36 protein-coding genes and 1 pseudogene (1 of these 37 running past the window's edge) are annotated in these 57,671 nt (G+C 69.7%); 19 read left to right on the top strand and 18 right to left on the bottom strand.

The annotated features are described in order from the left end of the window. A pseudogene (locus tag QHF85_RS35745) lies at positions 1 to 232 on the bottom strand (hypothetical protein); the annotation flags it as partial. Here QHF85_RS35745 and QHF85_RS35750 point away from each other — a divergent pair. Further along, positions 231 to 455: a hypothetical protein gene (locus QHF85_RS35750; RefSeq protein WP_281331881.1), complete on the top strand. Its 225-nt coding sequence runs from the start codon at positions 231 to 233 to the stop codon at positions 453 to 455. The pseudogene QHF85_RS35745 and the gene QHF85_RS35750 overlap by 2 nt on opposite strands. A gap of 94 nt (positions 456 to 549) precedes the next feature. Here the strand turns inward: QHF85_RS35750 and QHF85_RS35755 are convergent, their stop codons facing one another. The 3 genes from QHF85_RS35755 to QHF85_RS35765 form a co-directional block, all read right to left on the bottom strand. Next, positions 550 to 3,330 carry a MopE-related protein gene (locus QHF85_RS35755; protein WP_281331882.1) on the bottom strand — a complete coding sequence of 927 codons (2,781 nt, stop codon included), beginning with the start codon at positions 3,328 to 3,330 and terminating at the stop codon, positions 550 to 552. Beyond that, positions 3,330 to 7,331 (bottom strand): MopE-related protein, encoded by a 4,002-nt coding sequence (locus QHF85_RS35760; protein ID WP_281331883.1) that lies wholly within the window; start codon positions 7,329 to 7,331, stop codon positions 3,330 to 3,332. The genes QHF85_RS35755 and QHF85_RS35760 overlap by 1 nt, the downstream gene beginning before the upstream one ends. Before the next feature lie 607 nt (positions 7,332 to 7,938). Beyond that, positions 7,939 to 11,877 (bottom strand): MopE-related protein, encoded by a 3,939-nt coding sequence (locus QHF85_RS35765; protein ID WP_281331884.1) that lies wholly within the window; start codon positions 11,875 to 11,877, stop codon positions 7,939 to 7,941. A 316-nt stretch (positions 11,878 to 12,193) separates the two neighbouring features. On the opposite strand from QHF85_RS35765, the gene QHF85_RS35770 reads away from it, so the two are divergent. After that, positions 12,194 to 13,435 carry a WYL domain-containing protein gene (locus tag QHF85_RS35770; protein WP_281331885.1) on the top strand — a complete coding sequence of 414 codons (1,242 nt, stop codon included), beginning with the start codon at positions 12,194 to 12,196 and terminating at the stop codon, positions 13,433 to 13,435. A gap of 338 nt (positions 13,436 to 13,773) precedes the next feature. Here QHF85_RS35770 and QHF85_RS35775 read toward each other — a convergent pair whose 3' ends face one another. The 4 genes from QHF85_RS35775 to gltX form a co-directional block, all read right to left on the bottom strand. After that, positions 13,774 to 15,156, bottom strand: a complete 1,383-nt coding sequence (locus QHF85_RS35775) for a KamA family radical SAM protein (RefSeq protein WP_281331886.1) — start codon at positions 15,154 to 15,156, stop codon at positions 13,774 to 13,776. Positions 15,157 to 15,382: 226 nt separating this feature from the next. Beyond that, entirely contained in the window at positions 15,383 to 16,069 is a 687-nt protein-coding gene (locus QHF85_RS35780) for a transglycosylase SLT domain-containing protein (RefSeq protein WP_281331887.1), read from the bottom strand. A 93-nt stretch (positions 16,070 to 16,162) separates the two neighbouring features. Then, positions 16,163 to 17,116 carry a CPBP family glutamic-type intramembrane protease gene (locus QHF85_RS35785; RefSeq protein WP_281331888.1) on the bottom strand — a complete coding sequence of 318 codons (954 nt, stop codon included), beginning with the start codon at positions 17,114 to 17,116 and terminating at the stop codon, positions 16,163 to 16,165. 6 nt (positions 17,117 to 17,122) lie between these two features. Continuing rightward, the gene (gene gltX / locus QHF85_RS35790; RefSeq protein WP_281331889.1) at positions 17,123 to 18,583 is read right to left on the bottom strand and encodes a glutamate--tRNA ligase; all 1,461 of its coding nucleotides are present in this window, start codon (positions 18,581 to 18,583) and stop codon (positions 17,123 to 17,125) included. A gap of 103 nt (positions 18,584 to 18,686) precedes the next feature. Between gltX and QHF85_RS35795 the strand changes: the two genes are divergently transcribed. Further along, entirely contained in the window at positions 18,687 to 19,367 is a 681-nt protein-coding gene (locus QHF85_RS35795; RefSeq protein ID WP_281331890.1) for a heme exporter protein CcmB, read from the top strand. A 42-nt stretch (positions 19,368 to 19,409) separates the two neighbouring features. Here QHF85_RS35795 and QHF85_RS35800 read toward each other — a convergent pair whose 3' ends face one another. After that, positions 19,410 to 20,648, bottom strand: a complete 1,239-nt coding sequence (locus QHF85_RS35800; RefSeq protein ID WP_281331891.1) for a 2Fe-2S iron-sulfur cluster-binding protein — start codon at positions 20,646 to 20,648, stop codon at positions 19,410 to 19,412. Between the two features lie 91 nt (positions 20,649 to 20,739). Here QHF85_RS35800 and QHF85_RS35805 point away from each other — a divergent pair, with 91 nt between their 5' ends. The 6 genes from QHF85_RS35805 to QHF85_RS35830 all read left to right on the top strand — a co-directional run bounded on the left by QHF85_RS35805 (position 20,740) and on the right by QHF85_RS35830 (position 29,129). Next, complete coding sequence (locus tag QHF85_RS35805; RefSeq protein WP_281331892.1) at positions 20,740 to 21,378, top strand: hypothetical protein; 639 nt, start codon at positions 20,740 to 20,742, stop codon at positions 21,376 to 21,378. After that, positions 21,359 to 21,961 (top strand): nicotinate (nicotinamide) nucleotide adenylyltransferase, encoded by a 603-nt coding sequence (gene nadD / locus QHF85_RS35810; protein ID WP_281331893.1) that lies wholly within the window; start codon positions 21,359 to 21,361, stop codon positions 21,959 to 21,961. The genes QHF85_RS35805 and nadD overlap by 20 nt, the downstream gene beginning before the upstream one ends. Then, on the top strand, positions 21,961 to 22,800 hold the full coding sequence (locus tag QHF85_RS35815) for a DUF2520 domain-containing protein (RefSeq protein WP_281331894.1): 840 nt from the start codon (positions 21,961 to 21,963) through the stop codon (positions 22,798 to 22,800). Before nadD ends, QHF85_RS35815 begins: the two co-directional genes overlap by 1 nt. A gap of 45 nt (positions 22,801 to 22,845) precedes the next feature. Continuing rightward, complete coding sequence (locus tag QHF85_RS35820; protein WP_281331895.1) at positions 22,846 to 26,568, top strand: sigma 54-interacting transcriptional regulator; 3,723 nt, start codon at positions 22,846 to 22,848, stop codon at positions 26,566 to 26,568. After that, a complete protein-coding gene (locus QHF85_RS35825; protein ID WP_281331896.1) occupies positions 26,565 to 26,918 on the top strand; it encodes a hypothetical protein in 354 nt (117 codons plus the stop codon). Before QHF85_RS35820 ends, QHF85_RS35825 begins: the two co-directional genes overlap by 4 nt. Positions 26,919 to 26,990: 72 nt before the next feature. After that, positions 26,991 to 29,129, top strand: a complete 2,139-nt coding sequence (locus QHF85_RS35830) for an ATP-binding protein (RefSeq protein ID WP_281331897.1) — start codon at positions 26,991 to 26,993, stop codon at positions 29,127 to 29,129. Here the strand turns inward: QHF85_RS35830 and QHF85_RS35835 are convergent. Beyond that, positions 29,113 to 30,807: a formate--tetrahydrofolate ligase gene (locus QHF85_RS35835; protein WP_281331898.1), complete on the bottom strand. Its 1,695-nt coding sequence runs from the start codon at positions 30,805 to 30,807 to the stop codon at positions 29,113 to 29,115. The genes QHF85_RS35830 and QHF85_RS35835 overlap by 17 nt on opposite strands. A gap of 29 nt (positions 30,808 to 30,836) precedes the next feature. Then, positions 30,837 to 31,874 carry an L-erythro-3,5-diaminohexanoate dehydrogenase gene (locus tag QHF85_RS35840; protein WP_348652786.1) on the bottom strand — a complete coding sequence of 346 codons (1,038 nt, stop codon included), beginning with the start codon at positions 31,872 to 31,874 and terminating at the stop codon, positions 30,837 to 30,839. A gap of 151 nt (positions 31,875 to 32,025) precedes the next feature. Here QHF85_RS35840 and QHF85_RS35845 point away from each other — a divergent pair, with 151 nt between their 5' ends. Continuing rightward, entirely contained in the window at positions 32,026 to 32,958 is a 933-nt protein-coding gene (locus QHF85_RS35845; RefSeq protein ID WP_281331900.1) for a DUF4388 domain-containing protein, read from the top strand. Here QHF85_RS35845 and QHF85_RS35850 read toward each other — a convergent pair. Genes QHF85_RS35850 through rplC form a run of 3 tightly spaced genes read right to left on the bottom strand, consistent with a single transcriptional unit; the run spans position 32,940 to position 34,791 of the window. Next, positions 32,940 to 33,503: a gamma-glutamylcyclotransferase gene (locus QHF85_RS35850; protein ID WP_281331901.1), complete on the bottom strand. Its 564-nt coding sequence runs from the start codon at positions 33,501 to 33,503 to the stop codon at positions 32,940 to 32,942. The two genes, QHF85_RS35845 and QHF85_RS35850, sit on opposite strands and share 19 nt — an antisense overlap. Continuing rightward, positions 33,500 to 34,111 (bottom strand): RlmE family RNA methyltransferase, encoded by a 612-nt coding sequence (locus QHF85_RS35855; RefSeq protein WP_281331902.1) that lies wholly within the window; start codon positions 34,109 to 34,111, stop codon positions 33,500 to 33,502. The genes QHF85_RS35850 and QHF85_RS35855 overlap by 4 nt, the downstream gene beginning before the upstream one ends. 14 nt (positions 34,112 to 34,125) lie before the next feature. Next, on the bottom strand, positions 34,126 to 34,791 hold the full coding sequence (gene rplC / locus QHF85_RS35860; RefSeq protein ID WP_281331903.1) for a 50S ribosomal protein L3: 666 nt from the start codon (positions 34,789 to 34,791) through the stop codon (positions 34,126 to 34,128). Positions 34,792 to 35,018: 227 nt separating this feature from the next. On the opposite strand from rplC, the gene QHF85_RS35865 reads away from it, so the two are divergent. From QHF85_RS35865 to QHF85_RS35880, 4 genes are all read left to right on the top strand, one after another. Then, positions 35,019 to 37,550: a heavy metal translocating P-type ATPase gene (locus QHF85_RS35865; protein ID WP_281331904.1), complete on the top strand. Its 2,532-nt coding sequence runs from the start codon at positions 35,019 to 35,021 to the stop codon at positions 37,548 to 37,550. A 245-nt stretch (positions 37,551 to 37,795) separates the two neighbouring features. Continuing rightward, the gene (locus QHF85_RS35870) at positions 37,796 to 38,857 is read left to right on the top strand and encodes an IMP dehydrogenase (protein WP_281331905.1); all 1,062 of its coding nucleotides are present in this window, start codon (positions 37,796 to 37,798) and stop codon (positions 38,855 to 38,857) included. A gap of 133 nt (positions 38,858 to 38,990) precedes the next feature. Then, positions 38,991 to 39,320, top strand: coding sequence for an SCP2 sterol-binding domain-containing protein (locus QHF85_RS35875; protein WP_281331906.1), 330 nt, complete (start codon positions 38,991 to 38,993; stop codon positions 39,318 to 39,320). 104 nt (positions 39,321 to 39,424) lie between these two features. Then, on the top strand, positions 39,425 to 40,597 hold the full coding sequence (locus QHF85_RS35880) for a CaiB/BaiF CoA-transferase family protein (protein WP_281331907.1): 1,173 nt from the start codon (positions 39,425 to 39,427) through the stop codon (positions 40,595 to 40,597). 6 nt (positions 40,598 to 40,603) lie between these two features. Here the strand turns inward: QHF85_RS35880 and QHF85_RS35885 are convergent, their stop codons facing one another. Continuing rightward, the gene (locus tag QHF85_RS35885; protein ID WP_281331908.1) at positions 40,604 to 41,989 is read right to left on the bottom strand and encodes a hypothetical protein; all 1,386 of its coding nucleotides are present in this window, start codon (positions 41,987 to 41,989) and stop codon (positions 40,604 to 40,606) included. A 109-nt stretch (positions 41,990 to 42,098) separates the two neighbouring features. Here QHF85_RS35885 and QHF85_RS35890 point away from each other — a divergent pair, with 109 nt between their 5' ends. Then, positions 42,099 to 44,816: a protein kinase gene (locus QHF85_RS35890; protein ID WP_281331909.1), complete on the top strand. Its 2,718-nt coding sequence runs from the start codon at positions 42,099 to 42,101 to the stop codon at positions 44,814 to 44,816. After that, the gene (locus QHF85_RS35895) at positions 44,813 to 45,886 is read left to right on the top strand and encodes a hypothetical protein (RefSeq protein WP_281331910.1); all 1,074 of its coding nucleotides are present in this window, start codon (positions 44,813 to 44,815) and stop codon (positions 45,884 to 45,886) included. Before QHF85_RS35890 ends, QHF85_RS35895 begins: the two co-directional genes overlap by 4 nt. Positions 45,887 to 46,007: 121 nt before the next feature. Here the strand turns inward: QHF85_RS35895 and QHF85_RS35900 are convergent, their stop codons facing one another. After that, positions 46,008 to 46,820, bottom strand: a complete 813-nt coding sequence (locus QHF85_RS35900; RefSeq protein ID WP_348652787.1) for a uracil phosphoribosyltransferase — start codon at positions 46,818 to 46,820, stop codon at positions 46,008 to 46,010. 149 nt (positions 46,821 to 46,969) lie between these two features. On the opposite strand from QHF85_RS35900, the gene QHF85_RS35905 reads away from it, so the two are divergent. The 3 genes from QHF85_RS35905 (at position 46,970) to QHF85_RS35915 (ending at position 54,061) form a co-directional block, all read left to right on the top strand. Continuing rightward, positions 46,970 to 47,557: an SMI1/KNR4 family protein gene (locus QHF85_RS35905; protein WP_281331912.1), complete on the top strand. Its 588-nt coding sequence runs from the start codon at positions 46,970 to 46,972 to the stop codon at positions 47,555 to 47,557. 181 nt (positions 47,558 to 47,738) lie between these two features. After that, positions 47,739 to 49,046: a histidinol dehydrogenase gene (gene hisD, locus QHF85_RS35910; protein WP_281331913.1), complete on the top strand. Its 1,308-nt coding sequence runs from the start codon at positions 47,739 to 47,741 to the stop codon at positions 49,044 to 49,046. 185 nt (positions 49,047 to 49,231) lie between these two features. Next, entirely contained in the window at positions 49,232 to 54,061 is a 4,830-nt protein-coding gene (locus QHF85_RS35915) for a zinc-dependent metalloprotease (RefSeq protein ID WP_281331914.1), read from the top strand. 153 nt (positions 54,062 to 54,214) lie between these two features. On the opposite strand, the gene QHF85_RS35920 is transcribed toward QHF85_RS35915, so the two are convergent. Both QHF85_RS35920 and QHF85_RS35925 read right to left on the bottom strand, forming a co-directional pair. Next, positions 54,215 to 55,135: a DUF4388 domain-containing protein gene (locus tag QHF85_RS35920; protein ID WP_281331915.1), complete on the bottom strand. Its 921-nt coding sequence runs from the start codon at positions 55,133 to 55,135 to the stop codon at positions 54,215 to 54,217. A 243-nt stretch (positions 55,136 to 55,378) separates the two neighbouring features. Next, positions 55,379 to 57,671: the 3' portion of an isopeptide-forming domain-containing fimbrial protein gene (locus QHF85_RS35925; protein WP_281331916.1), read on the bottom strand. The gene runs 278 nt beyond the window's last position; the window shows 2,293 of its 2,571 coding nt (coding positions 279–2,571); the start codon falls outside the window, past its right edge — the gene reads right to left on this strand; it ends in the stop codon at positions 55,379 to 55,381.

Consider the following 57,671-nt stretch of genomic DNA (forward strand, 5'->3'; position numbering starts at 1 on the left):
CCCCGGCCGCGTCGGCAGCTGCCGCGCCGAGCGCCGAGGCCCCGCCGCCCGAGACCAGCGCCGCTGCCGCCCCCGTGGAGCCCGCAGGGTCCGCTGTCGCGGCGGCGTCGGCTGCCCCTGCCGCCGGTTCTGCGTCGCCGGCGTCGAGCGCGGCGGCTGGCCCGAAGACCTTCGATTGCGGCGCCAAGGGGCAAAAGCCCTGCCCGATGCAGGGCTGGATGAAGACGGTCATGGCCTCGGCGACATCGAGCGGCGACCTGACGAAGATTGCCAGTGGCCTGGCCTATATCGCGGGCAAGCCGCCGCCCGGCATGGGGAGCTGGGGAGCCATCTCGAACGAGGGCGTGGCCAAGGCGAAGGCCGGCGACCTCGATGGCGCGAAGGCCTCCTGCAAGAAGTGCCACGACCTTTACAAGGAAAAATACAAGCAGACGATGCGCGATCGCCCCTGGTGATCGCCGAGCGGGGGCCACGTTTTCGTGGCCCCGATGAAAAAAGCCCACGCGTCCCGTTTTGCGGGAGCGTGGGCTTTTTCGTTTGGGGGGTGGTTCAGCCCGGGTTCGAGGCGAAGCAGCAGCGGAAGCCGGTGTCGAAGAACTGGAAGTTCTGATCGACCGTGTAGAACGTGAAGTCCGACTGGGCGCCGGACTCGGCCTGCGTGTTGAAGGCGCCGCCGAGCAGCGGGTACGTGTTCGTCGCGGACTTCGTGATCTCGCGGAGGTTACCCGTCATGTCGAAGAGCTTCGCGTTGGTTTGTCCGGTCCAATCGACGTAGCAGCCCTTGAGGTTCACCTCGTCGCCGGTGGCGAGCAATCCGTTCTGAATGCCGGTCGTCCCCGGATCGAAATCGTAGGAGAAGCCGAGATTGCAGTACTTCGTGCCCGCCACGAACCCGGTCTTGCACTGGGCGAGCGGCGCATACCCCCAGAGGCAAGCATCCGGCGTGAAACGCGCGGCGGCCTGCCAGTCGGCGGTGGCGCAGACGGTGCCGCCGGCGGCGGTGCAGACCTGCTCGACCTCACGCGGGGTGACGTTGAACCAGGGGATCTTCCCAGGAACGGAGCAAGCCGGCGTTTTGTCGATCGTGGAGCCGCTGGGAGCGGCGGTCCAGAAGCCGTTGCCGGTGCCGGGGACGACGGCGGTGGCATTGGGGCGGCTGGCCTCGTACGTCATGATCCACTTGCTCTGCGAGCCGATCTTCGTGACCGTGGGCTTGACGTAATAGGTAGCGTTGGAGCCCTTCGCGCTGAAGGGCTCGTCGGCGACGCCGTCGCAATCGTTGTCGAGGCCGTCGCACTTCTCCTCGCAGCCGCCGGGCAAGCTCGCGCAGTTCGCCGGCGTGGCGCTGCAGACGACGGCCGTGGTGCCGTTGCAGACGTAGGTGCCTGCCGTGCGGCAGGCGCCGTGTCCGGGCGGGGGCAGGCCGTCGTCGGAGTTGCAGGGCTTGTTCCAGTTGGCGACGTTCTCGTTCTGGACGCCGTCGCAATCGTTGTCGAGGGAGTCGCAGAGCTCGAGCGTGCCGGCGCAGTAGTTCGGGCCGGCCTGGGTGCAGACGCCGGCGGGGAAGGTGCATTTCCAGCCGCCCATCACGCAAGCGACGTTGACCTGCGTGGTGCACTCGGGCTTGGTGGCGGAGGGGCTGACGCCGCAGACCTGCGTGGGCGAGGGGGCGATGACGTTCTCGTCGATCTGGCCGTCGCAGTCGTCGTCCAGGCCGTTGCAAGTCTCCTGCGCCGAGATGAAGTCGCAGTCGTACTCGCACTTCTGATCGTTGTTGAGATCGTAATAGCCCGGCTCGCAACCCTTGAACTGGCAAGCGCCGGAGACGCACGCCCAGGTGGAGTGGACCGCGCCGTTGTAGCAGCTATTGCCGCACGCCCCGCAGTTGTTGACGTCGCTCTGCTTGTCGGGCTGGTTCGTCAGCGCGCCGTCGCAGTTCGCGTCGATGTTGCAGCCGTCCTGCGTCCCCGGGGCCGCCTTGACGGAGTTCTGGCACGTGATGGCGCCGCCGACGCAGGCCTTCGTGCCGGCCTTGCACGGCGTGGTCGAGCCCGCAGGCGGCATCGCCGGGACGTCGCAAGCGCCGACGGCGTCCGGGGGCGGGTTGCCGCCCGTCTTGTCGATCTGGCCGTCGCAATCGTTGTCCTCGCCGTCGCACATCTCCGGCTTGGGATCGATGTTGCCGACGCAGACGAGGGCGCCGTTCTGGCATTGCTGCGTGCCGAGGTAGCAGGGGAAGATGTTGCTGACGCCGCAGGCCTTTCCAGCGTCGGTGGGGCTGTCGTCGATGACCCCGTCGCAATCGTCGTCCTTGCTGTTGCAGAGCTCGGGGGCCTGGTTCTCGACGAGGACGTTCGGCCCCGCGCACGTGATCTTGTTGCCCTGGCAGATCGTCTTGCCGAGGTGCGCCGGGGTGGCGCACTCGCCGTCGGGATCGCCGTAACAATCGAGGCCGAGCTGCGTGTCGCCCGAGAGATCGTCGGCGTCGTCGATCTTGCCGTCGCAATCGTTATCGAGGCTGTCGCCGCAGATCTCGACGCCGCCGTTCGTGATGTTGCACTGGTACTCGCAGCCCGTGGCGTAGGAGCCGTCGAGATCGTAGAAGCCAGGCTCACACGACTGGATCTTGCACTGCGTGTTGCTGTCGTTGCAGGCCTGGCCGGGCTCGGTGCTGCTCTCGCAAGCCGGGGTGCCGTGGAGGACGACGCAGGTGCGCCCGCACTTGCCGCAATCGGTGGTGCTGGTGCAGAGGTCGACGTCCTCGTCCTTGATGCCGTCGCAGTCGTCGTCCTTGTTGTTGCAGAGCGAGTCGTCGGCGCCGCCCGCGACGCAGTAATACTCGCAGCCCGGTGAGTCCGGATCGAGATCGTAATAATCGGCCGCGCACTGGCCGGTGCAGGTCCCCGGGGCATTGCCGGGATCCGCGCTCGCCGTGCAGGCGATCGTGTCGGGGTCGGTGTTCAGAAGGACCTGATAGCAATTGTTGGCGCAGGTGCCGCAGGCCTCCGGCGTGCTCCAGTCGGGCAGGTCGTCGACCTTGTCGTTGCAATCGTCGTCCTTGCCGTTGCACTCCTCGACGCCGCTGTCCGAGGGGACGCAGGCGCCGCCGCCGGCGCCGCCCTGGCCGCCCTGGCCGCCCTGGCCGCCGCAGCCGAAGAGGCATCCGCCTTCGCCGCCTTGACCGCCGGAGCCGGAGGAGCTGGAGGTGCCCGTGGCGCCGCCATCACAATCGCTGAAGCAAAACGCCGTGGTGGTGCAACCCGCGGAGCCCGCGGCGAGGGCGATCCCCGCCGCGGCTGCGAGCCATCCGAGTTTGGAAGAGAAGCTCATCACGCAACCTCCACGTTGCGCGCCGAACGACGCCGGCGGAGGAAGGTCAGGGACAAACCGAGGAGCGCGAGCCACCCGGCCGAAGAGCGAGAATCGCCAGCCGCGGAGCAAGCGCAGCCGCCGCCGCCCGTCGCGAGGCCCCAGGCGCCGAAGTCGCCCGTGCCAGCCGAGCCACCCGAGCCGGAGCCCGGGCCAGCCGAGCCGCCCGCGCCAGCCGAGCCACCCGAGCCGCCGGAGCCGCCCGCGCCGCCCGAGCCGCCCATGCCCATGGGCTCGACGCATTCACCCGGGGTGCAAGTGACGCCCGGCGGGCACTCGTTCAGACAAACCTCGCCATCCCGGCAAACGATGCCCTCGCAGGGGCAATTGCCGCAGGCGCCCGTCACCGGATTGCAGCAGCCGCCGCTCGCGCAGGGGCCGGCGCATTGGTTCTGGACGCACGTCGGCGGGGTCTGGGCGAGATCGCAGTACTGATCGGACGCGCAAGCCGGGCTGCAGCCGGCCACGCACGTGCCGCCCTGGCAAACCTGGCCCGACGGGCAATCCACGTTCGCGCACGACGAGACGCACGTGAACGTCGTGAAGTCGGAGCTCGGCTTGCAGATTTGATCGGCCGGGCAGCTATCCGGCTGGCACGGGTTGTCCACGCACGAGCCGAGGTTGCAGACCTTGTTGCAGCCGACGCAAGGCACGTTGTAGCAGTTGTCCACCACGCACTGGCCCGCCTTCGGCCCGTACTGCGTGCAGACCTCGCCCGCGCCGCAGCTCACGCCGTCGCACGGATCCTTGCAGCCCACCTGGCCCTTGCAGACGCAGACGGGCGGCTTGTGGCAATTCGCGTCGGCCTGCGTATCGGCCGGCGCGCAGAGAATGTTGCCGGCCGCGTCCTTGACCGTCTTCAGCTCGCAATCGGCGCAGGGCTCCGACACGCAGTAGAAGCCGAGGTTCTCGCCCGTCGTGCTCTCCGTCACCTGCTGGCATTGCTGGCCAGGCGGGCACGGATACTCCTTGCCAGGGTTGCACGCGCTCGAGCACTGGCACGTGCCATTGCTCCCCTTCACGCACTCCTTGCCGGTGCTGCACAGCGGAATGCCGTTGTTGGGGTTGTCGCTCACCCCGTCGCAGTCGTTGTCGGCGCAATCGCAGGTCTCGAGGACCGGCGTCGTCTCGCCCGTGCAGACGAACCCGCCGTTCTGGCAGGTGTACGTCCCCTGCTTGCACTCGCCCGTCTCCACGCCGCACGCCTGGCCGATGCTGCCGGCAGGCATGGGCTGCGGGTTCATCGAGCCGTCGACGCCGTCCGGCCCGGGGCCGCTCTCGTCGACCGTGCCGTCGCAATCGTTGTCGATGCCGTCGCAGAGCTCGGGCTGCGGCACCACGCCGCCGAGGCACTCCACGCCGGCCGCGCCGTTGCAGAGGAACTCACCCGGCGTGCACGGCAATGCGGTGCGATCGCCCGGATACAACGTCGTGTCGTACGCCGGGGAGCACGGGCCGCCCGAGGGGATGCCGTTGTCGTTCACGCCGTCGCAATCGTTGTCCTTGCCGTCGCAGATCTCGGACACCGGGCCGACGTCGTTCGCGCAATCGAGCACGCCCGCGGTGCAGATGAGCGTACCCTTCGCGCACTCGCCGGCGTCGGAGCCGCACGCCGTGCCGACCTGCGGGAGGCTACCGTCGTCGAGCATGCCATTGCAGTTGTTGTCGAGCCCGTCGCAGACCTCCGGGCTCGGGGCCTTCGGGTTCGAGCAGACCCACTTCTGCGTGCCCTGGCAAACGAGCTTGCCCGTGTTGCAGGGCGCAGTGAGCGTGCCCGTGCCATTGCAAGTGCCGCCGGTCGGCGGGCACCAGGTGAGGTTGCCGAACGTGCAGCAATTGCCCGGCTCGGTCCAGCAGCCGTTCATGCCGGCGGCCGGCGCGTCCGCGAGCGGCGTCTCGTCGATCGAGCCGTCGCAATCGTTGTCCTTGCCGTCGCAGACCTCGGCGCTCGGCTGCACGCCGCCCTGACAGACGAGCGCGCCATTGACGCAGGCCGTGAGGCCGGTCATGCAGGGCAGCTGGTTGTTGCCGCAAGGCGTGCCCACGCCGAACGGGCTCTCGTCGACGGTGCCGTCGCAATCGTTGTCGATGCCGTCGCAGATCTCCGCGCTCGGCCCCACGAAGCCCTGGCACGTACCATTGCAGGGCTGCTTGCCCTTCTTGCACTGGCTATTCGCGCCGTAATTCAGGTTCGCGGGCGTGCCGACGGGCACGCAATCGGTGGGGGCGACACCCTCGTCGATCTTGCCGTCGCAGTTGTTGTCGAGGCTGTCGCAGACTTCGGCCTGCGGGCTGTTCGTGCAGGGGTTGAAGCCGCCGCCGCTCGCCACGCAGGCGCCGGGGAGCGCCACGGGCTGCGCCGCCTTGCACGTCAGCGTGCCGGCGCAGTTCGCTGGCGTCGGGAGGCCACATGCGGCGCTCGGCGCGCCGTTGTCCGCGATGCCATCGCAATCGTTGTCGCAGCCGTCGCAGATTTCGGGCGACGGGATGCACGGCATGACGCAGACAGGGGCCTCGTCGACCTGCCCGTCGCAGTCGTCGTCCTGGCCGTTGCAGGTCTCCACCTTGGGGCAATGCGCGGGATTGCCGCACTTGTTCACGCCCTCGTCGATGGTGCTCACCGGGGTGCCGTCGAACTCGGGCCCCGGATCGCAGTTGTTGTCGACGTTGTCGCAGCTCTCCTTCGGGTTGTAGCAGAGCCACGTGGTCGGATCGTTAGCCTGCAGGGGCGTCGTGCAGGGCAGCTTCGTCAGGTCACCACTTGGGTTCATCGTGGTGATCGTGCTCTGGTAGGTCGAGAGGCACGTCGCGCGCTGGGCCGGCGTCGACCACGTGCAGCAGGTCTGCGCCTGGTTGCAGTAATGGGCGAAGCCTTCGTCCGTGCAGCCGTTGCAATTGTTGTCGACGTTGTCGCAGGTCTCGGGCTTGATGGCGGAGGCGATGATGTTGGAGAGCGCCAGCGAGAGCTGCGTCTCGCTTGTCGCCGTTTTCGCCGTCCCCGTACCGCCGGCCGCCGCGAGCGCGTCGTTGACCGGGCTCAAGCTCCCGAAGTCGATGACGTGCGTCTTGACCGACCAGTGGATCCCGCCGCGATCGAAGCCCGTGAGGAGATCCGCGGCCGCGTCGTTCGCGGCGCCGGCCTCGAGGTCGCACGACTCCGAGCCGTCCGTGACGAGGATCGTGTTGATCGTGCGGCAGCCGCGCTCACCGGACAGCGCGATCGGTGAATCGAACGTAGGGGTTCCCGTGGTCGGCCTGATCCACTGATCCGAGAGGTAGCGGTAGGCGTCGCGCAGGATGCCGTTCAGCGGCGTGCCACCTTCCGCCCAGAGCTCGTAGCTGAGCGGCCGTGACGGGTGCTGCGAGCAGTCGTTGTCGACCCACTTGAGCAGCTCCGGGATGTTCGAATCCTGGAGCGGCGGCGAGTAGAAGTTGTCGAGCTGCATCGGGACGAGGATCTCGGCGGAGCGACGATCCGCGGACAGCGGCAGCGACGTCGGCTCCAGCCCACAGCCGCCCGAGAACCCACTCCAGAAGCAGGTGCCGTTTCCTGGACCGTTGCCGCCGCCGGAGTCGCCGCAGGAGGCCGTACAGCCCGTGGCTGTGCCGCGCAGGAATGCGGCGAGCCCGAAGTTCACCTGACCGCCGAACGCGAAGAACATCTTCCGCAGCGCGCACTTGGCGTGGCTGATGCGGGTGTTCCCGAATCCGCAGGAGTCGGTCACCGGAGCGCCGCTCGGGGCGGCGGCCGTCATCGACCCCGAGGTGTCGAAGAGGATCATGAAGTACGGCTTCGCCGACGAAGGCCAGTCCGTAGGATTTGCGCTCAGGCACGCGGTAGGCTCGGCAGAGACTTGCGGCGCCACGAGCGACGATGCGGCCACGAGGGCCGCGCCAGAAAGAACCGACGCAATACCAAGCTTGCGACGGCCAATGCCACGGGAGAAGAGGGTCCTGTTCATGTTCTCGTGATCCAGCCCCGGCACGAGCTCGTCATGAAGCGACGAGCACCGGCCGAAGGAAAGTAGGAACGGGACGAACGCGGATTTTGCAAAAGGAGTTTGTCTCGACGCACGGGTTTCCATCACGCCCTGGCGGCCGGTGATCGGACGATGTTCCGTCCGATCCCGAGCGCTGGGAAGATGATGCTCGTTCACCCTACAAGAGTTCGTGCGAGGCGTAAACTCTCTTGATCGGGACGGAAGATGGGGCGTTTTTCGTCGTGATTTCGGCGGGATGGCCCGTTCGGGACGCGAGGGGGCTCCGCGCGGGTGGAGAGGCGAAGCACCAGCAGAGGTGGTGTCGGAGAACTGGCGGTTCCGACGTGGCCTCTCCGGCGATCGGTGGCCCCGAGCGCGTCACGCCCTCGTCACCAAACCGTAAGACATGGCCCCTGGGGGTCGTCTCTGCCCGTGGGCCGACATGCTGGCCATTGCCTGATCGTGTTCGGGAGCAGGGGTTGGCGCGCCATTGCGAGCGATCGTCATGGCCGCCTCAGCGAAGCAAATGGGCGAGATCCGCGGCGAGGGCGAGCCCCGCCGCGATCGCGCGGCCATTCGATGTGGGGAATTACGCGGCCTTCGCGCCCCGCGCCGAACGACGCCGGCGGAGGAAGGCCAGGGGCAAACCGAGGAGCGCGAGCCAGCCGGCCGGGGAGCGAGGATCGCCGGCCGTGGAGCAAGCGCAACCGCCGCCGCCCGTCGCGAGGCCCCAGACGCCCTTGTCCGGGCTCCCGCCCGTGCCGCCGCCACCCGCGCCCGGTCCGCCGCCGCCCGAGCCCGGTCCGCCGCCGCCCCCGCCGCCCGTGCCCGAGCTCGTGGACGAGCCCGTGTTGCCCATGGGCTCGAAGCACGAGCCGCCATTGCAAACCTGGCCGCTCGGGCAAAGGACGCCCTCGCACGGGCAGTTGCCGCAAGCGCCCGTGAGCGGGTCGCAGCAGCCGCCGTTCGCGCACGCCCCGGAGCACTTGTCCTGCACGCACACGGGCGGGGTCTGGGTCGCGTCGCACGTCTCGCCCGCGCCGCAGGCCGGATCGCAGGTCGGGACGCACGCGCCGTCCTTGCAGAGCGTGCCGGACGCGCAATCGACGCCCGCGCAGGTCGGGACGCACGAGAACGTGCTGAAATCGGCGCTCGGCTTGCAAACCTCGTCGGGCTGGCATGCGCCGGGCACGCAGGGGTTGTCCACGCACGAGCCGAGGTTGCACGCCTTGTTGCAGCCGGGGCAAGGCACGTTGTAGCAGGTGTCCACCACGCACTTGCCGAGGTTCGGCCCGGAGCTCGTGCAGACCTCGCCGGCGCCGCAGGTGACGCCGTCGCAAGGATCCTTGCAGCCCTCCTGGCCCTTGCAGACGCACACCGGCGGCGTGTTGCAATTCGCGTCGGCCGGGGTATCGGCGGGCGCGCAGATCACGTTGCCGCCCGCGTCCTTGACCGTCTTCACCGAGCAATCGCCGCAGTTGTCGGGGACGCAATAGAACCCGAGCGACTCGCCCGTCTCGCTCTTCGTGACGTCCTCGCACTTCTGGCCGGGCGGGCAGGGGAACTCGCCGCCCTTGCAAGGCGAGGCGCACGCGCAGGAGCTCCCGCTCTTCACGCACTCCTTGCCCGCGCTGCAGAGCTTCGCCTTGCCCGGGTCCTGCTCGTCCGTCGTGCCGTCGCAGTCGTTGTCGAGGCAATCACAGGCCTCGTCCGCGGACTCCATGCCGCCGACGCACGTGAGGTTTCCATTGATGCAGCCATATTTGCCCTCGGCGCAGACGCCGACGTTCAAGCCACAAGGGTCGCCTACGTTCACGGCCGGCGGCGGGGCGGGGTTCGCCGAGCCGTCGATGCCGTCCGGCGCGGGGCCGGTCTCGTCGATCTTGCCGTCGCAATCGTTGTCGATGCCGTCGCAGACCTCGGGCGAGGGGCCGACGCCGCCCGAGCAGTCCGCGCCGCCCTGGCCGTTGCATTGATACACGCCCGGCTGGCACGGCGTCGCGCTGCGATCGCCGGGGTAAAGCGTGGTGTCGTACGCGACAGAGCACGTGCCACCGGCCTGGATGCCGTTGTCGTTCGTGCCGTCGCAGTCGTTGTCCTTGCCGTCGCAGATCTCCTGCGTGGGGCCGATGTCGCCCACGCAATCGAGCACGCCGGCGTTGCACGCGAGCGCGCCGATCACGCACTCGCCCGTGTCGCTGCCGCAAGGCTGTCCGACCTGGGCGATGTTGCCGTCGTCGTTCATGCCATTGCAATCATTGTCGAGGCCGTCGCACGCCTCGGGCTCGGGGGCCTTCGGCGTCGCGCACACCCACTTCTGCAAGCCCTGGCAGACGAGCTTGCCGGTATTGCAAGGCGCGGTGAGCGTGCCCGTGCCATTGCAGGTCCCGCCGGGCGGCGGGCACCATTGGAGGTTGCCGAACGTGCAGCAATTGCCGGGGTTCGCCCAGCATCCGTTCATGCCGGCGGCCGGCGCGTCCGCGAGCGGCGTCTCGTCGATCGAGCCGTCGCAATCGTTGTCCTTGCCGTCGCAGACCTCCGCCTGGGGCTGCGTGCCGCCCTGGCAGACGAGCGCGCCGTTGACGCAGGCCGTGAGGCCCGTCGTGCACGGCGCCTGGTTTACGCCGCACGGCGTGCCGACGCCGAACGGGCTCTCGTCGACGGTGCCGTCGCAGTCGTTGTCGATGCCGTCGCAGATCTCGGCGCTCGGCCCCACGAAGCCCGAGCAGACGCTGGATCCGCAGGGCTGCGCGCCCTTCTTGCACTGGCTGTTCGGGCCGTAATTCAGGTTCGGCGGCGTGCCCACGGGCACGCAGTCGGTCGCCGCGACGCCGTCGTCGATCGTGCCGTCGCAGTCGTTGTCGGCGCCGTCGCACGTCTCGGGCATCGGGCTATTCTGGCAGGTGTCGTACCCGCCGCTCGCCACGCAGGTGCCGACGGGCACGTTCTGCGGCGGCTTGCACGAGAGCGTGCCCGCGCAGTTCATCGGGGTCGCGAGGCCGCAGGGGATCGTGGGGACGCCGTTGTCCGCGACGCCGTCGCAGTCGTTGTCGCAGCCGTCGCAGATCTCGGGGGAGGGCACGCAGAAGCACGCGTCGCCGAGGCCGTCGTCGACGAGGCCGTCGCAGTCGTCGTCGACGCCGTTGCAGATCTCGGCGGTGGGGCAGTGCAAGGGGTTGCCGCACTTGAAGACGCCCTCGTCGACCGCGTTCGCGGCGTTGCCGTCGATCGTGGTGTCGGGATCGCAGTTGTTGTCGGCGTTGTCGCAGGTCTCCTTCGGGTTGAAGCAGAGCCAGCTCGCCGGATCCTGCTGCTGCGCGGCCGTCGTGCACGGCAGCTTCGTGAGGTCACCGTCGGGATCGGCCATGGAGATCGTGGCCTGGTACGTGGAGAGGCACGTCGCGCGCTGGGCCGGTGTCGCCCAGGCGCAGCAGGTTTGTCCCTTGTTGCAGTAATGGACGAAGCCCTCGTCGGTGCAGCCGTTGCAGTTGTCGTCGGCGTTGTTGCAGCTCTCGGGCTTGATCGCGCCGGCGATGATGTTCGCGAAGGCCAGGCTGAGCGAGGCCTCGTTCGTCGCGTCCTGCGCCGCGCCCGTGCCGCCGAAGGCCGCGATCTGGTCGGCCTGCGAGCCGACCTGGCCAAAGTCGATCACGTGCGTCTTCACGCTCCAGGTGATGCCGCCCTTCGTGAAGCCCGTGAGCAGATCCGCCGCCGCGTCCTTCGCGTCGTCGACGGTGTCGCAGTTCTCGCCGCCGTCCGTCACGAGGATCACGTTGACCGATCGACACGGCCGCTCTCCCTGCGCGAGATCCCCGAGCGGCGAGGGGTGCACGAGGCCCGGCGTCGCGGGGCTCGCCCAGCCCTCGTAGAAGTACTTGTAGGCGCTGCGCAGCATGCCGTTCAGCGGCGTGTTGCCCTGCGCGAAGAGCTCCTTCTGATCGGAGCAGTCGCCGTCGACCCACTTGAGGAGCTCGCTGATGTTCGAGAGGTTTGGCGGCGGATTGTAATAGTTGTCGACGAGCATCGGGACGACGATGTTCGCGCCGTCGCGGCAGCCGGAGTTCGGCTGGGCCACGGGCGGGGTGCCGCACGTCGCGGGCTCCGAGCCGCACCCCGCGAGGCCGGAGTTCGTCGTGTAATCGCTGTGAACGCAGGCCGCGTCCGTGCACGCGGCGTCGCAGCCCTTCTGGATCTTGGCGAAGGTCGCGAGCCCGAAATTCGCCTGCCCCGCGAACGCCTGGAAGGTCTTTCTCATGGCGCAACGGCCATGCCCGAGGCGGGTATCCGCGAAGCCGCACGAGTTCGTACCCGACACGGGGAGCGTCATGGATCCGGACGTGTCGAACATCACCATGAAGTAAGGCCTCGACGGCGCCGGCCAGGCCGACGGATCGAAGGACAAACACGCGGCCGGCTCCGCGAGCGCCGGGCTCGCGGCAAAGGCCGCCGCAGCGGCGAGGCCCAAAGCCGCCCCGACCTTCACCTGCATCCCGCGCTGCCCAAGAAGTGCAAGAACCCTGCTGAACATCGTGTCCTGTCCCCGCTGGCCCGCGTCAGGCGCGCCCCGCATCTCCCCCGGCCCGGGAGATCTGCCGAGCACGCACGCACGCCAACGCTCCATGCTCGCACGCGAGCGCGCGATCCAGCAAGGCGCGATGTTCCCAATTTCAGAAGAAGGCCGCCCGTCACGACCACGGCGGCTGTCAGGCATTCGACACGGACGCGCGCGCGTCGGCCGGATCCCCGAGCCACGCACCAGGACGAACCCGCGCGAGCGCCCGGAGAGGCCCGAGCAGGCGAAGCCCGTCGGGAGAGCCACGAACGCGCTTTCCCGGAGGCGCGCGTTGCGATACACGAAGGGGCATACCGTGGGATCCGGCACTTCGAGCTCTGGACGCGATGCTCTCTCCTCCGCCCGGCGCGCCGCGCCCGCCGCGCTCGCCGCCTCAGGCCGCGCCGCGGCGTCCGAAGCAAGAGCGCCGCAAGCGAGCCCGCCCGGCGCGTCGTCGTCCTCGGCGTCCACGCGGCCGCGCGGCCGGCCGAAAGGCCCGTTCACGCAGCACCGGCGCCTCGACACGCTGCGCGCACTCCTGCAGCGGCATCCAAAGGGCCTGACGATCTACGAGCTCGCCCGCGAGCTCGACGTGACGCCGCGATCGATGCGCCGCTACCTCGCGGAGGTGCGGCGCGATCTCGACCTCGTCTCGACCACGAGCAAGCCAGGCGGGACGCGGCTCTGGCGCCTCGCCCCCGGGGAAGCGCCCCGGCGCGTCGAGGTCCGCCGCACGCAGGCGTACGCGCTGCTCGCCGCGCGGCGCCTGTTCGAGCCGATGCGCGGCTCGACGCTCTACGAAGAGATCGACCTCGCAGCGCAGCAGCTGCTCGGCGTCGCGCGCCGCCCCGGCCGCGGCCCGAACGCGGGCGTAGCCGACGCACGGCTCGAAGAGCGCTTCCTCTACCTGCCGTTCGCGCCGAAGGACTACGCGGCGCACACGGAGGCGCTCGACGATCTCTTCCAGGCGGTCGCAGATCTGCGGCCGCTCTCGTGCCGGTACCGGCGCGCGAAGGACGGGCGCGAGGACAAGGTCGTCATCCATCCCTACGCGATGGTGCTCTACAAGGACGCGATCTACTGCGTCGGCCTGCACGCGGGGCGCGGTGAGATCCGCACGTTCTTGCTCGACCGCATGCGCGACACCGAGTGCGCGACGACCGAGCGCTTCGATCTGCCCGCAGATTTCCGGGTCGAGGACTACTTCCAAGGCACGTTCGGCATCTGGTCGGGCGGCGCATCGACGCACGTGGTGATCGACTTCAGCGCGAAGGTCGCCGACTTCGTACGGACCCGGAAGGTGCACCCGTCGCAGGTGATCGAGGAGCTACAAGGCGGGGGCGTGCGCCTGTCGCTCGACATCGGCGACATGACGGAGCTGACCTCGTGGGTCCTCGGCTTCGGCGAGACGGCACGCGTGCTCGAGCCGGCCGATCTCGTGACGCGCGTGAAGAAGGAGCTCGAGCAGGCCGTGGCGAACTACGAGGCCGATCCCGAGGACCGGCCGAAGGTGAAGAAGAGCCGCTCGTCGTGATCTTCTCGATGGCGCCTCGCTGGGGCTTTGCTCCAGGCCCCACCAGGAGCTGTCCGCTCCTGGACCTGGACCAGCGCCGGCGCTGGACTGAGGTTCGATGAACTGCGCTTCGCGCAGTTCATCGAACAGCCGGGGTCAAGACCTGCGACGACCCTGCCAAGCAAGACGGCAGCGCTGACGGTTCAACCGGCGACGCGGTACCACCGGCCTGTGGGAAGAACTGCGCGCAGCGCAGTTCTTCCCCCTGAGGTCCAGGGCTGGCCCTGGTCCGGGTCGAGGGGCGGATAGCCCCCGCGGGGACCGGGGCAGCGCCCCGGCGCGGCGCCCCCCGATGAGACTCAGGCGATCGCGCGCATGGCCTCGTCGATCATCACCTGATGCTCGCGCGGATCGGCCCAGCGGGCGCGCCCCTCGGCGGGCAGCCGATCGACGGGATCGAAGTAGAGGTACTTCTGGCCGGGCTTGACGCTCGGGCTCTCGAAGATGCTGATGCCTGTGGTGCGATCGTAGAACTCGTACGAGTGCACGTCGCGCTTGCCGCCGCCGCCGGGGGCGTCGACGACGACGGTTGGCGTGTTGAAGCCTGCGGTCGAGCCGCGCACGTGCTTCTCGATGAGCTCGCCCGTGGCCACGGTGGTGCGCAGGTCCTCGGCGCCCTTCACGAGGTCGTGCACGTACACGTAATAGGGCTGCACGTTGAGGTGACCGAGGCGCTTGACGAGGAGCTTCATCGTCTCCGGATCGTCGTTCACGCCGCGGATGAGCACGCTCTGGTTGCGCACGCGGATCCCGCGCCCGAAGAGCTTCTGCATGGCGTCGCGCGTGATGCCTGTGATCTCGTTCGGGTTGTTGAAGTGCGTGTGGACTGCGACTTCCTTGTGCAGCTTGCGACCGAGGTCGGAGATGTACGTGACGGCGTCGATCCACTCGTCGTCCGTCAGGATCTTCTGCGGCATCACGGCTGGGCCCTTCGTGGCGAGGCGGATGCGCCGGATGTTCGCCATGCCGAGCAGCGTCTCGCCAATCGAGCGAATCTGCTCGGGCCGCAGGTTGTACGCGTCGCCGCCCGAGACCACGATGTCCTCGAGCTCGGGCCGCGAGGAGATGTACGTGTACGCGGCGCGCCAGCGATCCTCGTCGACCTTGAAGTGCGTCTTCTCGACCTCCTCGGTGTCGATGCCGACGGCATAGCTGCGCGTGCAGAAGCGGCAGTAGACCGGGCAGGTATCGAGCGGGAGGAAGAGGGCCTTGTCGGAGTAGCGGTGCGTGAGCCCCGGGACGGGCGCGTCTGCGCGCTCGTGCAGCGAGTCGAGCCCGAGCTTCGGGTGATCCGGCAAGAAGCGCGATTTCAGCGGGATGAACTGGGTGCGCAGCGGATCGCGATACGGGTCGTTCCAGTCGATGAGCGAAAGGAGGTACGGCGAGACGCGCACGCTCATCGGCGCGCGGGCAAAGCCCTCGGTCGCGTCCTTGATGAAGTCCTCGGAGACGAGGCCGCGCAGGGCTTCGAGGAGCTTGTCGGGCCGGGTGATCGATTTCTTCGACTGCCAGCGGTGATCGAGGAATTGCTCCTCGCTGACGTCGGCATAGGCGGGGATCCTCCGCCAGTCCGGCGCGTCCTTGAAGTTCTTGTACTCGAGCCTCGCCGGCTCGACCGGGGGCTTGAGCGGTACGATTTCGTAGGTGCGTTTGCTGAGCTCGACGAGGCTTTGGGCAGTCATGGTTCGCCCCCAATCGGGTTTTCGTTGGCGGCGGCCCTCGGGCTCGCCCGGCTGACGAGCGCCATATAGAACAATCGGGCGTCCGTGCAACCCGCAGGAAGGGGCGATCCTAGCACAGAGGCGGCCCCGGGGTCTCCCGGACTCACGAAGCCTTCGGCTTGCTGCGCTGCGTTGAGCCCGCTCGCGTCGAACACGCGGGGGGTGTGGGGGGCAGAGGAAGGCCCGCTTAGCGGGCCGACCGGAGCCCCTCACCGTTTTGGGCCTTGAAGCTGCGGTAATGCCCGACGACGCAGCTCACGTACCCTTGCGTCTCCTCGTACGGCGGGATGCCCTGGTACTTCATCACGGCGTTTTCCCCGGCGTTGTAGCCCGCGACCGTGAGCTCGAGATCGCCGTTGAACATGTTCGCGAGGACGCGCAGATATCGCGTGCCGCCGAGGATGTTTTCGCGAGGATCGAAGGCGTCGCGCACCTGCATTCGCAGCGCCGTCGCCGGCATGAGCTGCATCAGGCCCTGTGCGCCCGTGGGCGAGACCGCGCGTGGATCGAAGTCGCTCTCGCACTTGATGATCGCGCGAATCAGCTCCTCCGGGAGCCGATAAAGACGCGCGCCTTCACGAATCCACGAGTCGTACCGTCCAAAACGTTCCGGCGATCGATCGCTCGGCATCGATACCGTGAAAAGCTGGGCGGCCTTCTTTCGCGATTTGGTGCCGTCCCCGCTCGTGACCCGATCCATCTTCCCGCCCGATGTTCCGCTGCGGACGGGTTGACTCGTGACGTGTACGTTCCCTTGCGCGTCCGTGTAGGTATAAATATCGGCTCGCGCGTGGCCAGGAACGACGAGCAGCGCCGCCCCGAGGCCGAGGAGGCCGAGGACAGAGCGGGCGGAGGGGAGCGAAGAGGCGGCCAAGCGAGGCCATGATAGCACACGGTCGGGCGGCGGCATCAGGGGCCGAACCGGCGAGATGGGCCGGTATTCCCGCGAACCGGCCGGGCCGGGGGCTCAGGGCCCCCAGAGCGACGTGGGCAGCGCGTTTCGATGCGAGAGCGCGAGCAAGTCCATGAGCAGCGCGACGGTCACGTGCACGAGGAAGCCCGAGTAGATGCTCTTCGTGCGCATCGCGAGCGAGCCGAGCGCGATGCCCGCGACCACGGCGCCGGCTGCTTCGAGGTAAGGCTTGCCATAATGAATCATGCAATATGGCACGCACATCGCGAAGATCGCGCCGGAGCCGAGCGTCGTGCGCAGGCCCGAGAGCCAGAAGCCCCGGAAGAAGACCTCGAGCGCGAAGAACTGCGCGAAATACATCATCTCCCACATCGCGAGGTCGAACCACGAGCGGGAGCATTGCTTGTAGAACGGGTAATACGTGCCGAAATCGGGGGCCCGCGAGACGATGACGACCGCCGGGACCACGACCGCGAGGCAAAGCCCGTAGATCCACGCGTGCTTCAAGAAGCCGCGGACCCGCAGGCCCATGTCGAGCAGGCTGTCTTTCCGGAAGCAGATCTTCCAGACGATCATCGGGAACGCCACGTACCCGAAGACGCGCGTGAAAGCCCACCAGCCGTAGCCGTAGAGCTCGTTCCACTTGCGGAGATCGACCCCGAAGCCGCCCTGCTTCTCGAGCTCGCGCAGGAATGGCTTCAGGTGATTTTCATAGAAATCACGGCCGCCATAGTATTCCTGCAGCGTGAGCACGAGCGCGGTCGTCACGAAGAGCACCGCGGGGCGGTAATCGTACGAGCCTGAGGCGAGCGTCTTGCGCTGGTGTTCGTGCGCCGCGACGTCGAGCTCGCGCCACGTGCCGCGGAAGAAGAACCAGAGGACGGGCGCGAGCGCGAGGTACGCGGCGATCGGAAAGAGGGCCTTGGTCGACGTCTCGAAGAGCGTCGGCGCGGCGCGCGCGCCCGTCGGGCCGGCCGCCGCGAGGAGCGTCGAGGCGAGAGCGAACATCGCGGCTCAGCCGGCCCCGGACGAGGCGGCGATCAAGCCGAGCGCATGATCGAGGCGCGCGAGGACGCGCGGCTTGCCGACGAGCGCGACGACGTCGAAGAGCCCAGGCGTCGCCGTCCGGCCGCTGATCGCGACACGAACGGGCTGCGCCACGTCCTTGATCTCGAGCTTCTTCTCGGTGAGGAGCTCGCCGAACCGAGCCTCCAGGTTCTTCGCGGAGAAATCGTCGATCGACGCGAAGAGATCCCGCACGGCCTGGAGATGCGGCGCCTTGTCCGCGACGAGGAATTTCTTCACGGCCTTCTCGTCATAGACGGGCAGATCGCGGAAGAAGTAGTCGAGCGCGTCGGCCGCATCGACGTACGTCTGCGCGCGCTCGCGGATGAGCGGGAGGAGCGCGCGGACCGCCTCGCGATCGATACCCGAAAGGCCGCGTTTTTCGAGGAACGGGAGCGTGCCGTCGAGGTACGCGTCGTCGGGCGTGAGCGCGGGGGACTTGAGGTGCTCGAACGCGATCGCCGCGAGCTTCTTCCCGTCGAACTTGCCGTCGGCCTTGCTGCAGTTCTCCCAGCTGAACTTCTGGATGAGGTCCTGCATCGCGAAGATCTCCTCGTCGCCGAAGGACCAGCCGAAGCGGACGAGGTAGTTCATGAGGCCCACCGGGGAGATGCCGCGCTCGCGGTACTCGCCGACGGAGACCGCGCCGAACCGCTTCGAAAGCTTCTCCCCGCTGGGCGCGAGCATCATCGGCAGGTGCGCGAACTGCGGGACGGGGGCGCCGAGCGCCTGGTAGAGCAGGATCTGCGGCGGCGTGTTGATCATGTGGTCCCGGCCGCGCGCGACGAGCGTGATGCCCATGGTGAGGTCGTCGACGACCGCGCCGAGGTTGTAGAGCGGGACGCCGTCCTTACGCATGAGCACGGCGTCCTGCTGCGTATTGTTCGGCGTGACGACGTCGCCGAAGACGAGATCCCGGTACGTGACGGAGCCCGAGCTCGGCGCGCGGAAGCGAATGACGAACGGGCGATCGGGAGCCGGGCCCGTGCGATCACGGCAGGTGCCGGGGTAGCGAAACTGGGCCTTCGGATCGCGGGCTTTCAGGGCCTCGCGCTGGGCGTCGAGCTCTTCCTTCGTGCAATAACAGCGATAGGCCGCGCCCGCCGCGATGAGCTTCTCCACGAACTCCTGGTAGACCGGGAGCCGCTCCATCTGCCGGTAGGGGCCGTGATCGCCGCCGATTTCGGGGCCCTCGTCCCAGCCGAGGCCGAGCCAGCGGAGCTCTCGCAGGATGATCGCCTCGTTCTCCGGCGTGCTCCGCTCCTGGTCGGTGTCCTCGATGCGGAGGACGAAGGTGCCGCCGGTCTTGCGCGCCCAGAGCCAGTTGAAGAGCGCGGTCCGGACGCCGCCGATGTGGAGGTAGCCCGTCGGAGAGGGGGCGAATCGAACGCGAGGCTTGCCTTGTGCCATGGCGCCCGCGCTGTAGCATTTTTCGTAGCGATTGTCGGCCTCGGCGTGCGCGCGCCCCCGCGCTCGGCCGACGCGTGTATACCCTCGGGCTGCGAGCTCGCACGTGAAACGATTCCTGAAGCAAGCTGCGCTCATCGCCGGGAAGGACCTCGCCATCGAGCTGTCCACGGGCGAGATCGTGACCACGAGCGGGTTCTTCGCCGTGCTCGTCGCCGTCATCGCGTCCCTCGCGTTCTTCGCAGGACAAGAAGCAACGGAAGGCGTGGCGCCCGGGGTGATCTGGGTCTCCGTCGCGTTCGCGTCGGTGCTGGCCGTCGGGCGGACGTGGCAACGCGAGCGCGAAGAGAACGCGCTCGCGGGGCTATTGGTTCTGCCCGTGTCGCGCGGCGCGATCTTCGCGGGGAAAGCCGTGAGCGTCGCGATCTTCGTGGGGCTCGTGGAGGCGATCGTGGTCCCCGTGAGCGCGCTGCTCTTCTCCGTCGATCTGATCAAGATGGGGCCCGGGCTCCTCTTGATCGGGCTGTTCGCGACGCCAGGGATCGCCGCGGTGGGGACGCTGTTCGGCGCGATGACGGTGCGCACGCGGGCGAGGGATCTCGTGCTCGCGAGCGTGTTCTTTCCGCTGCTCGCGCCGACGTTGCTCGCGGCCGTGGCCGGCACGCGCGAGCTCTTCGGCGGCGCGGAGACGAGCGAGCTCTTCGATTATCTCGCGCTGATGGGCGTGTTCGGGACCGTGTTCACCGCCGGCGGCGTCGGGCTGTTCGATACGCTCATCGACGGTTGATGGGGGTTTGGGGGCGTAGCTCCGCTTGCCGGAGCGGAGCCCTCAAGCGTTGATCGCAGCCGCGCAGCGCTCGGCGGCGGCCGTGATCACGTCGGGATCGAAGTCCATGCCGGTGCACTCGCCGACGGCCCAGATGCCCTCGCCCGCCGCGCCATCCGCGTCACACGCGACCGCGTAGCCGTGCGTCGGATCAAAACGAACCTCGGCCCCGGCCTGCGCTGCGAGCTCGAACGCAGGGGCGCCGGGGAGCGCGAGGGCGAGGATCTCGGCGTCGATGTGGCGCTCCTCATCGGAGCCCTCACGCAAAAGAACGCGCTTCACGTGCGCCGTTCCCTCGACCCCCGCGAGGGCCGACACCTCGACGCGCACCACGCGATCGCCGAGCCGACGCGTGAGCTCGTCTGCCCAGAAGCCTTCGCCCGCGACGACGACGGGCCCGTCAGGCTCGATGCCGTACGCATGCAGGAGGCAGATCGCGCGCGCCGAGAAGACGCCGGGAAGATCGTTGTTCGCGAAGGCCGATACGCCGTCGTGCGCGCCCGTCGCGAAGACCTTCGCCGGCGCGCGCACCACGACAGCGCCTTCTTCCGCGGCGACGAGCAGATCCCCGAGGTAGACACCGGCCGCCGTGGCGCGAGAGAAGACGAGGTCGCCGCTCGCGCGGATCGCGTCGAGGAGCGGCGCTCGATCGGGGAGCGCGAGGAGCGAGCCGCCGAGGGAGAGGCCATCATCGACGACGACGACACGCGCGCCCGCGGCGCCGAGCTTCTGCGCGACGACGAGGCCCGCGAGGCCCGCGCCCACGACCACGACGTCGGCCTCGAGCAAGCGCGCGGGCCTCGGCGCCTCGACCTCCGCGGGCAAACGACCGAGCCCCGCGATCTTGCGCGCGAAGCTCTGCATGATGGAGCCGAGCGCAGGGACGCCGGCCATGAAGTGGTGGTGATCGATGCCCTTCGGGAAGAACCAGTCGGTCACCCGCAAGAGGTCGGCCTGGCGTGAGCCCATGACGTTCTGGGCCTCGACCTCTTCGTCGCCTCGGGTCGCGTGGAGGCAGGTCATCACGTTCGGCGTGCCGTCGACGCGCATGAGGCAGCCGTCGCAGCCTCCGCGGAAGCAGCTCGCGCTGCGCGGGCGGTGGAGCTTGGGGCTCCGCGCCAGGATGATCTTGTCCTCGGCGAGGAGCGAGGCCGCGAGCGGCTCGCCCCGCTCGGCCCGCACCGGCGAGCCGTCGAGGTGGATCGTGACCGGATCTCGGAAGGCCCGCGTACGCCGAAACATGGGCCAGGGCCCTATAGCACGGCGAACTCCGGGCTGGCCCCCGCAAACAAAGGTCCCCGAGGACGCGCGCCTGATCTACCCTCTCGAATCGATGCGCCTAGGCATCCTCGGACCGGCCAACAGAGATCTGCCCGCGCTTGCACGTGCGGCGCAGCTCCTCTTCGACGAGGTCCAGGTCGACAAGATCATCTACCTGTCGGACGACGGCGCGCTCGATCTCGTGGCGAAGGCCTGGGCGTACCAGATCGTCGACGCGAACCCGAGCGAGGACCTCCTCTTCGCACGCGCGGCAGTGCGGTGCGCGCGCGCGACGCCCGAGCAGATCGACGCGTACGTGGCCGCCGAGCGGGCGCGGTCGCGGCTGCGCGCGATGACGAGCATCCCGAGCCGGCAGCTCCGGTCGGTCGAGCTCGTCGACGGGCGCGTAGCGGTCTTCGTTTATGACAAGGGCATCCTCGATCAGGACGACATCGCGGCCGCGAGCTTGCTCGTGTTCGGGCGGAGCCAGGAGCCGACGATGAAGCGCATCGGTTCGAGGATGTTCGTCTCGCCGGGGCCGATCGGGGCGCCGGGCGGAGGCATGGGCGTGCTCGAAGAGGTGGAGTCGGGCGGGGTGCGCGTGGAGATCCGGAACGCGAGCGGAGCGGTCACCGCGGAGGACATGCTGGGCGGAGGGCCGAGCCTGCCGGGCATCAAGATGCGGGTGCAGGATGGCAAGAGCAACGGATGAGCCGGAGGCACCCGCGCCCGCGCAGGGGCATCGGGTCGCCGTGTTCGGAGGCAGCTTCAACCCGCCGCACGTCGCGCACGTGCTCGCTGCGGTCTACGTGCTGTCGACGGAGCCCATGGACGAGGTGCTCGTGGTGCCCGTCTACAGGCACCCGTTCGCCAAGGAGCTCGCGCCGTTCGAGGATCGCCTCGCGATGTGCAAGCTCGCGTTCGAGTGGATCCCGCGCGTCCGTGTCTCCACCGTGGAGCGCGAGCTCGGCGGCGAGAGCCTCACGTTGCGGACGCTCGAGCACCTCGCCTCGAAGCACCCGGGCTGGTCGATGCGCCTCTTGCTCGGCGGCGACGTGATCGCGGATCTGTCGAAGTGGCACCGCTTCGATCGGATCGCGGAGATCGCGCCGCCGCTTTTCGTGGGCCGCGCGGGCGTGACGACCGAGGGCGCGCCGGAGCCGATGCTGCCGAAGATCTCGAGCACCGAGGTGCGCGACGCGATCGGCCGTGGCGAGAGCGAGCGCGTGGAGAAGCTCGTGCCGCGCGAGGTGCTCGCGTACGCGGCCGAGCGGGGCCTCTATCGGAGGAGCTGATGGCCGCGCAGACGAGTGTGTTCATCCTGGGCGCAGGCAAGGTCGGCGCGGGCCTCGCGCGGGCGCTGCGCCGCGCGGGGTACGTGGTGACGCTGCGTCCGCAACGAAGCGGACTGCCGGCGCGGCGCATCGACGCGCCGTTCGTGATCCTCGCGGTGCGGGATCGTGATCTCCAGCCGCTCGCGGAGCGGATCCGGGACGCGGGATTGTTGGGGCACAAAAGGGCGGTGGTCGTGCACTGCGCGGGCGCGCTCGGCCCGGAGCCGCTCGTGCCGCTGCGGAGCGAGAACGTCGCGGTCGCGCAGATGCACCCGATGATCTCGTTCGCGTCGCCGGAGGTCACGCCGTCGCTCCTCCGCGGGCAGCTCCACGTGGACGGAGACGCGCGCGCCGTGCGGGCCGCGTCGGCGATCGGGCGGAAGCTCGGGATGACGCCGCGGACGATCTCCGGGCTCGATCGCGTGCTTTACCACGCGGCGGCCGGGCTCGTGGCGAACGGGGCCGCAGCGCTCGCCGCGGGCGGCGTGGATCTGCTCGGGCGCGCAGGCGTGCCGGCGGACACGGCGGCGGCGATGCTGGGCCCGCTCCTCCGGAGCGTCGCGGACAACGTGGAAACGATGGGTTTGCCGGCGGCGCTCACCGGCCCCGTGCGGCGCGGGGACGCGGCGGGCGTGGGCCGGCACCTCGAGATGCTCTCGCGCGCGGCGCCGCACCTCGTCCCGCTCTACGTGGCGGCGTCGAGGCTGCAGGTGCCGCTCGCGCGCGCCCTGGGCGATGCGCCGGCGGAAAGCTTCGACGCCATCGTCACGGTGCTCGAAAAGGCGCCGGGCGGCGCCTGAAAAACGTTGCGGTGGACGAGCCGCGGACCGTACGCTGACGAAGCCGTGGCGGACGCCGGACCTCGCACTTCTCCGCTCGATCGGTCTTCACCCCAGGAACCCTCGGGTGTTCGCACCGAAGGTGTCTTCGGCGGGGAGACGGGCACGCTGCCGTCCGGCGCGGTGATCGCCGCGCCTTCCGTGCGCGCCTCGCTCCGTGGGCTTGCGGCGGTCGACGATCTGCTCTGCGCGAAGGGCGCGAGCGGGCTCGTGGTGCTGCACGGGCCGCGCGCGACGCTGGAGGCCGTGGGCGCGCACGCGGCGCGGCGCGCGCAGGTGATCGGGCGCGCGTGCCTGCGCGTCGCCGAGGTCGCGTGGGACGAACCCTGGCGCGAGATCGCGGCGCAGATGGGGATCGTCGACGTGGTGGAGCCGCGCCTCGTGGCCGCGCGGATCGCCTCGGCGGCGAACGGCGCGATGATCGTCGTGTCCGAAGGCACGCCGACGCACTGGGGACAGGCCGTCGTGGAGGAGTTGGCGCGCCTCGTGGTCACGCCTCCCCGCGCGGGATCGGCGCCGCTCGTGCTCGTCCTGCGCGAGGTGGCCTCGGCGCCGGCGGGCGCGCGCCTCGTGCAGATCGATCCGATCGCGTCGCCGGAGGATCTGCGGCGCTTCTGGGAGGCGATCGCGCAGGCGGCCGAGCTTCGCCTCGGCGCGGAGGAGGGCCGGCTCGAAGCGCTGGAGCGCTGGTGGTCGGCGGCGCGACGGGCGCCGCTCGACGGGCGCGCAGAGCCGCTCGTGCTCGAACCGGCGCAGAGGCGGCTCTGCGCGCGGCTCGCGCTGGCGCAGCGGAGCTTGCCCGCCGCGGAGGCAGGGAGGCTCGGCGCGAGCACGGACGTGGAGGCGCTCGTCGCGCGGGGCGCGGCGACGATCGACGCGGCCGGATCGATGAAGCTCACGGGGGCTGCGCCGATCGAGCTCGAGGCCGATCGCGAGGACGCGGTCGCGGTGGCGAGCGCGCTCGAAGCGTTGTTCCCGATGGATCCCTGGGCGATGCTCCGCGCGGCCGAGCTTCGGGCGCGCGCGGGCGACGCGGAGCGGGCGGAGCTGCTCGCGACGCGCGCGCTCTCCGGCGTGGCAGAGCCGTCGGCGCGTGTGGATTTCTGGCGGCGCTGGGAAGCGGCGCTCGCGTTGTTCCCGGACGCATCGACGACGAAGGCGCTCCTGCGTTCGGCGGAGCTCGCGCTTCGCGTCGGCGACGCCGAGCGGGCGACGGGGTTCGCGCGGGCCGCGGCGGCGCGGGATGGAAACGCGCCCGAGGTGATGATCACGCTCGGCAAGGCGCTCAGCGCCGAGGGGGATCTCACGACGGCGACGATCGTGCTCGAGCGTGCCATGAGCCGCGCGGACGCCTCCGGCGCGCGCGCGCGTGCGGCCGTCGAGCTCGCCGAGGTCCGCTACACGGGCGGTGATCTCGAAGCGGCGCGGAGGTTCGCCGAGGAGGCGCTCGAAGGCACGTCGGATCTCGCGACGCGGCTCGGCGCGCGCAACGTGCTCGGCAAGCTCCTGCTCGCGGCGGCGTCCTGGAGCGAGGCGGAGGCGCATTTCGCGGCCGACGCGTGGGAAGCGGCGTGCGGCGGCGAGGGGATCGCGGAGCTCCGGGCGCGGCTCAACCGCGCGATCGCCGTGCTCTCGACGGGGCGGCTCGACGAGGCGCGGCCGATGCTCGCCTCCGTGCTCGACGACGGCACCGCGCGCGGCGAGCACCGCGCCGTCGGGTTCGCGCTGACGAACCTCGCGACGATCGCCATCCTGAAGCGCGACTACCCGGAGGCGTTCCACCTTTCGGAGCGCGCGATCGAGGTCTTCCGCCGCATCCGCGAGCGGCTCTTCCTCGCCACCGTGATTCCGAACCTCGCGGAGCTGCGGCTCGATCTCGGTCTCGTGGCCGAGGCGGAGCAGACGCTCGCGTTCGGAAGGCAGGCGTGCGGACCGGCGATCCCCGGGACACGCGCGCCGCACTTCGCGCTCGTCGCGGCGCGGATCCACCTCGCACGCGGCAGGACGCTCGAAGCGCGGGCGGAGCTCGCGTCGGCCATCGCGGGCGCGAGCGGATCGAGCAACGGCGCGAAGCTCTGCGAGTGCCACAGCCTCGCGGCGCGGATCGCGCTCGACGACGGGAACGTGACGCGCGCCGCGCAGGCGATCGAGCGCGCGCGGGCGCACGCGAGCTCGACGCTGGCGCGCGCGGAGGTCGCGCTGCTCGAAGCGACGCGGGCGCGCGCCGCCGGAGAACCGTGGGACGGCGCCGCAGAGGAGGCGCTCGATCTCGCGCGGGAAGCCGACGCGCCCGAGCTCGAACGCGAGGCGCGCGTGCTGCTCTGTCACGCGGAGATCACGCGGGGCGACGCGCGCGAGGCCGAGGCGCACCTGCAAGCGGCGCTCGCGTCGCGGGATCGCATGGCGTCGTCGTTGCCCGAGGGGATCCGCGAGCGGTTCCTCGCGCGGCCCGAGCTTCGCGGGCTCGCGGCGCTCGAAGCGCGCGCGCCGCGCTCGAGCGAGCCAGGGCTCCGGCCTTGCGAGCGGTGCGGCGAGGCTTCGTGCCCTGGCTGCTCCTCGCCGTCGCTGCCCGCGTCGCCCTTGTCTCTGCGCGTGCCGTCGTCGTCGCCGTCGCGCTCGTCCGTGACGGCGATCGAGCGGATCGTGGGCCGCGACGCGACCATGCTCGCGTTGCTCTCGGCCATCAAGAAGGTCGCGAAGGCCGACACGACGGTGCTGATCCAGGGCGAGAGCGGCTCCGGCAAGGAGCTCGTCGCCGACGCGATCCACGAGATGAGCCCGCGGCGCGCGGGGCCGCTCGTCAAGGTGAACTGCTCGGCGCTCGTCGAGACGCTCCTGCTCTCCGAGCTCTTCGGCCACGAGAAAGGCGCGTTCACCGGCGCGCAGGCGCGGCGCCGCGGCCGCTTCGAGCTCGCCGAGGGCGGCACGATCTTCCTCGACGAGATCGGCGACATCTCGCAGCGGACGCAGGTCGCGCTCCTCCGCGTGCTCGAGGACAAGAGCTTCGAGCGCGTCGGCGGGGCCCAGCCGATCCGCGCGAACGTGCGGATCCTCTGCGCCACGCACCGCGATCTCCGCGCGATGGTCGCGCGCGGCGAGTTCCGCGAGGATCTCTACTACCGGCTGCGTCAGGTCGTGCTCGAGGTCCCCGCGCTCCGCCAGCGCATCGCGGACATGCCGCTCATCACGTCGGCCTTGCTCGCGCGCATCGCGCAGGAGCGCGGCGAGCCGCAGAAGACGCTCTCGGAGCGGGCGATCGAGGCGCTGATGCGGCACGCGTGGCACGGCAACGTGCGCGAGCTCGAGAACGCTCTCCGCGCCGCGTCGCTCTTCGCGGAAGGCGACGTCATCGAGCTCGAGGATTTCACGACGAACGTCGAGTACATGCGCGGCGTGGCTGCCGAGATCACGAGGGGCGCGTCGTCGCCCTCGTCCTCGGAGCAGCAGGACGCGCGTGGGGGGAGCGGGGGCGCCTCTCAGCTCGCCGAGCGAAGATCGCAAGGGGAGGGCGATTCGACGCCGGTCGAGGTGACGTACGCGCACGTCCGCTCGGGCGTCAGCCTGAGCGACATGAAGCGGAAGATCGAGCGCGAGTGCATCGCGCGCGCGCTCGAAGAGAGCGGCGGGAACATCACCCGCGCCGCGGTGCTTCTGGGGATGAAGCGACCGAGGCTCTCACAGCTCGTGAAGCAGTACGGACTTGGCAGTGCGTCGGAGGACGGATCATGAACGTTGGGAGACAATCGCTCGGGCTCGGAGGACTCTTCGCACTCGTCGCGACGGTGCTCACGGGGTGTCTCGCTACGCCTGACGAGAGCGACGCGGTCGACGAGGCCATCGAGGAGCTCGCGGCGAGCTCTTCCGACTCGGAAGATCGAGCCGATCCGAGTTCTCCCAGCCTGCCCGACGAGCCGCCTCCGCAGACCGACGACATGCCCGATCCGCTGCCGTGGAAGGAGCTCGTCACGGTGAAGCCCGGCGGCTGTGATCCCGAGGCGCGCAGCGGCCCGGATCCGCTGCCGTGGGTCCCCGGCGCCGGCACGCAGAGCTCGCCGGGCACCGGAACGAAGCAAGACTAGACGTCGGTGCGTCCGCCCGCGGGCGGACGATCGATCGGGGACGTCCCCAGGGCGGCGCGTTACGCTCTCGTCGTGCCGATAGGGATCGATCTCCGGACCCGGACCACGCTCGTCTGCGGAGCGCTCGCGCTGGTCATCGCCATCTCGATGCTGCTGCGCGGGCGCGTCCGCACCGTGCACCTGCTCTTCGCGGCGTTCGCGGGCGACATCGGCCTCTGGTACCTGTCGCAGTCGCTCTTCGGCTTCTTCCAGCAGACCATCTGGGAGCGCTTCACCGCGGTCCTCGCGGTGCTCCTGCCGCAGTTCGCGCTCCACCTCTTCGAGGCGATGATCCCGCACGAGGGGGATCGACCGAGCCGCCTGCCGCGCTTCGCGGGCGTGCTCGCGGTGCCCATGGTGCTGCTCGTCCTGAGCCCGAAGCAGGGCTTCTGGCTCGTGCGTGGCGCGGTGTTCTTCTACGTCTTCGCCTTCCTCACGGCGGGGCTCTGGGAGCTCGGGCAACGTGGGGCGCGGAGCGGCTCGCGCGCGACGCAGCGGCGCGTCCGTTTTCTCGTGGTGATCGGCGCGCTCGCCGGCCTCGCCAGCGTCGCCGATTTCGCATGGTTCCTCGGCGTGAACCCCGCGCCCGTCGGCGCCGCGCTCAGCGTCGTCTTCCTGTTCATCCTGGCGCAAGCGCTCCGCCACGAGCGGCTGCTCGACGTCTACGAGATGCTCGCGCGCCTGCTCGTCGCCACGGCCGTCGCCTTCCTGATCGCGGGGATCTTCTACGTCCTCATCACGTTCATCGGCGGCTTCAACACGATGTACCTGAACGCCGTGCTCGCGGCGATCGTGATCCTCGTCCTCTTCGATCCGCTGCGTGAGCGCGTGGCGGAGCAGATCCAGAAGCTCTTCTTCCGTGATCGTTTCGACCTCGAACGATCCGTGGCCGACGCGCGCCGGCGGCTCGTGCACGTGCTCGAGCTCGACGAGCTCGGATCGATCGTGATGACGGCGCTCGAGCAGTCGCGTCGCGTGACGAAGGCCGCGCTCTACCTGCGCGACGCGGACGGCACGGGGTTCGACAAGCTCGCGGCGCTCGGGCCGGGCGCGCCGCCGCGAATCGAGGTGGCGACGGCGCGCGCGCTGCTCGATCGGCTCGAAGGCGGCCCGCTCTCGCTCGAAGAGCTCAAGCGCGAGGTGCGCGAGCGCAAGGCGCGCGGCGCGAGGACGGACGCGTCCGAGGCCGTGCTCAGCGCGGCCGCGGTGCTCGGGAGCCTGCGGGACGGCGCGGTCCTCCTGCAGATCCGGGCCGAAGGCGACGAGATCGTGGGGCTGCTCGTCGTGGTCGACGAGCGCGTGCGCGACGCGTTCTCGCCCGAGGAGATCACGCTGCTCGACGCGATCGCCACGCAGGTCGGCGTGGTCATCGAAAACTCGCGCGTCTACCAGCAGATGAAGGAGCGCGACCGGCTCGCCGTGCTCGGGCAGATGGCGGCGGGGCTCGCGCACGAGATCCGGAACCCGCTCGGCGCGATCAAGGGCTCGGCGCAGCTCCTCGCGGAGCCGGGGCCCGACGGGCGCGAGCCGGATCCGGCGTCGCGCGAGTTCATCGGCATCATCCTCGAAGAGGTGGAGCGGCTCGATCGGGTCGTCGGATCGGTCCTCGATCTCGCGCGCGCGAACCAGGGCGCCGTGGTGCCGACGGACGTGAACGCCGTCGTGCGTCGCACGCTGCAGGTGCTTTCGACCGAACGCGCGAGCCAGGATCTGACGGTGGAGGTGAACCTCCATTCGAGCCTGCCGCGCGTCGCGATCGATCCGGAGAAGCTCCGGCAGGTGCTCATGAACCTCTATCGGAACGCGGCGCAGGCCATGAAGGGGCGGGGGAAGATCACGGTGTCGACGCGCGTGCGGCTCGGCCGCGGGACGACGCGATCGGGGACGGGGATGGCCGACGAGCCCTTCGTCGAGCTCACGGTCGCGGACAACGGGCCGGGCATCTCGCAGAAGGTGCTGGAGAACATCTTCCTGCCGTTCTTCTCGACGAAGGAGAAGGGGACGGGGCTCGGGCTCGCGATCAGCCAGCGCATCGCGCAGGGCGCGGGCGGGCGCATCGAGGTGCGATCGTACGAGGGCAAAGGATCGTCGTTCACGGTGATCCTGCCGGCGGCGATGGACGCGCTCGGGGCGCCGTCGTCGACGCCCACGCCGCTCAGTCGTTCTGCATGAGGCCGCGGATCTTGCCCGTGGGCAGGAGCTTGACCCGCAGGGCGGAGGGCTCGCGGGGTAGGCCCGGCATGGTCATCATGTCGCCGGTGAGCGCGACGGCGAAGCCCGCGCCGGCGCTCAGGCGGATCTCGCGCACCGTGACCTGGAAGTTCGTTGGACGTCCAACGAGCGCGGGATCGTCGGAGAGCGAGAGCTGGGTCTTGGCCATGCAGACGGGCACGTCGCGGTGGCCGAGCTCCTCGATGCGGCGGGCGTCGCGCTCGGCGGCGGCCGTGAACGTGACGCCGTCCGCGCCGTAGACCGTGCGGGCGATCTTGGTGATCTTGTCCCGGAGCGGCTCGCCGAGGTCGTAGGTGAAGCGGGGCGCGGGCGGCGCGCTGTCGGTCGCGTCGGCCGCGCTCGCGACGGCCTCGGCGAGCTCGAGGGCGCCCTCGCCGCCACGCAGAAAGCCCTCGCAGCGGACCGCGCGCACGCCGCGGCGGTTCATCGCGGCCTCGACGAGGGCGAGCTCGTCTTGCGTGTCGTTCGGGAAGACGTTGATCGATACGACGACGGGCAGGCCGAAGAACGCGGCCGAGTCGAGGTGTTTGTCGAGGTGCGCGAGGCCGAGCTCGAGCGCCCTCGCGTCGGGCTCCGCCGCACGCTTGACCGGGGCGCCGCCGTGCATCTTGAGGGCGCGCAGCGTGGCCACGAGGACGAGCACGCGCGGGAAGACGCCCATCGTCCGGCACTTGATGTCGAGGAACTTTTCGCCGCCGAGGTCGAAGCCGAAGCCTGCCTCCGTGATGACGTAGTCGCCGGAGAGCAGGCCGAGCCGCGTCGCGAGGACGGAGGAGCAGCCGTGCGCGATGTTCGCGAAGGGGCCGGCGTGCACGAGGGCCGGGCCGCCCTCGTCGGTCTGCACGAGGTTCGGCTTGATCGCGTCGCGCAGGAGCGCGGTCATCGCGGCGGCGGCGCCCACGTCGGAGGCCGTGATCGGCGCGCCGCTCGTGCTCTGGCCGATCACGATGCGGCCGAGGCGCCTCTCGAGATCCTCCGGCCCTTCGGCGAGCGCCACGATCGCCATGACCTCGCTCGCGGCCGTGATGTCGAAGCGATCTTGCCGCGGCACGCCGTCGGCCTTGCGGCCGAGGCCGACGAGCACGTTGCGCAGCGCGCGGTCGTTCATGTCGAGCGCGCGGCCCCACGTCACCTGGCGCGGGTCGATCGCGCCCTTGTCGCCGAACGACGTGTTGAAGTGGCACGCGTTGTCGACCATCGCCGACAGGAGGTTGTGCGCGGTGGAGATCGCGTGGATGTCGCCGGTGAAGTGCAGGTTGATGTCGTCGGCGGGCACGAGCGTCGCGCGTCCGCCGCCGGTCCCGCCGCCCTTCACGCCGAAGACCGGGCCGAGCGAGGGCTCGCGCAGGCAAAGCACGGCGCGCTTCGCGAGGCGACGCATGCCCATCGCGAGCCCGATCGACGTCGTCGTCTTGCCTTCGCCCGCGGGCGTCGGGTTGATCGCGGAGACGAGCACGAGGCGGCCCGCGCCCGCGGCGGGGCGCGTGAGGGCGGCGAGATCGATCTTCGCCTTGTTGCGGCCGTACGGCTCGACGTGATCCTCGGACACGCCGAGCTCGCGCGCGACGTCGAGGATCCCCTGGGGTCCGATGGGCAAAGCGCTCTGCGTAAGGGTCACGGGCCTCCTCGGTGCCTGCGAAGCAGGCGTCAGGTGTAACGTCGTTGCATGAGCTCGTGGAGCGGGCGGCTCGCGCGCACGAGCGAGAGCGTGTGCTCGGCGTGGTCGTGGGCGTAGCCGTTGCCGATGAAGAGATCCACGTCGCGGCCGAGCCCCTCGGCGCCGAGGGCGGCGGCCGTGAAGCTCGTGCTCATCGCGAAATAGTAGACCTTGCCGCGATCGCGGGCCGCGAGGATCGCGGAGAGCTCGACGCCGGGGACGTTCACGCACGAGAGCACGAGGTCCGCGCCGCGGCCCTCGGTCAGCGGCGCGACGGCGTCGCGCACGGCGAGCGGCTCACGCGCGTCGAGCGTCGCGACGTGGTCGCAGATCCCGAGCGCGCGCAGCTCGTCGGCGTACGCGGGGAAGGACTCGATGCCGATCACCTTGCCCTTGTCGCCGACGCGGCGGCGCGCTTCGGCCGCGCAGAGCAGGCCCGATTTGCCGCCCGCGCCGAGCACGACGACGCTGTCGCCGGGGCTGCAGAGGCGCGCGACCTGCGGCGCCGCGCCGGCGACGTCGAGCAAGGCGAGGACGAGCCGCTCGGGCATGTCGGTCGGGATGCGCGCGATCGGCGCCGTGAGGAAGACGGCGGCCTTGCCGACGACGTCGAGCTGCGCGGACGCGGGGCGCACGGCGAGCACGCGATCGAGCCAGAGTGGCGTGAGCGAGAGCGAGATGAGCGTGGCGACGCGGTCGCCCGGGACGAAGCCGCGCGTGGAGGCGAGGTCGCCGACGCGTTCGACGACGCCGAGCAGCATGCCGCCGGAGCCCGTGACCGGGTTGTGCTGCTTGCCGCGTCGCTTCACGGTCTCCAGGACGAGCGCCGCGACGCCGTCGGGATCTCCGCCGGAGGCCTCTTCCATCTGGCGGAAGCTCGCGGCGTCGACGTTGAGCGTCTGGACGTCGACGACGATTTCGGTCGCGTAGACCTTGGAAAAATCGTTGTCCAGCCGCTCGGCAGGCTGGGGGAGCGCACCTTTCGGCGCGATCACGCGGTGGGTCCCGAGGGGGTCTCCGGCGAGGATCGTCACGAGCGCTCCCTTATCACGCCTTTCGTCCGGCGGAAGGCGCGGGGGGATCCCGCGAGGAACGCTTGACCCTCGGAGGCCTCGAACCCTAAAGTTTCAAGGGCGAAGCGGGCGTATCCTGCGCCCTCCGCGAATCTTTCGGCCGAGCATGGAAAGCCAACTGCCCAAGGTGTCGCCGCCGCGGAGGCTCGCGCTGCGCTTCATCTCCGGCAAATACCAGGGCGGTGAGTTCGTCCTGGAGGACAAGAAGGAGATCATCGTCGGGCGATCGAGCGACCTCGACATGGTCCTCGTGGAGGACATGGTCTCGCGCAAGCACGCGCGCATCGCGGTCGGTGATCCGATCACGATCGAGGACCTCGGCTCGACGAACGGCACCTTCGTCAACGGCGAGCGCATCAAGCGCGCGACGCTGAAGGAAGGCGACCGCGTGCTCATCGGCACGAACATCCTGAAGGTCGTCGTCGCCGAGGTGTCGACGCCCGGGATCCGCCTCCCCAAGCGCAGCGAGCAGCCGCCCTCGGGTCGCTCGCCGACGCGCAGCATGTCGGGCGCGATCGACGAGATCCCGCTGCCCGATCTCCTGCAGCTCCTCGGTTCGTCGAAGAAGACCGGCCTGCTCGTGATCCGCACCGACGACGAGGTCGGCAAGATCCACCTCTCGAAGGGCGCGATCGTCCACGCGTCGCTCGCCGACAGCGCCGATCTTCCTTCGCTCAAGGCCGCGTACCGCATCCTCGCGTGGGGGAGCGGCACGTTCGACTTCGAGCCGCCCGACGAGGTCCTGCCGAAGGATCCGATCGACGTGTCCGTGCAGGAGCTCCTGATGGAGGGGCTGCGTCAGCTCGACGAGCTCAACGCCATCAAGCACAAGCTGCCCGGGAAAAACGCGCAGCTCTCGGTCGCGCTCCCGCTGAAGCCGCTCATCCGCGATCTCTCGCCGGTGGAGCTCGACGTGCTGCAGGCCGTGTGGAACCACGCCGAGATGCACGTGGTCATGGACAAGAGCACCGCGAGCGATCTCGACACGGGCCGCACGCTCTTGAAGCTGATCTCGTCTGGCTACGTGCGCGTCGAGTAACGCGAAGGCCCGACGTCCACGAGCGCGGCGCGCACCGCGTCGGCCAGCGAGGAGACGTGATCGTCCTCGAAGCCGAGCGCCGCGAGCGTCTCCGCGAGGCGCAGCACGTACTCCACATTCGTCCCGCTCGGCCCCCGCGCTTCGAGCACGTCCGCGACCATCGCCTCGAAGGGCGCAGGCCCGAGGTGCCAGGGGTTTCCAGGGCGCGCGATCCACGTGATCGCCTCGATCACGGAAGCCTCGTCGCCGTGGAGCTCCGCGCGGACCGTGACGCGGTCGTATCCGCCCTGCTCGCGCGCGTCGATCGCGGCGAGGATCGCGTCCGCCTCCGCGGGCGCGAGCGCGTACACGAGGCCGCCCACGTGCGCCCCGGGCGCGGGGACGAGCGTCGCCACGCGGCCGAGCCTCTCGGGCGTGCCGCGATGATCGGGCGAGCCTTGTTCGAGTCGCCGCGACAAACCCGCGACGCGCGCGGCCTTCGCTTCGACGTAGGGAAAACCGGGCCGCCAGAGCAGCGACCCGTAGCCGAAGATCCACACGCTCACGGCGTCGCTTGTTTCCGGCCGAGCCCCACGAGGAAGACCTCGGAGCTCACGCTGCGCGTGCCTTCGGGCCGGATCACGCGCACCTCGTCGTAGAGCGAGCGCAGCCGCTCACGCGCCTTCTGGAACTCTTCGCTCATGAAGAGCTTGCCGACGAAGCTGCTTCCGGGCCCGCCGAGCGCCTCGGCCACGGAGACCGCGCGATCGAAGAGCTCGTAGCTCCGCCACTGATCCGAGGCCTTGCTGCCCGTCGTCGCGGGCGCCATGTCGCTCAGCACCACGTCGTAGGGCGCGAACTGCGCGAGGGCCTCGTTTGCGAGCGAGAGCGCGTCGCCTCGCACGACCGTGACGTTGGGGCCGAAGGCTTGCCGGATCTCCGAGAGATCCACGGCGAGCAGGTGCCCCTTCGATCCGATCTTCTGCGCGACGTACATGGACCACGACCCGGGAGCGGCGCCCAAATCGAGCACCCGCTGCCCGGGTCGCAGGAGACGTACCCGGCGATCGATCTCCTCGAGCTTGAAGACACTCCGCGCCGGAAACCCTTGCGCCTTCGCCGCTTTGGTGAAGGTGTCGGGCTTCCGGTACGGGTTCTTGCCCTTCGAGCTCACGAGGAGATGGCCGATCAGGCCTTCTTGCCGCCGTTCTTCTTCTTCACGGCGCCGCGGATGAGCACCACGCCGTTCTTCGCGCCGGGGACCGCGCCCTCGATGAGGACGAGGTCCTCCTCGGGGATGAGCTTCGCGATCTTGAGGTTGAGCGCGCTGACGGTCTCGGCGCCGTAGTGACCGGGCATCTTGAGGCCGGGCAGGGTGCGGCCGGGGGTCATGTTCGTACCGATCGAGCCGCCGTGACGGCGATACTCGTGCGTACCGTGCGTCTGGACGGCGCCGGCGAAGTTCCAGCGGCGAACGACGCCGGTGAAGCCGCGGCCGCGGGACGTGCCCTGCGCGTCGACCTTCTGGCCGACCTCGAACACCTGATCGACGCCGATCTTCTGGCCGATCTCGAACTTCGCGGCGTTCTCGGCCGACATGCGGAGCTCGCGCACGATGCGCTTCGGCGTCTGCTGCGACTTGCGGTAGGAGCCGAGCAAGGGCTTCTTCGTGTGCTTCTCTTTGCGCTCGCCGAGGCCGACGATGAGGGCGCTGTAGCCGTCCTTCTCGACCGTCCGCTTGCCGATCACGATGCCGCCCGCCTGCACCACGGTGCAGCGGAGGACCTCGCCCTTTTCGTCGAAGATCTGGGTCATCCCGACCTTCTTGCCGAGGATGCCAAGGTTCGTGTTCATCTCGATGCCTCTATGCGCGCTTCTTCTGGGGTTCGTTTGGCTGTGTTCGCGGCTGCCCGCGAGCCCCTCGTCGCATCTTTCGCCTGCTTGGCGAAGGCCGGTTCGAAGCGCAGAAACCGGGGTGAACGAGCACCAGGCGAGTCGGGGGGCGGGGAGTCTACCCAGGAAGGTCCAAAGGGAAAGGTTTTTTGTTGGCAAACCCCGCCGGGGGGAACATGGAGGGTGGGGTGAACGAGCAAGCACCGGCCAAAGTGCAGGATCCGGTGTGCGGGATGATGGTGACGCCCGGGGCGGCCAAGGGCGGCCATCACGAGCACGCAGGCACGACGTACTGGTTCTGCAATCCGCGGTGTCGCGAGAAATTCGCAGCAGATCCAGAGAAGTACCTCGCGCCGAAGCCGGATGAACCACCGCCCGCGCCCGCCAAGGTGAAGGACCCGGTGTGCGGGATGATGGTGACGCCCGGGGCAGCGAAGGGCGGCCATCACGAGCACGCAGGCGCGACGTACTGGTTCTGCAATCCGCGGTGCCGGGAGAAATTCGCGGCGGATCCAGAGAAATTCCTGGCGCCGAAGGCCGAGCCATCTCAGGCGCCGCCCGCGGCGAAGGTCGAGGAACGTGCCCCGGCGCCGGTGGCCGAGGTGCCCGCGGGGACGATCTACACCTGCCCGATGGATCCCGAGGTCCGGCAGGACAAACCGGGATCTTGCCCGATCTGCGGCATGGCGCTCGAGCCGATGGCGATCCTCTCCGCCGAGGAGCCGCCGAACCCCGAGCTCGAAAGCATGACGCGTCGGCTCTGGATCTCGGCCGCGCTCTCGCTGCCGCTGCTCGTCCTGGCGATGGCGCCGATGCTGATGCCGGGATGGCGGTGGTCGCACGCGCTGCCGTATCAGCGGTGGATCGAGCTCGCGCTCGCGACGCCCGTGGTCCTCTGGGGAGGATGGCCGTTCTTCGAGCGCGGCTTCACCTCGCTCGTGACCCGGCGCTTCAACATGTTCACGCTGATCGCGATCGGCACGGGGACGGCCTACGTGTACAGCGTCGCGGCCACGATCGCGCCTTCGATGTTCCCCGCGTCGTTCCGCGTGCACGGCGGCGAGGTGCCCGTCTACTTCGAGGCCGCGGCGGTGATCGTCACGCTCGTGCTGCTCGGTCAAGTGCTCGAGCTTCGCGCGCGGAGCCGCACCTCGGGCGCGATCCGCGCGCTGCTCGGTCTCGCCCCGCGCAACGCGCGGCGGCTGCGCGACGGCGTCGAGGAGGACGTGCCGATCGAGGTCGTCGCCGTGGGCGATCGGCTGCGCGTGCGGCCGGGCGAGCGCGTCCCCGTCGACGGCGTCGTGCTCGAAGGCCGGAGCTCCGTGGATGAGTCGATGGTCACGGGCGAGCCGATCCCGGTGGAGAAAGAGCCCGGCGATCGCGTGACGGGCGGGACGGTGAACGGCGCGGGCGGCTTCGTGATGCGCGCCGAGCGCGTGGGGCAGGGGACGCTGCTCGCGCAGATCGTGCGGATGGTCGGCGAGGCGCAACGCTCGCGCGCGCCGATTCAGCGGCTCGTCGATGTCGTGAGCGCGTGGTTCGTCCCGGCCGTCGTGCTCGCGGCCGTGCTCACGTTCGTGGTGTGGGCGCTCGTCGGCCCCGAGCCGCGCCTCGCGTACGCGCTGCTCAACGCGGTCGCGGTGCTCATCATCGCTTGCCCCTGCGCGCTCGGCCTCGCGACGCCGATGTCGATCATGGTGGGCACGGGCCGCGGCGCGTCGGCGGGCGTGCTCGTCAAGAACGCGGAGGCCCTCGAAGCGCTGGAGCGCGTGGACACGCTCGTCGTGGACAAGACGGGCACGCTCACCGAGGGCAAGCCCGCCGTGGTCTCGATCATGCCGCTCGAAGGCTCGGACGAAGCGGCCGTGCTGCGCGTGGCGGCGAGCCTGGAGCGAGGCAGCGAGCACCCGCTCGCCTCGGCGATCCTCGCAGCCGCGAAGGAGCGAGGCGTCGAGCTCGTCGACGTCACGGACTTCCGATCGCTCACGGGCCGCGGCGTGACGGGCGTCGTCGAGGGAGAGCCCGCGACGCTCGGGAACACGCGGCTCCTGGAAGAGCTCGCGATCCCGAGCGACGCGGCCCTTGCCGAGGCGCTGCGCGCGCGTGGACAAACCGTGGTGTTCGTGGCGCGCGCCGGGCGTGTCCTCGGCCTCGTGGGCGTGGCCGATCCCATCAAGAGCTCGGCGAAGGAGGCGCTCTCCGCGCTGCGCGAGGAGGGCCTCTCGATCGTCATGCTCACGGGCGACAGCCGCACGACGGCCGAGGCCGTCGCGCGCGAGCTCGGCATCACCGAGGTCTTCGCCGAGGTCCTGCCCGATCAGAAGAGCGCCGTCGTCGAGCGCCTCACGAAGAGCGGCAAGGTCGTGGCCATGGCCGGCGACGGCGTCAACGACGCGCCGGCCCTCGCGCGCGCCGCGGTCGGCATCGCCATGGGCACGGGCACGGACGTCGCGATGGAGAGCGCGGGCATCACGCTCGTGCGCGGCGATCTGCGCGGCATCGTGCGGGCGCGGCGCCTCTCGCGGGCGACGATGCGGAACATCCGCGAGAACCTTTTCTTCGCCTTCGTCTACAACGGCCTCGGCGTCCCGCTCGCGGCCGGCGTGCTGTATCCGTTCTTCGGCCTGCTGCTGAGCCCCATGATCGCGAGCGCCGCCATGAGCCTGAGCAGCGTTTCGGTCATCACGAACGCGCTGCGCTTGCGCGCCGTGCGCCTCTGACGCAAAGCGTCGGTCGCTCGGTTGGACCCCTCTCGTGAAAAGGGCGGGCCGAGCCGGGAAAGCCCGCTCCGTCCTGGAAAGAGCGTGGGCTTGCGTCGCCGGTTGGGCTGCGCGAACCCCCTCCCGTACCGCAATCGGGGTGCTACGCTCTGCGAGGGGCGACGCGCCTGCCGCCGGGAGGTTCGATGGCAAGCGAGCGCAATCGCAACGGAGCCGCGAGCCCGAGGGATACGACGAGGACGCGCGTGTCTCTGCGGGAGGGCGCGCCACGCACGCGCGGCATGCCCCCGGCGCACCTCGCGGACGGATGGACGGGCGGACCTGGAAAAGGCGCACGTTCGTTCATGGCGATCACCCCGGGCGCAGTCGCGACGAGGGCCGCCTCCCGGGACGGAGCCTTGCCGCTCTTGCTCGTCGCGCTCGTCGTGGTCGCGGTCGTGCAGAACGTCGTCGTCCGCGTGGCCCTGCCGCTCGCGCTGGCGACGGCGGCGATCGTGCTTTTCGTGCGCGGCTCGCGCAGGCGTTCGAGCGACACGGCCGCGTCCCGCGGCATCTGCGTCGACGGCCGCGGGCTCTTCTTCCAGCCGGAGAGCGGGCCGCCGCAGAACGTCGTGCCCCTCGGCGAGCCCTTCGGCATGACGCTCGTGACAAGCGCCAAGCGCGATCGAATGGTCGCCGTGTGGAGCTCGCCGGAAGGCCTGTTTTACGTGGGATCGACATTCGAAGGCACGGCGCGCCGCGCGCTCGGGGCGCTCTTCGATCGCGCGTTCACCGCGGTCGGCGACGACGCCGCGCTCGAGGCCCTCGGCCCCGACGGCGCGCCGCTCGAGCTCTTGCCCTCCGATTTCGCGGCGCTCGTGTTCGCCGTCGAGGAGCTCGATCCTTCGTGCGTCGAGCGCCTCGTCCTCTCGGACGCGCGAGGCGCGCCGCTCACGCTCGACGGCCGCGAGCTCGTGGTGGGCGAGCGTCGCTTCGACCTCGACGCGCCGCTCGAGTGGCGCCCCTTCGTCTTCCAGGAAGCCTTCGGTCAGGCCGTCGCCGTGTACCAGGGCACGTCGATCCGGCAGGGCGCGAGCGAGGCCGTGCTCGTGGCGCTCTTGCCCTCGATCCTGCCTTACGAGTTCGGCGACGAGGGCGATCTCGATCGCGGCCTCCTGCGGGATCTGCGCCTGATGCAGGCCCCGCCCGAGGAGCCGCCGCCGCGCGACGCGCGCGTCGCGATCGATCGGCTCTTCGTGCTGCCCGTGCGCTCCGCGCTCGACAGGGCGCCGCGCGCCTCGCAGCAGCCCTCTCGGGCGCGCGCATAGCGGCAGCGCATTTTTGCCGTCAAACGGTTGCCTTCGTGGGCGCTTGACGCGGCCCGTCGCTCGCGGCTACACCCGGCAACCATCGAACCCGAGTCGCCGACGACGTCGGCGAACGCTCGCCCGGAGGCACACCATGGCCGTCGACATTCAGAAGCTCTTCAACGAAGAAGTCCCCGCGAAGCTCGCCAAGAACCCCGACGGGGCGAAGGCGATCGGCGGCAAGATCCAGTTCGTCGTCAGCGGCGAGGGCGGCGGCGAGTGGTTCCTCGACCTGACGGCCCCGAGCTCGCAGGCGGGCAACCCCGGTGGCGCCGACGTCACGATCAAGATCGCCGCGACGGACTTCCAGAAGCTCCACGAGAACCCGCAGGCGAACGGCATGCAGCTCTACTTCCAGGGCAAGCTCAAGTTCGAGGGCAACCAGATGCTCGCGATGAAGCTGAACAAGCTCTTCGAGCTCTGATCGATCCCGAACCCGGGAAGAGGCCGGCGCGTGCTCGGATCCGTCCGAGGGCCGCCGGCCTTCGTTCATCCGCAGGACGTACTTTTTCACCTCAAAGGAAACGCATGCGCCCCCTCGTCGGCAAACGGATCCTGGACCTCTCGCGGCTCTTGCCCGGCCCCTTCGCGACGCTCGTGCTCGCCGATCTCGGCGCGACCGTCGACAAGATCGAGGACCTCGCCGGCGGCGACTACCTCCGGCACATGCCGCCCGCGCTCGCCGGCGAGTCTGCGGCGTTCCAGCTCTTGAACCGCGGCAAGCGCAGCGCCCTGCTCGACCTGAAGCGGCCCGAGGGGCGCGCGGCGTTCGAGCGGCTCGTCGGCTCGTACGACGTGCTCTTCGAGCAGTTCCGCCCCGGCGTCCTCGATCGCCTCGGCCTCGGCCACGACGTGCTTCGCGCGAAGTTTCCCAAGCTCGTCATCTGTGCGCTCACGGGCTACGGGCAGGACGGGCCGCTCAAGCACCGCGCGGGGCACGACATCGACTACCTCGCGCGCGGCGGCCTGCTCGGCTCGCAAGGGCCCGAGGATGGCCCGCCGCAGCCGCCCGGCTTCCAGCTCGCGGACGTGAGCGGAGGCATGTGGTCGGTCATCGCGATCCTCGCCGCGCTCGCCGAGCGGGATCGCACGGGCGAGGGGCGCGTGCTCGACATCTCGATGACGGACGGCATCCTCGGCTTCGCGACGGCCACGATCGGCGCCGCGCTCGCGGGCGAGACGCGCCCCCGCGGCGCGGACACGCTCGTCGGCGGGATCGCGCCCTACGGCACGTATTTCTCGAAGGACGGACAGGCCTTCGCGCTCGGCGCGCTGGAGCCGAAGTTCTGGATGTCGTTCTGCGCCGCGGCGGGCATCGAGCCGCGCATGGAGGCGCTCCTGCCGGGGCCGCACCAGGCCGAGATCAAGGCCGCCGTGCGCGACGCCTTCGCCCAGAAGACGCGCGACGAGTGGATCGCGATCGCTGCGAGCCACGACTGCTGCCTCGAGCCCGTGGTGCGTCCGAACGAGCTCCGCGACGATCCGCTCATCAAGGCGCGCGAGCTCTTCTTCGATCTCCCGAGCCCGCGCGGGGACATCCCGCAATTCCGGCTGCCCGTCACGCCGAAGGACACAGCCTTCGCCCCCCCGCCGCGCTCGGGCGAGCACACGCGCGCGATCTTCCGCGAGGCCGGCTTCTCCGACGCCGAGATCGACGAGCTCGCGAGCGCCGGCGTCATCCGGCACGGCGAGGGCAGCTAGCTCCGATCAGATCTTCTTGAGCTCGTCGACGAACTCCCAGTCGGCGACGAGCCCCTTGCGCAGCAGCACCGACAGGAGCGCGGCCGCGATGGCCTCCCAGCGAAGGTTCGGTCCCAGGATCTCCTTCGCGTCCGCGCCGTGGCAGACCGCGCGCAGCGCCGCCACGAGATCCCGCGCCGTGAGCCCTGCGCGATCGTCCTCGGCCCCCAGCGTCGACGGCGGCAGCTCTTCCTCCGGCGGCACACCGGCCGGCTGCGCGAGCGTGGGCACGCGTTGCTTCTGCTTGCGCGGCGCGGGCAGCGAGATCGTCGTGCCGTCGAGCAGCGTCAGCGCGATCATGCGCGGCGCGCGGCCTCGCGGCTCCGGGATCGTGTCCACGGGCTCGGAGCTCGGCGGCAGGGCGCCCTCGTCGAGCGTCGGCGGCTGCGGATCATCCGTGATTTCGAGCACCCGCCGCAGCCGCTCCGACGGCGGCGGCAGGGGGCGCGCCTCCACGATCGACACACGCGTCCTCGCGGCGACCTCCTCGAGCTGCGGCGACTGCGCGCCCGGATCCGGCAGCGTCGGCGGCGGCGGCACGTCGGGCGCCGAGGGCATCTTGCCCCGCACGGGCGCGGCCGCCTCGGCGAGCGTGACGGCGTCCTGCGTGGTCGGCGGAGGCGGTGTCCTCGGCGCGCTCCGCGCCGCGCTCGGCTGCGGCTTCGGCGGCGAGCGCTCGGGCTCCGAACCTGGGAGCTCAAACGAGCTCACCGTGACCTCCGCGACCTCGACCGACGGACCTTCCGCCGGCGCTACGCCGGGCGCGGCAGGCGTCTCCACGGCGGCGAGGCTCGCCTCGGCCAGGGCTTCGGGCCTCGTGCCGTCGGGTGTCGTGTCGCGCTCCACGATCGGCCCGGGCTCGACGGACGGGCTCTGCGCGGGCGGCACGGCGGGCGCGCCGACCTGCACGTCGTAGTAGACGCGGATCGCGTTCCGGATGTCGCTCGGCGGCGCGATCATCGCCTTCACGGGCAGCCCCGAGTGCTCTCCGCACGCGCGCAGGCCTTCCTCGTTCGAGGGATCGTCCATCGCGACGTAGAGCGTCTGGCCCTGCCCGCGCACGTGGCGGACGTAGATCGGCACCACGCAAAAGCGCTCGGCCACGTGGTGCGGCACGAGGTTCAAGAGCTGCCGCGAGAACTCGATGTGCAGCAGCGAGACCCAGGGGACGCTCAGCTGATGCGAGAGGATCTGTGTGAGCTGGGTCTCGTTGATGTGCCCTCGCTCCACGAGCAGCGTGCCGAGGCGTCGCCCGTCGGTTTTCTGAAGGGCGAGAACCTCGTCGAGGTCTTGCTGCGAGAGCAGCCCTGCGTCGACGAGGAGCTGACCGAGACGGAGGCGCGGCGTTGGCATCGGCCCGCAGGTTATCCCATCGCAGCGCAGACCGACCAGTTGTTGGGGGACCGCGTTCGCTTGACAGAACCGGCCCAATCTCGGGCCCGACCGTGGTACCTTGCGGCGCGTGTCGGATGTCCTTTGCCCTCAGTGCGCCACGGCGTGCGATCCGGCACACCGCTTTTGTCACGTGTGCGGCTTTCCGATCTCGGAGCTGCAAACACGCGCCGAGGATCCGCTGCTCGGCACGACGCTCCCGGGCGGCTACGTCATCCTCGAGCTCATCGGCGTGGGCGGCATGGGCCGCGTTTATCGCGCCGAACAGAAGGCGCTCGGCCGCACGGTCGCCGTCAAGATCATCCACCCGCACCTGCTCGGCGACGAGAGCGCGTCGGTCCGTTTCATCACCGAGGCGCGCGCGGCGAGCCGGCTGAACCACCCGAACATCGTCAGCGTTTTCGACTTCGGAAAGAGCGGAAACCAGCTCTACCTCGTGATGGAGTTCCTGCGCGGCCGTGACCTCGCGCGGGTCGACTACGAGGAAGGGCCGCTGCCGTTCCGGCGCATCGTCGACATCATGTGCCAGGTGCTCGCGGGCCTCGCGGAAGCGCATCACCTCGGGATCATCCACCGCGATTTGAAGCCCGAGAACGTGGTGCTCGAGCCGATGCGCACGGGCGGCGACTTCGTGAAGGTCGTCGACTTCGGGCTCGCCAAGATGCGCGAGGTGCCGAGCACGCACATCACGAGCCCCGGCATCGTCTGCGGAACGCCCGACTACATGTCGCCCGAGCAGGGGCGCGGCGATCCGATCGACGGCCGCAGCGACCTCTACACGTGCGGCGTGCTGCTCTTCCAGCTCCTCACGGGCCGGCTCCCGTTCGAGTCCGAGTCGCCGACGCAGGTCGTGCTGATGCACCTCACGGTGCCGCCGCCGAACCCGCTCGACGTCGCGCCGGCGCGCAACATCCCGCTTCCGCTCGTCGACGTGACGCTGCGCGCGATGGAGAAGGAAGTCAGCCGCCGCTACCAGACGGCCGACGAGTTCACGATCGCGCTGCGCTCCGCCGCGGTGATGCTCGATCGCGGGGCGCCGCCGCCCTCGGTCGACGAGCCCGGCGTGGCCTGCGGATCGTGCGGCACGATGGCGCCGCGCAACCAGAAGTTCTGCGGCGAGTGCGGCGCGCGGATCTCGCTCCAGCCGCCCATGAGCCAGCCCCGGCGCATCGCGCCCGTCTCGGCAGGGCCGCCGCCGCGCGTGCGCCTGTCGAGCTTGCCCGAGCTGCCGCTGCCGTTCGTCGGCCGCGAGCGTGACCTCGAGTGGCTCGACAACTTCCGCTTCGACGTCGATCGCACGCTCGCGACGGCGCGGATCGTCGGTGAGGGCGGCTCGGGCAAGACACGTCTGCTCCAGGAGTTCATCCACCTCGCCTCCGTCGCCGGCGACTTCGTCGTGCTCACGCGCCCCGATCCCTGGGGGGCCGACGTCGGCTACCACGTGCTGCGCGAGTCGATCGTGGCGCTTGCGTCGTTGCCTCCCGGCGGCGGCGAGCCCCACGAGTGGCGCGGCGCGACGCCCGAAGCGCGCGCCGGCCTCATGGCGATCTTCGGCAAGCAAGACCGCAGCGCGCCGCAGCCGAGCGTGAACATGTGGTCGAAGCCTCCCGCGGGCATCGTGCAGCCGGACGATCGGCGCTTCACCGCGGCCGAGGCCCTCCGCTGGGCCATCATGCGCGCGCACGAGAGCAACGAGGGGCGCCTCGTTCTGCTCGCGATCGACGATCTGCACGCCGTCGACGGCGCGAGCCGCAACGCCTTCGCCGACGTCGTCGTCGAGCCGCCGATCCATCCGCTGCTCGTCGTCTCGACGCACCTGCCCGGCTTCGATCCGGGCTGGGCCGGCGCCACGCGCGTGCTCGAAGGTCTCGCGCTCGACCTCGTCTCGCAGATGGTGAGCCAGCCGCTCGCCGCGACCCTCGGGCAAGGCGGCGGTCGGTCGATCTCGCCGCTCTACCTCGATCAGATCCTGCGCTTCTCCTCCGAAGGCGGCACGAATCCGCCCGCGCGTCTCGGTGATCTCGTGGCCCAGCGCATCGAGCGCCTCCCGCCCGAGGCGCGCCGCGTCCTGCAGGCCGTCTCCGTCCTCGGCGACGACGCGCAGATGGAGGACATCGAGCGGCTCCTCCCTTCGGATCGCAACACGGGCACGCTCCTCGCCGTCCTCCGCGCGTCGGGCATGATCGAGCAGGAGCTCGGCGGCTTCCGCGCGGCGCACCCGCTCCTCCGCGAGATCGCGCTCGCCACGACGCCCGTCGCCGTGCGCCGCGATCTTCACGCGCGCGCGCTCGTGGGCCCGGACAGCGAACCGCTCCCGCTCCCGCTCGAGGTCCGCGCGCTCCACGCCTACCACGCGCAGGACACCTTCGAGGCGCTCATGCTCCTCGAACAGGTCGCTGATCGCGCGGGCGATCGCGGTGATCGCGCGGGCGCCATCCTCGCGCTGCGCCGCGGCCTCGACCTCGCGCGCCGCGAGCTGTTCCGTGGCGAGCTCGACGAGCCCGAGAAGGCCGTGATCATCTTCAGCCGCAAGCTCGGCGAGGCGCTCGCTCGCGCCTCCGCGCTCACCGACGCCGACGGCGTCCTGCGCGAGGCCCTCGATCTCGCCGCGGGTGGCATCGAGCGCGCGCGCCTGCTCGCGGCGCTCGCGTTCGTCGCGTACGAGCGGGGCCGCGCGAAGGAGGCGCAAACCTTCTTGCATCAGTCGCTCGATCTCGCGCGGTCGTTCGGATCGAGTGATCTCATGGCCTCCCTCGAGCGCATGCGCGCCGACTGGACCGCGGGGTGAACGAGCGACGCGTGGTCCCCGAGGGCCCCGCGCCCCAAACGGCCGCGTCGCGCGGCGCGGCTCGCTCCTTCGTCGCGCGCTGGGACCTCGACAAGACCTACCTGCGCACCGACTTCGACACGGTGCGCGACCTCGTCCGCACCGCGATCGAGAGGCCCGATCAGAAGCGCACGGTCCCCGGCGCGGCGGCGCTGCTCCGCGAGCTCGGCCGCGCGGGCGTGGAGATCCACATCCTCTCCGGCAGCCCCGAGCAGCTCCGCTCGCGCATCGAGCAGAAGCTCCGCCTCGACGGCGCGCGCTGGGCTTCGCTCACGCTCAAGCCGAACCTCCAGAACATCCTGCGCCTGCGCTTCCGCGCGCTGCGTGGCCAGCTCGGCTACAAGCTGCCCTCGCTCCTCCGCCGCCGCTGCGAGCTCGGCTCCGTGCGGGACGAGAGCGGCGAGCTCGTGCGCGAGGTCTTGCTCGGCGACGACGCCGAGGCCGACGCGTTCGTCTACTCGCTCTACGCCGACGTGTGCGAGGGCAAGGTCAAACCCGACGAGCTCGTCGACATCATGCGCGCGGGTGGCGCGTACGAGGACACGATCCTCGACGCCGTCCGCTTCGCTGGTTACGTCGAGAAGGGCCCTGTCGTCGAGCGCATCCTGATCCACCTCGACCGGCAGTCGTCGCCTTCGGACTTCCGCCTCTACGGCGCGCGCGTCGTCCCCTTCTACAACTACCTCCAGGCTGCTTTCGTCCTGCACGAGGACGGCCGCATTCCGGATCGCGCCGTGCTGCGCGTCGCGCAGGACCTCGTCGCGTCCCACAACTTCGACGGCGCTGCGCTCGGCCGCAGCTACCTCGACCTCTCGCGCCGCGGCCACGTCTCCGGGCGCGGCATCCCGGCGATCGCCGACGCGTACCGCGAGCTCACGCAGGGCCGCGCCGCGTCCGCGAGCGAGCTCGGCGCGATGGTGCAGAGCCTCGAGCACATGCTCCCCGACCTGCGCCCGCCCGTCTCGCGCTCCGAGAATGCCCTCGACTACCGCGCGATGGTCACCGCGCACAACCCGAGAACGCGACGTTGATCCCTCTGCATCGACCGCATCGCGGTCGATGCACGAGAGGTCCAGGGCAGTGCCCTGGTTCGGGTCCAGGGGCGAAGAGCCCCTGGTCGGGTCCGGGGTGAAACCCCGGCGCTACGCTGCCTCAAACCCAGGCGTTGTTCAGGATCTCGCCCACGCCGCCTGCGCCCGGCACGATGTACTGCACCTCGTTGAGCCCGCGCTCTTCCTCGTGCGTACCAGGCTCCGTGCGCAGCACGGCCGGCGGCGAAAGCCCTCGATCGAGCCGGTAGGCGTACACCACGAGATCCGGGTGCGCCGCGTGCACGCGCCGGATGTACTCGGGCGTCACGATCAGGTGCATCGCGATGAGCTTCGCCGGCTTTCCTTCGAGCGAGCCCTTGTAATACGAGACCGCGCTGACCATCGACGAGCCCGTCGCGCCCATCGGATCGGGGAACAGCACGTAGCGGTCGCCCACGTCACGGCCGATCTTCGCGTCGTGCCATGTCGCGCCGACGACCTCGCCCTGGGCGTTCGTCTGCCGGCTCATGAACAGGTGATCTTGTCGCACGAGGCTCGGGTCGAGCACCTCGTTCATGAGGTCGAAGACCACCTGCGAGGGCATGGTCCCGGCCCGCGCGATGCCCACGGTCACGGCCTTGGTGGTCCTGGAGAGCGCGGTGCCGCGGTAGACGGCCTCCGGGTGGGAGACGGCCATGCGGGTGGGGACGTCCACGCGGGCGCGGGGGAACTCCGTCGCCAGCACGACGCGGGCGAGCCCTTCGTAGAGCATGCGGACCAGGCGTCCCATGTCCGGCTGGCCCGTATCCGGCGAGCAAGCTCGGGTCAAAAGGGTCCAGGCGAACGGGTCATCGAGCAGATGGACCCCCGGCCCGTAGCGGTGGGGGATCTCGGCAGCCTGGTACCGGCTCTCGGCGTAGGCGGTGTCGACCATCATTTTTCTGTTACACTACCTGGCCCCGGGCGGGGTATTCCTACGCGCGCCGGTGGTTCCGGCGTATGGGTTCGGCACGGAGGACGTGGCTGGATCTCTTTCCAGGCGTTCGGACGTGTGCGACACCCGCGAGACGGAGGATAGGTTCGGTGGACAGCGACCTGGCCGAATCGGTTGCGGCGCTCAAAGACATCTTCGCCAAGCGAAGCATCCCCGTGAGCTTCGGTAAGGCGGATCCGGCGGCGATCGACGAGCTACGCAAGACCTTCAGGATCCCTGCGCGCTATCGCGCCTTCGTTGCGGCGGCGGATCCGACGGACGTCGAGACCGTGACCCCGGTCGAGCGGGTGCGGCTCTTCCCGTCGCACAAGCTCGCGGGCGAGCAGACGCTCGGGGGCAAGTCCGTGGGCGAGATCCCGAACTGGCGCAAGAACTGGGTGATCATCGCGCGGAGCGCGCTCCTCGGAGATCCCTACTTCCTGGACACGAGCAAGCTCGACGCCGAGGGCGACTGCCCCGTCTTCACGTGCATGCTCGGCACCGACACGATCAAGCCCGTGCTCTGCGCGTCGAGCTTCCAGCAGTTCCTGCGGATCCTCGCGACGAGCATGGAGGTCGCGACCGGCTTCGGGAGCGGCGTGCTCGACGACGAGGACGAGGCGATCTTCCGTGAGGCGCTCGCGCCGAAGATCAAGACGATCGACTCGGCGGCGCTGCGCGCAGGTCACTGGACCTAGAACATCGGCCCAGGCGATGTCCTCGGTGCCCGCGAGGGGTCGTTCTTCCGGGAACGTCCCCTCTGTCCGGTGAAAAAGCCCGAGGAGTAGGCCCCGATCGGGCCTATGTGCCGAAAAAAGAACGTGGTACGGCACGAGCTTCCGCTGTGATCCCTTTGATTCGCAGCGCGCTCGCAGCCGCATGATCCCCATTCACATCGATGGAACCGAGACGTTCGCCGCGAGCCTCGGTCGCCTCGTCGCGCGGGGCGCCGACGATCTCGGCGCCGTCGAGCAAGACGTGCGCGCGATCGTGTCGGCCGTCCGCGCCGAGGGAGACGAAGCCGTCTTCCGGTACGTCGAGCGCTTCGAGCGTCGCCGCCCCGATCCCCTCGTGATCCGCGGCTTCGACGGCGCCGCCGCGCTCGCGCGCCTCGAGCCCGATCTCCGCGCCGCGCTCGAGCTCGCGGCCGATCGGATCCGCCGTTACCACGAGCACCAGCGCGAGACAGGCTTCCGTTACGAAGAAGACGGCGTCGTGCTCGGCATGCGCGTGCGTCCGCTCGCGCGGGTCGGCGTGTACGCGCCCGGCGGCAAGGCGCGGTATCCGTCGAGCGTGCTCATGTCGGCGATCCCCGCGCGCGTCGCTGGCGTGCGCGACATCGTCCTCGCCACGCCGGCGCCCGACGATCGCCTCCTCGCGGCCGCGCACCTCTCCGGCGTCACGAGCATCCTCGACGCGGGCGGCGCGCAGGCCATCGCCGCGCTCGCGTACGGCACGGCGAGCTTGCCGCGCGTCGACAAGATCGTTGGTCCTGGAAACATCTACGTCGCTTGCGCGAAGAAGCTCGTCTACGGCGACGTCGACATCGACGGCATCGCGGGGCCGAGCGAGATCGTCGCGCTCGCCGACGACGCGGCCGATCCCGCCGTCGTCGCCGCGGATCTCCTCTCGCAGGCCGAGCACGACGAGGCCGCGTGGTGTGTCCTCGTCACGACCTCCCGTGCGCTCGCCGAAGCTGTCGTCGCCGAGCTCGGGCCTCAGCTCGCGGCCCTCTCGCGTGACTCCATCGCGGGGGAAGCGATGCGCACGCGCGGCGTCGCGCTCGTCGTGCCGACCCTCGCGCGCCTGGCCGAGATCGCCTCGCTCGTCGCGGGCGAGCACGTCTCGTATCACGTCGCCGATCCCGAGGCGCTCTTCGACACCGTCGAGGGCGGAGGCGCGGCGCTGCTCGGCGGCATGACGCCCGTCGCGGCGGGTGACTACCTCGCGGGCCCTTCGCACGTCCTGCCGACGGGCGGGGCGGCGCGTTTCGGCTCTCCGCTCGGCGTCTACGACTTCGTCGTGCGGGCGAGCATCATTCGTTACGGGGCGCCGGCGCTCTTGCGTCATGGGCCCTACATCGCGAACTTCGCGCGTGCCGAGGGCCTGGATGCGCACGCGCGCGCGGTCGAGCTACGGACGTCGCAGCACACGCGCCTCGGGGGGCGGGGGGAGGGCGAGAGTTAGCGATCGTCGTGTCAGAGCTTTAACGGGGATCCGGGCGGGGCCCTGTGCTTCAACAAGCAAGTGCTTGAAAACGCCCAGAAATTCGATGTGGCATCAAACGTGCTTTCAGTCCCGCTGATCGGGTAGGGACCCGCTCGCGTGGGCTTTTGGCGGGCTTCGGATCGGCAGTGCAAGGAGGACCTTCGATGAGATGGATGAGGATACGGGTCGCCTTCGTGGCCACCCTCGGGCTCCTCGCTGGTGGGGCGCTCGGGTGCGCCGAAGAGCGAGATCCCATCAACCGCGTGCAGGCGAACGCGCTGGCGAAGTCGTTCTTCGTCGGTGAAGACCTGCACAGCGACGCGGACAACCCCGAGTTCTGGTCGCAGGGCACGGTGGTCGACGTCGGCTACGGCGCGGCGCAGGACGGCTTGTTCACGTCCACGTACGCGCAGCCCGTCGCGCGCTTGAAGTGGCAGATCACGGAGGACCTCCTGATCGGGCGCTTGAGCTACGAGCGCATCCAGGACACCGACGGCAAGAAGGGCGTCGGACCGTCGACGGATCAGGGCGTGATCGTGGTCGCGTACCCCATCCAGTCGCACTTCGACATCCGGTACGAGTACAACCCGACGACGGGCGAGGAGATGAACATCCTCGTCGAGAACGGCTCGGACAGGCCCTGGTACGACCGCGAGTACTTCCGCGTCGACTGGAGCCGGAACCTGAACACCGACTCGTACGACTTCGACACGCTGTCGATGCTCGGCGTCTACGGCGGCGTCGACTACGAGCCGATGGACTACTACGTCAGCGATCCGAACGATCCCGACGCGCCGCACTTCGATCCCGAGACGGGTTACTTCGACGTCACGAACAAGGCGTTCGCGAAGCCCAAGATGATCGACCTCAGCCACCTCGGCTGGGGCATCGACAAGTTCCCGGCCTGCTTCCTCGACAACGACTTCTTCGGCGGTTCGGCGCCCTCCGGCACCTGCAACCCCGTCGAGCTCACGATCCGCCAGTCCTTCCGCCGCGTCGTCGATCGCGACTACGAGCCGGTCAACTGGGACGGCAAGCGCTTCAGCGCGTACGGCGCGTTCACCGTCGATCGTTCGGGCTACGCCCGCAACTACGGCATGAGCGACGACAAGTGGTACCGCTTCGCCGCGCGTTACAACATCTGGGAGCGCAGCCACTACTACGCCGATCTCGACAAGATGACGGGCGAGATCCCCTGCTTCGTCCCGGAGAAGACGCTCGCGGGCGACGATCCGCACCGCGACCTCGACGGCAACGGCACCGAGGACGAGTGCGAAGAGGTCACGCAGCGGACGGGCGTGGCGGGTTCGCGCTGCGACGAGTTCAAGCAGCGCTGCACCATGCCGTACCGCATGCGCAAGGAGGTCCCGCAGCCCTGGTACTACACCAAGGAGTCGGACCAGTCGTACTTCGAGTCGACCGACTGGGCGACGCACGAGTGGGACGTCGCGATGCGCGCCGCGGTCATGTCTTCGCGCAACGCCGAGTGCAAGGCGACGGGCGGTGATCCCGGGGCGTGCGACGGCCAGTACCCGATGTACCACGGCCAGATGGACGACAACTGGGACCTCATCCAGCTGTCGCGCGAGGTCGACGCCTGCCGCGCCGGCAAGACGAACGACGGCCGGAACTGCGAGGCGATCGCCGATCAGCTCGGCAACGAGCGCGGCATGGATCCGGGCGTGATCGCGGTCGCGAAGATGCCGCAGATGATCATGCTCTGCCACAGCCCGGTCCTCGAGACCGACGATCCGGCCTGCGGTCCGGCGGGACGCACGGTGCGCATGGGCGACCTGCGCTACCACCAGATCAACGTCATCCCGACGCCGCAGACGCCCTCGCCGTGGGGCATCATGACGGACTCGGACGATCCGCTCACGGGCGAGAAGATCGCGGCGAGCGCGAACGTCTGGTCGCACGTCACCGATCTCTTCAGCCAGGGCCTCGTCGATCAGATGCGGTACCTGAACGGCGAGCTCTCGACCGACGACGTCACCGAGGGCACGTACGTCAAGGACTGGGCGATCGCCAGCGAGGCGGCGGGCGGCACGGGCGTGCTCCCGCAGATGAGCCAGGCGGATCTCTCGCGTCGCGTGCTCGGCGGCGCGGGCGTCATGCCCGACAAGATGAAGGCCGTCGAGAGCGGCGAGGGCTCGATCGTCACGAAGCCCGAGTTCGCCGAGGCGCTCGAGAACGTGAAGCACATGGTCCAGGACGTGCGCGCCGACGCGTTCGCGCCCTCGGCCAACCGCCCGGTCTACGAGGCGCGCCGCATGCACGCGGCGGGCTCGCCGATGGAGGCGCAGCTCACGACGAAGGCGATGCAGCAGCTCGCCGGCACGGAGAAGCTGCCGCTGAACGACGCCGTGATGAACTTCGCGTCGCCTCTGCGCGGCAATCATCCGCAGGTGCAGCGTGACATCGCGCGCATGAAGGAGATCGCCCTCGCCGAGCGTGGCATGTGCATCATGCAGGCGACGTTCCCCTCGCCGATCGGCCTCACGTCGCTCGACAAGGCGATCCAGGCGAAGTTCAAGGACGCCATCAACCCCCGCACGGGCGCGCCGTACGGCACGTTCGCGGATCCGATGGCGAACACGAAGCAGGACCAGCTCGACCGCTCCGAGGCGATCCGTCACTGGCTCGCGCAGAAGGCGCACTACTCGGTCATCGCGCACGAGATGGGTCACTCCATCGGCCTGCGCCACAACTTCGTGAGCTCGTCGGACGCCTGGGGATTCCGCCCGCAGTACTGGCAGCTCCGCACGAAGAACGGCAAGGTCACGGCGGCGTGCAACGACCTCAAGAGCGAGGCCGACAGCGAGAACTGCATCGGGCCGCGTTACTTCGACCAGGTCACGGCGAATGAGCGCGATCAGCTCCTCACCATGTTCATGCACCAGTCGATCATGGAGTACGGCGGTGAAGTCACGCAGGACTTCCTCGGCCTCTCCGCGTACGACTTCGCCGCTGCGCGCATGTTCTACGGCCAGACGGTCGCGGTGCATGCCGACGCGGACATGAACGCGGACAAACCGATCGGCCGCGCCGCCCTCGACAAGATGGACGGCTTCGGCGGCATCATCGGCTACCAGTACACGTCGAACGGCAGCGCGAACATCCACTACTCCCAGCTCCAGCGGACGTGGAAGATGCTCGACGCGCAGAGCTGCGTCTCGCTCTCGGAAGAGCAGGTGCAGCGCATGAAGCCGGCCGACTGGGACGAGGCGCGCCTCGGCAAGTGGGACCCGCTGCTCGACGGCCTGATCGTCAAGGTCAACGGCGAGTACTCCAAGTGCAAGATGCGCAAGGTCGACTACATGCCGTGGCAGTCGATGCGCGACAACGGTCAGGACTTCGCCCGTCGTTGGAGCTCCGTCGATGCGGCGAAGCGCACGCGCGTTCCCTACGGCTTCGCCACGGACCGCTGGGCCGACCTCGGCAACGTCGCCGTCTACCGCCACGACAACGGCGCGGACGTCTACGAGCTCTTCAACTTCTTCATCACGCAGCAGGAAGTCGGGCACATCTTCGACAACTACCGCCGCAACCGGCAGAGCTTCAGCGTCCGCGCTTCGGCGATGCGCACGCTCGAGCGGTACAACACGAAGATGCGCGACGCGGCCAAGGGCCTCGGCTTGCTCGTGAACATCTACCGTGACTTCGCGCTCGAGTCCGGCTTCGACTTCAACTCGGAGTGGCCCTCGATCGCGAAGCAGTTCTACCAGGACAACATCCTGGCCTCGGGCCTCGCGTTCGATCACTTCGCGCGCCAGGTCGCTCGCCCGCAGCCCGGCAACCACCAGAAGATCGCGAACGACCTCGTCCTGCGCTCGACGGACGACACCTACGCGACGCCGGGTCCCACGGTCCTCGCCGTGCCGAACGGCGCGACGGGGTATCGCTCGGACAACAGCCCCGCGGGCCCCGCGTCGATCGGCATCGGCGGCAAGTTGCTCGAGAACCGCCTCGCGGAGGACAAGGGCAACGACTACGACTCCGAGTACACGATGAACGCCGGGTCGTATTACGACAAGGCCTGGGCCTCGATGCTGATGACCGAGTCGGTCGACAACTTCATCAGCGCCTCGCGCCTGGACTTCCTCGACGCTCGTTACCGCGCGGTCTCGCTCGCGGACGTGTTCCCCGAGGGCTATCGTCGGTGGCTGGCGAACAACCTGACCGGCGACGACATGCTCAAGGGCTCGTGGGTCAAGGCGAACAACAACACGCCCGTCACCGATGCGCAGAAGTTCCCGACGACGCCGCTCGGCTGGACGAGCTGGTGGCCGGCGGAGGGCCCGCAGGTCTGCTTCCCCGGCCAGGGGTCGACGGTCTGCTCGGCGGTCGGCTGGGATCCGGGCGTCTTCGAGGGCGAGTCGGTCAACGTCGACACGCTCATGCCCATCGACGGCCAGATCGGCTGGGAGCAGCAGAAGTTCCTCATCGCCTGGACGATGAACTACCTGCCCGAGAACCAGCAGCAGTGGTGGATCAACATGCTCCGCCTGTGGGAGCAGGGCGTGGACGGCGATCCCGAGTTCGGCAACCGCGTCGAGTTCCACGATCCGACGGGCAAGGTGTACATCGCCAAGTCCTACGGCACCGAGGTCCTCTTCCCGGGCACGAAGTACGAGAAGACCGTCCAGAAGGGCATTTCGGCGCGCGTCCTGCAGTACGCGAACGAGCTGCTCCAGCAGGCGTACGTGGTCGACGAGATCGACTTCGACAACGACGGCACGGTCGACTGGTACAAGGCGCGGCTCAACGCGGACACGACGTCGCCGAACTACGGCGCGCCGCTCGTCAAGTTCGACTCGACGATCCAGTCGTCGGCCGATCGTTGCACCGCCGCTGACAACACCGGCTGCACCTGCACGGCGAACCGCGCTTGCGTGAAGCTCTCGCGGTACGTCGAGGTGCCGTTCTTCATCCGTCAGGCCCTCTCGGCGTACGGCCTTGCGGACCCGACGATGAAGGGCATCTACGACTGATCCAAGCCACCTCCCCCCACCCCTCTCCGCTCGGGAGAGGGGCCGGGGGTGAGGGGATCGATCCAAAAAGAAAGGCCACGGGATCCGTCCCGTGGCCTTTTTCTTTGCGTGTGCAGCGGCCGGTTTGTCCGGGCGCGCGTTTGTCCGGACGCGTCAGCCCTTCCGCAGATACCCCGCGGCGATCAGCTTGATGACGGCCTGGGTCGTATCGAGATCCGTCGCGTGGCTCTTGTTCAGCACGACGGCGAGGTGCCCGTGGTTGTACGCGAGCTGGAAGACCTCGATCTCCGTCGGCGAGAGCTCACGCAGCGCGGGCCCGAGCGGGTGCGGCACGTTGAGGCGCGTGTCGAGATCCGGCAGCTTGTGCCGGAGCGCGTTGAGCTCGTCGATCTGCCGCAGGCCCTCCATCAGGAGCTCCTGCACCGAGAGGTTGATCGTCACCGGCAGCGTGCGGTCCTCGGGCGGATCGAAGTCGAACGTCCCGCGTGTCCACGCGAGGATGCGGATCGCGGCCTTCAGCGGCGGCACGTCGTCCTCGTTGATCTCCGCGTACGTGACGATGCCTCGGTGCAGGAAGATCTTTCCGACGTCGTCATCCGACGTGATCACGAGGACGCCGCTCTTCTTCGAGGTCCCGAGCAGCTGCAGGAGGTCGGGCAGCGGGATCTCCTCGATCGCGCCGGACATCGAGCGCGCGGGGCCGCGGGGCGCCACGGAGGGGCGCGGCGGCTCCACCTTGCGGCGCGAGCCGGCGGCGGCGGCGGCGGCATCGGCCGAAACCACCTTGAGGATGCTCGTGCCGATGAGCACGCGGTCGCCTTCCTTGAGCGCGCTCTTCTGGATCTTCTCGCCGTTCACGAACGTGCCGTTCGTCGAGCCGAGATCCTCGATCGTGAGGTCCGTGTTCGAGAGCAAGAAGCGCGCGTGCCTGCGCGAGACCATCTCCTCGACGAGGACGATGCCCGCGTCGCTCGCGCGCCCGACGACGAGCTCCTGCGCGTCCTGCAGCGGGATCTCGCCACCCTGGTACTTTCCCGAGATGAAGCGCAGAACGAGCCGCGACGGAGACGTCATGTGTGGAGCTTGTTCCATGTGCGTGGAAACCGAGCACGAGCCACTGCCACGCTCGGTCCGACATTGTGCATCGTGAGACTCTTGGGGTCATCCATCAAAACGACGCGGGCGTAGCGCCCGGGGCGCGGTGTTTCCGCTGCGATCGTGACGCCGCGGAAGCTCGCGTGCACGACGCGAACCCCATTTCACGTGAGGTGGGATCGCCACGATCGCGCCCCTCACCGCTCGGGAGAGGGGGTGCGGCTAACGGCTCCGGCGCCTCCGCAGCGCGAGCGCCGCGCCGGCGAGCCCGAGCGCCCAGGCGAGGGGATCCGTCGACGACGGCGACTTCCCGGTCGAGCACGCGCCGCCGGTGATCACGAAGCCCTCGGGGGGCGCTTGTCCGCCGCTGCCTGCGGCTCCGCCTTGTCCGCCGCTTCCACCGGCGCCTGCCGAGCCGCCTGCGCCGCCTGCGCCCGCGGAGCCGCCCATTCCGCCTGCGCCGCCGGCACCACCTGCGCCGCCGGCACCGCCTGCGCCAGCCATGCCGCCTGCGCCGCCCATGCCGCCCGTGCCCGAAGAGACCGTGTCGTCGCTCGGATCGTTCGGGTCTCCTTCGCCCGGATCCACCGCGCCGTCCTTGTCCTTGTCCTCCTCGCCGTCGGGGATGCCGCCGTTGTCCGTGTCGGCGTCGAGCGGATCGGTCGTCGTCGCGCCCATGTCCGCGTCGGGCACGCAGTTGCCGGCGGCGGGGTTCGTCCCGGGACCGCTGCAGTCGTAGCCCATCTCCGTGCCGTCGAAGATCCCGTCGCCGTCGCTGTCCGGGTCGTTCGCGTTGTTCACGCCGTCGCCGTCGGTGTCGTCGCCCGGCAGCGGCTCTTGCCCGTCGGGCACGCCGTCGTTGTCCGTGTCGGCGTCGGTCGGGTCCGTGCCGAGGATGACCTCGACGTCGTCGGGCAACCCGTCGCCGTCGGTATCGTTGCAGCCCTCGTCGACGCTCCCGTCGCAGTCGTTGTCCTTCCCGTCGCACGTCTCCATGCCCGAGCTCACGCAGATGCATTGCTTCGGCGCCGGATCGCAGACGGGTTTGTCGCCGGGGCACTGGCTGTCCTCGGTGCAGCCCACGCACGCATTTGGATCGCTCGACGTGTCGCAGATCGGCGTCGCGCCGCCGCAATCGGCGTTCGTCGTGCACTCCTCGATCACCACGACCGTGGGCGGGTTGCCCGGCGAGACCCCGTTCCCGTCCGTCGGGAACGACGTGTACGGCGCGCCTTGCTCGCCCTCGCCGCTGATCGTCGCCTGGTTCGAGATGTTCGCGGGCGCGTTCGGCTCGATCTTCACGCGGAAGCGCACGAGCGCCGTCTCGCCGGGGGCCATCTTGCCGCCCGTGGCCGCGTTCGCACCCGCGCCGAGGCGCACCGTGACCGTGCGCGTGGCGGCCGTGTACTCGCCTTGATCGTCGCCCGCTTGATCCGTCTTCGGGCCGGCGTTCGCGCCTTGCACGATCTGGAGCGAGCCCGGCACGAACGACACGCCCACGGGCAGCGCGTCGTCGAGGCGCGTCTTGATCGACGTGTCGTTGCCGCTGTTCGTCACGGCGATCGTGTATTCGAGCTCGTCGCCGACGACGAGCTTGCCCGCGTTCACGTCCGACGCGGTCTTCGTCGAGGTCGAGTAATCGGGCAGCAGCGTGGAGATCGACGAGACGAAGCCGCCGATCCAGTAGATGTCGTTTGCGCCCGAAGCATTGCCGACCTGCACGTTCGCCGTCTTCTGGCCGGGCGTGATCTTCGTGGAGATGTCGACCACGTCGAGATCGATCCCGCTCATGCTGCCGGGCCCGCCCGTGAGCTGCGGCAGATCGCCGGCCGTGGTGACGGGCGCGCCGAGCCACGATCGCGAGGCGTTGAAGAAGTTCCCGCTCGGGTTCTGGGCGTCGATGATGTCGTTGGCGGCGCCGAGCACGCCCTCGCCGAAGCGCAGGTAATCGTTCTGGCCGGAAGAGCTCGCGACGTCGCCCTCGTAGGCGATGACGCCGAGCTTGCCGTCGATCGCCGCGCCCGGCACGGTGAAGCCCGAGAGCGCGAGCGTCTGCGGGGTTTGTCCGATCCGGTCGAAGCCGTCGTGCAGCGCGAGGTGGCGCGGCTTTTCCGAGGGCAGCTCGTAGAAGACCACGAGCCACCACGCGGCGAAGAGCCGGTCTTGCACGAGGCCGACGAAGCTGATCGAGTCGACGCCCGAGAGCCGGTACGCGCCTCCGCCCTGGGCCGTCACGAGCGCGGTCACGTCCGCGGTCGACTGGTAGAAGTACTCGGTCACGCCGCCCGAGACGTTCGTGCTCACGAGGCTCTCGTCCGCCGTGATCGCTTGCGAGAACGCGCCGGGGCGATCGAGCGTCACGCCCGTATCGGCCATGCCATTGTTGTCCCAGCGCGCGCCCCAGTAGAGGCGGGCGTACGTCACGGTCGCGCCGGGCGGAAGGGTGAGCACGGCGGTCGAGCGCTGGTCGGCCACGGCGACCGCCTCCGAGGCGGAGGCGCTGCCGGGGGCGGGC

It is taken from the genome of Polyangium sp. 6x1 (genome assembly GCF_029946515.1).
Taxonomy (GTDB): domain Bacteria; phylum Myxococcota_A; class Polyangia; order Polyangiales; family Polyangiaceae; genus Polyangium.

Coding starts and splice junctions, on each gene's coding strand:
- QHF85_RS35750 (WP_281331881.1), top strand. CDS start 231: ATGGCCTCGGCGACATCGAGCGGCGACCTGACGAAGATTGCCAGTGGC.
- QHF85_RS35755 (WP_281331882.1), bottom strand. CDS start 3,330: ATGAGCTTCTCTTCCAAACTCGGATGGCTCGCAGCCGCGGCGGGGATC.
- QHF85_RS35760 (WP_281331883.1), bottom strand. CDS start 7,331: ATGAACAGGACCCTCTTCTCCCGTGGCATTGGCCGTCGCAAGCTTGGT.
- QHF85_RS35765 (WP_281331884.1), bottom strand. CDS start 11,877: ATGTTCAGCAGGGTTCTTGCACTTCTTGGGCAGCGCGGGATGCAGGTG.
- QHF85_RS35775 (WP_281331886.1), bottom strand. CDS start 15,156: ATGACTGCCCAAAGCCTCGTCGAGCTCAGCAAACGCACCTACGAAATC.
- QHF85_RS35785 (WP_281331888.1), bottom strand. CDS start 17,116: ATGTTCGCTCTCGCCTCGACGCTCCTCGCGGCGGCCGGCCCGACGGGC.
- gltX (WP_281331889.1), bottom strand. CDS start 18,583: ATGGCACAAGGCAAGCCTCGCGTTCGATTCGCCCCCTCTCCGACGGGC.
- QHF85_RS35800 (WP_281331891.1), bottom strand. CDS start 20,648: ATGTTTCGGCGTACGCGGGCCTTCCGAGATCCGGTCACGATCCACCTC.
- QHF85_RS35805 (WP_281331892.1), top strand. CDS start 20,740: ATGCGCCTAGGCATCCTCGGACCGGCCAACAGAGATCTGCCCGCGCTT.
- nadD (WP_281331893.1), top strand. CDS start 21,359: ATGGCAAGAGCAACGGATGAGCCGGAGGCACCCGCGCCCGCGCAGGGG.
- QHF85_RS35815 (WP_281331894.1), top strand. CDS start 21,961: ATGGCCGCGCAGACGAGTGTGTTCATCCTGGGCGCAGGCAAGGTCGGC.
- QHF85_RS35825 (WP_281331896.1), top strand. CDS start 26,565: ATGAACGTTGGGAGACAATCGCTCGGGCTCGGAGGACTCTTCGCACTC.
- QHF85_RS35845 (WP_281331900.1), top strand. CDS start 32,026: ATGGAAAGCCAACTGCCCAAGGTGTCGCCGCCGCGGAGGCTCGCGCTG.
- rplC (WP_281331903.1), bottom strand. CDS start 34,791: ATGAACACGAACCTTGGCATCCTCGGCAAGAAGGTCGGGATGACCCAG.
- QHF85_RS35875 (WP_281331906.1), top strand. CDS start 38,991: ATGGCCGTCGACATTCAGAAGCTCTTCAACGAAGAAGTCCCCGCGAAG.
- QHF85_RS35880 (WP_281331907.1), top strand. CDS start 39,425: ATGCGCCCCCTCGTCGGCAAACGGATCCTGGACCTCTCGCGGCTCTTG.
- QHF85_RS35885 (WP_281331908.1), bottom strand. CDS start 41,989: ATGCCAACGCCGCGCCTCCGTCTCGGTCAGCTCCTCGTCGACGCAGGG.
- QHF85_RS35900 (WP_348652787.1), bottom strand. CDS start 46,820: ATGGTCGACACCGCCTACGCCGAGAGCCGGTACCAGGCTGCCGAGATC.
- hisD (WP_281331913.1), top strand. CDS start 47,739: ATGATCCCCATTCACATCGATGGAACCGAGACGTTCGCCGCGAGCCTC.
- QHF85_RS35915 (WP_281331914.1), top strand. CDS start 49,232: ATGAGATGGATGAGGATACGGGTCGCCTTCGTGGCCACCCTCGGGCTC.
- QHF85_RS35920 (WP_281331915.1), bottom strand. CDS start 55,135: ATGACGTCTCCGTCGCGGCTCGTTCTGCGCTTCATCTCGGGAAAGTAC.